Source organism: Pseudomonas sp. PNPG3, assembly GCF_023093815.1.
Taxonomy (GTDB): Bacteria; Pseudomonadota; Gammaproteobacteria; order Pseudomonadales; family Pseudomonadaceae; genus Aquipseudomonas; species Aquipseudomonas asiatica.
Genome location: NZ_JALLKV010000004.1, coordinates 1 through 56,591, shown reverse-complemented (window position 1 = coordinate 56,591; position 56,591 = coordinate 1). Strand labels below are relative to the sequence as shown.

The 56,591-nt window shown below is 61.9% G+C and carries 53 protein-coding genes and 2 pseudogenes (1 of these 55 running past the window's edge); 16 read left to right on the top strand and 39 right to left on the bottom strand.

The window, feature by feature from the left end; genetic code table 11:
• The 10 genes from MJ643_RS04685 to MJ643_RS04640 form a co-directional block, all read right to left on the bottom strand.
• On the bottom strand, positions 1-908 hold the 5' portion of the coding sequence (locus MJ643_RS04685; protein ID WP_247726643.1) for an LLM class flavin-dependent oxidoreductase. Its footprint begins 154 nt before the window's first position; only the first 908 of its 1,062 coding nucleotides appear in the window; the start codon lies at positions 906-908; the stop codon falls past the left edge of the window.
• Positions 909-1,255: 347 nt separating this feature from the next.
• A complete protein-coding gene (locus tag MJ643_RS04680) occupies positions 1,256-1,435 on the bottom strand; it encodes an integrase core domain-containing protein (protein ID WP_247726642.1) in 180 nt (59 codons plus the stop codon).
• 18 nt (positions 1,436-1,453) lie between these two features.
• Entirely contained in the window at positions 1,454-2,515 is a 1,062-nt protein-coding gene (locus MJ643_RS04675) for an IS110 family transposase (RefSeq protein WP_247726641.1), read from the bottom strand.
• A 177-nt stretch (positions 2,516-2,692) separates the two neighbouring features.
• Positions 2,693-3,364: an IS3 family transposase gene (locus MJ643_RS04670; protein WP_247726640.1), complete on the bottom strand. Its 672-nt coding sequence runs from the start codon at positions 3,362-3,364 to the stop codon at positions 2,693-2,695.
• Positions 3,361-3,834: a transposase gene (locus MJ643_RS04665; RefSeq protein ID WP_247726639.1), complete on the bottom strand. Its 474-nt coding sequence runs from the start codon at positions 3,832-3,834 to the stop codon at positions 3,361-3,363. The genes MJ643_RS04670 and MJ643_RS04665 overlap by 4 nt, the downstream gene beginning before the upstream one ends.
• A 54-nt stretch (positions 3,835-3,888) precedes the next feature.
• Positions 3,889-5,727: an extracellular solute-binding protein gene (locus MJ643_RS04660; protein ID WP_247726638.1), complete on the bottom strand. Its 1,839-nt coding sequence runs from the start codon at positions 5,725-5,727 to the stop codon at positions 3,889-3,891.
• Between the two features lie 11 nt (positions 5,728-5,738).
• The gene (locus tag MJ643_RS04655) at positions 5,739-7,319 is read right to left on the bottom strand and encodes a dipeptide ABC transporter ATP-binding protein (RefSeq protein WP_247726637.1); all 1,581 of its coding nucleotides are present in this window, start codon (positions 7,317-7,319) and stop codon (positions 5,739-5,741) included.
• A complete protein-coding gene (locus tag MJ643_RS04650) occupies positions 7,316-8,458 on the bottom strand; it encodes an ABC transporter permease (protein WP_247726636.1) in 1,143 nt (380 codons plus the stop codon). Before MJ643_RS04650 ends, MJ643_RS04655 begins: the two co-directional genes overlap by 4 nt.
• On the bottom strand, positions 8,458-9,519 hold the full coding sequence (locus MJ643_RS04645; protein ID WP_247726635.1) for an ABC transporter permease subunit: 1,062 nt from the start codon (positions 9,517-9,519) through the stop codon (positions 8,458-8,460). The genes MJ643_RS04650 and MJ643_RS04645 overlap by 1 nt, the downstream gene beginning before the upstream one ends.
• A 527-nt stretch (positions 9,520-10,046) precedes the next feature.
• Positions 10,047-11,477: an IS1182 family transposase gene (locus tag MJ643_RS04640; RefSeq protein WP_247726634.1), complete on the bottom strand. Its 1,431-nt coding sequence runs from the start codon at positions 11,475-11,477 to the stop codon at positions 10,047-10,049.
• A gap of 412 nt (positions 11,478-11,889) precedes the next feature.
• On the opposite strand from MJ643_RS04640, the gene MJ643_RS04635 reads away from it, so the two are divergent.
• The 3 genes from MJ643_RS04635 to MJ643_RS04625 are packed head-to-tail and all read left to right on the top strand — an operon-like array spanning position 11,890 to position 17,151.
• Positions 11,890-15,471: a hypothetical protein gene (locus MJ643_RS04635; RefSeq protein WP_247726633.1), complete on the top strand. Its 3,582-nt coding sequence runs from the start codon at positions 11,890-11,892 to the stop codon at positions 15,469-15,471.
• Positions 15,452-15,931 (top strand): response regulator, encoded by a 480-nt coding sequence (locus tag MJ643_RS04630; RefSeq protein WP_247726632.1) that lies wholly within the window; start codon positions 15,452-15,454, stop codon positions 15,929-15,931. The genes MJ643_RS04635 and MJ643_RS04630 overlap by 20 nt, the downstream gene beginning before the upstream one ends.
• Complete coding sequence (locus MJ643_RS04625) at positions 15,928-17,151, top strand: hypothetical protein (RefSeq protein ID WP_247726631.1); 1,224 nt, start codon at positions 15,928-15,930, stop codon at positions 17,149-17,151. The genes MJ643_RS04630 and MJ643_RS04625 overlap by 4 nt, the downstream gene beginning before the upstream one ends.
• Positions 17,152-17,781: 630 nt before the next feature.
• Here MJ643_RS04625 and MJ643_RS04620 read toward each other — a convergent pair.
• Positions 17,782-18,027, bottom strand: a pseudogene (locus MJ643_RS04620) (transposase domain-containing protein); the annotation flags it as partial.
• 550 nt (positions 18,028-18,577) lie between these two features.
• Between MJ643_RS04620 and ltrA the strand changes: the two are divergent.
• The gene (gene ltrA, locus MJ643_RS04615) at positions 18,578-19,864 is read left to right on the top strand and encodes a group II intron reverse transcriptase/maturase (RefSeq protein ID WP_247726630.1); all 1,287 of its coding nucleotides are present in this window, start codon (positions 18,578-18,580) and stop codon (positions 19,862-19,864) included.
• A 161-nt stretch (positions 19,865-20,025) separates the two neighbouring features.
• Here ltrA and MJ643_RS04610 read toward each other — a convergent pair.
• Positions 20,026-21,285, bottom strand: a pseudogene (locus MJ643_RS04610) (IS66 family transposase); the annotation flags it as partial.
• 19 nt (positions 21,286-21,304) lie between these two features.
• Complete coding sequence (tnpB, locus tag MJ643_RS04605; protein WP_247726629.1) at positions 21,305-21,661, bottom strand: IS66 family insertion sequence element accessory protein TnpB; 357 nt, start codon at positions 21,659-21,661, stop codon at positions 21,305-21,307.
• A 106-nt stretch (positions 21,662-21,767) separates the two neighbouring features.
• Between tnpB and MJ643_RS04600 the strand changes: the two genes are divergently transcribed.
• The gene (locus MJ643_RS04600) at positions 21,768-21,956 is read left to right on the top strand and encodes a hypothetical protein (RefSeq protein WP_172441186.1); all 189 of its coding nucleotides are present in this window, start codon (positions 21,768-21,770) and stop codon (positions 21,954-21,956) included.
• 36 nt (positions 21,957-21,992) lie between these two features.
• On the opposite strand, the gene MJ643_RS04595 is transcribed toward MJ643_RS04600, so the two are convergent.
• The 3 genes from MJ643_RS04595 to MJ643_RS04585 form a co-directional block, all read right to left on the bottom strand.
• Positions 21,993-23,327 carry an LLM class flavin-dependent oxidoreductase gene (locus MJ643_RS04595; RefSeq protein ID WP_247726628.1) on the bottom strand — a complete coding sequence of 445 codons (1,335 nt, stop codon included), beginning with the start codon at positions 23,325-23,327 and terminating at the stop codon, positions 21,993-21,995.
• Positions 23,328-23,470: 143 nt separating this feature from the next.
• Positions 23,471-24,139 carry a class II aldolase/adducin family protein gene (locus tag MJ643_RS04590; protein WP_247726627.1) on the bottom strand — a complete coding sequence of 223 codons (669 nt, stop codon included), beginning with the start codon at positions 24,137-24,139 and terminating at the stop codon, positions 23,471-23,473.
• Positions 24,140-24,166: 27 nt separating this feature from the next.
• Positions 24,167-25,219: an ABC transporter substrate-binding protein gene (locus tag MJ643_RS04585; protein WP_172441184.1), complete on the bottom strand. Its 1,053-nt coding sequence runs from the start codon at positions 25,217-25,219 to the stop codon at positions 24,167-24,169.
• A gap of 232 nt (positions 25,220-25,451) precedes the next feature.
• Between MJ643_RS04585 and MJ643_RS04580 the strand changes: the two genes are divergently transcribed.
• Together MJ643_RS04580 and MJ643_RS04575 are read left to right on the top strand one after the other, a co-directional pair.
• Entirely contained in the window at positions 25,452-25,775 is a 324-nt protein-coding gene (locus tag MJ643_RS04580; protein ID WP_172441183.1) for a hypothetical protein, read from the top strand.
• A gap of 28 nt (positions 25,776-25,803) precedes the next feature.
• The gene (locus MJ643_RS04575; RefSeq protein ID WP_247726626.1) at positions 25,804-28,128 is read left to right on the top strand and encodes a TonB-dependent receptor; all 2,325 of its coding nucleotides are present in this window, start codon (positions 25,804-25,806) and stop codon (positions 28,126-28,128) included.
• 95 nt (positions 28,129-28,223) lie between these two features.
• On the opposite strand, the gene MJ643_RS04570 is transcribed toward MJ643_RS04575, so the two are convergent.
• The 3 genes from MJ643_RS04570 to MJ643_RS04560 form a co-directional block, all read right to left on the bottom strand.
• The gene (locus MJ643_RS04570; RefSeq protein ID WP_247726625.1) at positions 28,224-28,727 is read right to left on the bottom strand and encodes a DUF1993 family protein; all 504 of its coding nucleotides are present in this window, start codon (positions 28,725-28,727) and stop codon (positions 28,224-28,226) included.
• A 406-nt stretch (positions 28,728-29,133) separates the two neighbouring features.
• Positions 29,134-30,210, bottom strand: a complete 1,077-nt coding sequence (locus tag MJ643_RS04565) for an ABC transporter substrate-binding protein (RefSeq protein ID WP_247726624.1) — start codon at positions 30,208-30,210, stop codon at positions 29,134-29,136.
• A 53-nt stretch (positions 30,211-30,263) separates the two neighbouring features.
• The gene (locus MJ643_RS04560; protein WP_247726623.1) at positions 30,264-32,492 is read right to left on the bottom strand and encodes a TonB-dependent receptor; all 2,229 of its coding nucleotides are present in this window, start codon (positions 32,490-32,492) and stop codon (positions 30,264-30,266) included.
• A 406-nt stretch (positions 32,493-32,898) separates the two neighbouring features.
• Between MJ643_RS04560 and MJ643_RS04555 the strand changes: the two genes are divergently transcribed.
• Entirely contained in the window at positions 32,899-33,969 is a 1,071-nt protein-coding gene (locus MJ643_RS04555) for a sigma-54 dependent transcriptional regulator (protein ID WP_172441178.1), read from the top strand.
• 179 nt (positions 33,970-34,148) lie between these two features.
• Here MJ643_RS04555 and MJ643_RS04550 read toward each other — a convergent pair whose 3' ends face one another.
• On the bottom strand, positions 34,149-35,069 hold the full coding sequence (locus MJ643_RS04550; RefSeq protein ID WP_247726622.1) for a nucleotidyl transferase AbiEii/AbiGii toxin family protein: 921 nt from the start codon (positions 35,067-35,069) through the stop codon (positions 34,149-34,151).
• Positions 35,062-35,817 (bottom strand): type IV toxin-antitoxin system AbiEi family antitoxin domain-containing protein, encoded by a 756-nt coding sequence (locus tag MJ643_RS04545; protein WP_172441390.1) that lies wholly within the window; start codon positions 35,815-35,817, stop codon positions 35,062-35,064. Before MJ643_RS04545 ends, MJ643_RS04550 begins: the two co-directional genes overlap by 8 nt.
• Positions 35,818-36,038: 221 nt before the next feature.
• Here MJ643_RS04545 and MJ643_RS04540 point away from each other — a divergent pair, with 221 nt between their 5' ends.
• Positions 36,039-36,425, top strand: coding sequence for a DUF3742 family protein (locus MJ643_RS04540; RefSeq protein ID WP_172441176.1), 387 nt, complete (start codon positions 36,039-36,041; stop codon positions 36,423-36,425).
• A 16-nt stretch (positions 36,426-36,441) separates the two neighbouring features.
• Here MJ643_RS04540 and MJ643_RS04535 read toward each other — a convergent pair whose 3' ends face one another.
• From MJ643_RS04535 to MJ643_RS04505, 7 genes are all read right to left on the bottom strand, one after another.
• Complete coding sequence (locus MJ643_RS04535; RefSeq protein WP_247726621.1) at positions 36,442-37,962, bottom strand: conjugal transfer protein TraG N-terminal domain-containing protein; 1,521 nt, start codon at positions 37,960-37,962, stop codon at positions 36,442-36,444.
• 7 nt (positions 37,963-37,969) lie between these two features.
• Positions 37,970-38,296 (bottom strand): hypothetical protein, encoded by a 327-nt coding sequence (locus MJ643_RS04530; RefSeq protein WP_247726620.1) that lies wholly within the window; start codon positions 38,294-38,296, stop codon positions 37,970-37,972.
• A complete protein-coding gene (locus MJ643_RS04525; protein WP_247726619.1) occupies positions 38,293-39,696 on the bottom strand; it encodes an integrating conjugative element protein in 1,404 nt (467 codons plus the stop codon). Before MJ643_RS04525 ends, MJ643_RS04530 begins: the two co-directional genes overlap by 4 nt.
• 8 nt (positions 39,697-39,704) lie before the next feature.
• Complete coding sequence (locus tag MJ643_RS04520) at positions 39,705-40,640, bottom strand: TIGR03756 family integrating conjugative element protein (RefSeq protein WP_247726618.1); 936 nt, start codon at positions 40,638-40,640, stop codon at positions 39,705-39,707.
• On the bottom strand, positions 40,637-40,993 hold the full coding sequence (locus tag MJ643_RS04515) for a TIGR03757 family integrating conjugative element protein (RefSeq protein WP_247726705.1): 357 nt from the start codon (positions 40,991-40,993) through the stop codon (positions 40,637-40,639). The genes MJ643_RS04520 and MJ643_RS04515 overlap by 4 nt, the downstream gene beginning before the upstream one ends.
• A gap of 252 nt (positions 40,994-41,245) precedes the next feature.
• A complete protein-coding gene (gene radC / locus MJ643_RS04510) occupies positions 41,246-41,746 on the bottom strand; it encodes a DNA repair protein RadC (RefSeq protein ID WP_247726617.1) in 501 nt (166 codons plus the stop codon).
• 413 nt (positions 41,747-42,159) lie between these two features.
• Entirely contained in the window at positions 42,160-42,390 is a 231-nt protein-coding gene (locus MJ643_RS04505) for a hypothetical protein (RefSeq protein ID WP_247726616.1), read from the bottom strand.
• Between the two features lie 237 nt (positions 42,391-42,627).
• Between MJ643_RS04505 and MJ643_RS04500 the strand changes: the two genes are divergently transcribed.
• From MJ643_RS04500 to MJ643_RS04485, 4 genes are read left to right on the top strand one after another with little or no spacing between them, the layout of a single operon-like run.
• Positions 42,628-42,999 (top strand): antitoxin Xre/MbcA/ParS toxin-binding domain-containing protein, encoded by a 372-nt coding sequence (locus tag MJ643_RS04500; RefSeq protein ID WP_172441168.1) that lies wholly within the window; start codon positions 42,628-42,630, stop codon positions 42,997-42,999.
• On the top strand, positions 42,996-43,520 hold the full coding sequence (locus MJ643_RS04495) for an RES family NAD+ phosphorylase (protein WP_247726615.1): 525 nt from the start codon (positions 42,996-42,998) through the stop codon (positions 43,518-43,520). Before MJ643_RS04500 ends, MJ643_RS04495 begins: the two co-directional genes overlap by 4 nt.
• On the top strand, positions 43,521-44,279 hold the full coding sequence (locus tag MJ643_RS04490; RefSeq protein ID WP_247726614.1) for a hypothetical protein: 759 nt from the start codon (positions 43,521-43,523) through the stop codon (positions 44,277-44,279).
• Positions 44,280-44,320: 41 nt separating this feature from the next.
• Complete coding sequence (locus MJ643_RS04485; RefSeq protein WP_247726613.1) at positions 44,321-44,728, top strand: hypothetical protein; 408 nt, start codon at positions 44,321-44,323, stop codon at positions 44,726-44,728.
• Positions 44,729-44,869: 141 nt separating this feature from the next.
• On the opposite strand, the gene MJ643_RS04480 is transcribed toward MJ643_RS04485, so the two are convergent.
• The 10 genes from MJ643_RS04480 to MJ643_RS04435 form a co-directional block, all read right to left on the bottom strand.
• Positions 44,870-45,250, bottom strand: coding sequence for a hypothetical protein (locus tag MJ643_RS04480; RefSeq protein WP_247726612.1), 381 nt, complete (start codon positions 45,248-45,250; stop codon positions 44,870-44,872).
• Positions 45,251-45,285: 35 nt separating this feature from the next.
• Positions 45,286-48,126 carry a conjugative transfer ATPase gene (locus MJ643_RS04475; protein ID WP_247726611.1) on the bottom strand — a complete coding sequence of 947 codons (2,841 nt, stop codon included), beginning with the start codon at positions 48,124-48,126 and terminating at the stop codon, positions 45,286-45,288.
• A complete protein-coding gene (locus MJ643_RS04470; protein ID WP_172441164.1) occupies positions 48,126-48,566 on the bottom strand; it encodes a TIGR03751 family conjugal transfer lipoprotein in 441 nt (146 codons plus the stop codon). Before MJ643_RS04470 ends, MJ643_RS04475 begins: the two co-directional genes overlap by 1 nt.
• The gene (locus MJ643_RS04465; RefSeq protein ID WP_247726610.1) at positions 48,547-49,965 is read right to left on the bottom strand and encodes a TIGR03752 family integrating conjugative element protein; all 1,419 of its coding nucleotides are present in this window, start codon (positions 49,963-49,965) and stop codon (positions 48,547-48,549) included. Before MJ643_RS04465 ends, MJ643_RS04470 begins: the two co-directional genes overlap by 20 nt.
• Positions 49,955-50,848 carry a TIGR03749 family integrating conjugative element protein gene (locus tag MJ643_RS04460; protein ID WP_247726609.1) on the bottom strand — a complete coding sequence of 298 codons (894 nt, stop codon included), beginning with the start codon at positions 50,846-50,848 and terminating at the stop codon, positions 49,955-49,957. The genes MJ643_RS04465 and MJ643_RS04460 overlap by 11 nt, the downstream gene beginning before the upstream one ends.
• Positions 50,845-51,519 (bottom strand): PFL_4703 family integrating conjugative element protein, encoded by a 675-nt coding sequence (locus MJ643_RS04455; RefSeq protein ID WP_247726608.1) that lies wholly within the window; start codon positions 51,517-51,519, stop codon positions 50,845-50,847. The genes MJ643_RS04460 and MJ643_RS04455 overlap by 4 nt, the downstream gene beginning before the upstream one ends.
• Complete coding sequence (locus MJ643_RS04450; RefSeq protein WP_247726607.1) at positions 51,516-51,911, bottom strand: TIGR03750 family conjugal transfer protein; 396 nt, start codon at positions 51,909-51,911, stop codon at positions 51,516-51,518. The genes MJ643_RS04455 and MJ643_RS04450 overlap by 4 nt, the downstream gene beginning before the upstream one ends.
• 10 nt (positions 51,912-51,921) lie before the next feature.
• Positions 51,922-52,224, bottom strand: coding sequence for a TIGR03745 family integrating conjugative element membrane protein (locus MJ643_RS04445; protein WP_247726704.1), 303 nt, complete (start codon positions 52,222-52,224; stop codon positions 51,922-51,924).
• 71 nt (positions 52,225-52,295) lie between these two features.
• A complete protein-coding gene (locus tag MJ643_RS04440) occupies positions 52,296-52,529 on the bottom strand; it encodes a TIGR03758 family integrating conjugative element protein (RefSeq protein ID WP_247726606.1) in 234 nt (77 codons plus the stop codon).
• The gene (locus MJ643_RS04435) at positions 52,526-52,891 is read right to left on the bottom strand and encodes an RAQPRD family integrative conjugative element protein (protein ID WP_247726605.1); all 366 of its coding nucleotides are present in this window, start codon (positions 52,889-52,891) and stop codon (positions 52,526-52,528) included. The genes MJ643_RS04440 and MJ643_RS04435 overlap by 4 nt, the downstream gene beginning before the upstream one ends.
• A 156-nt stretch (positions 52,892-53,047) precedes the next feature.
• On the opposite strand from MJ643_RS04435, the gene MJ643_RS04430 reads away from it, so the two are divergent.
• The 3 genes from MJ643_RS04430 to MJ643_RS04420 all read left to right on the top strand — a co-directional run bounded on the left by MJ643_RS04430 (position 53,048) and on the right by MJ643_RS04420 (position 54,015).
• Positions 53,048-53,293 (top strand): hypothetical protein, encoded by a 246-nt coding sequence (locus tag MJ643_RS04430; protein ID WP_247726604.1) that lies wholly within the window; start codon positions 53,048-53,050, stop codon positions 53,291-53,293.
• Positions 53,262-53,654 carry a DUF6710 family protein gene (locus MJ643_RS04425; RefSeq protein WP_247726603.1) on the top strand — a complete coding sequence of 131 codons (393 nt, stop codon included), beginning with the start codon at positions 53,262-53,264 and terminating at the stop codon, positions 53,652-53,654. The genes MJ643_RS04430 and MJ643_RS04425 overlap by 32 nt, the downstream gene beginning before the upstream one ends.
• A gap of 70 nt (positions 53,655-53,724) precedes the next feature.
• Complete coding sequence (locus MJ643_RS04420; RefSeq protein ID WP_247726602.1) at positions 53,725-54,015, top strand: hypothetical protein; 291 nt, start codon at positions 53,725-53,727, stop codon at positions 54,013-54,015.
• Between the two features lie 330 nt (positions 54,016-54,345).
• Here the strand turns inward: MJ643_RS04420 and MJ643_RS04415 are convergent.
• Positions 54,346-56,591: hypothetical protein (locus MJ643_RS04415; RefSeq protein ID WP_247726601.1), on the bottom strand; the 2,246-nt coding region annotated here is incomplete at its 5' end.

The following is a 56,591-nucleotide window of genomic DNA, read 5'->3' as shown; positions in this document are numbered from 1 at the left end:
TCGCCATAGCTGCCGACCAGCGCGCCCTCGACGCCGCCGGGCTGGGCGTTGGCGTAGCGCCACAGGCCGCTGGCGATTGGCGCGGCGATGCCCTGCTGAGCGGCAATTCGCTGGGCGTCGAACAGCGCTTCCTCGGTGCTTTCCCGTGCCAGCACGTCGATGCGCAGGCCGTGCGTCAGCCGGCGGTTGGCGGCGCGGGCCAGGTTGTCCAGCTGGTCGAGCAGTGGCGCCAGTTCGGCCAGCGGGAGTGCGGCGAACAGGTGCACGTCGGCCTGGCGGGCGGACAGTTGCAGCGCTTCGGTGCTGTCGCCGGCCAGGTAGATCGGCGGCACGCGCTGGCCGGACAGCGGGCCCTTGAAGCCGCCGTCGAGCACTTCGAAGAAACGCCCGGCGAAGGTGAACGGCGCCTGGGTGATCACCCTGCGGGCGACGGTGAGGAATTCGTCGATGCGCGGCAGCAGGTCGGCGTCCGCCACGAAGTCGCCCTGGCGGCGGCGCTGGGCGGCATCGGCCGGGCTGGCGAGCTGCCAGGCGAAGCGTCCGCCGCTGAAGCGCTGGTAGCTCACCGCGTTCTTCGCCGCGTACACCGCCGAGCCGCGCGCGGCGTCGAACTCGGTGAGCAGCTTGAGGTGGCGGGTGCTGCGCGCCACGTAGCCGGCGATGATCCACGGCTCGTCGCCGTCCGCCTGGTTGGCGATGTGGATGCCGTCGAAGCCGGTCAGGTCGGCGGCGCGGGCGATCTGCTGCAGGTAGTCGAGGTAGTTGAAACGGCGCCCGCGCGGGTCGCTGACGCCGGGGCCGTAGGCCGGCCGGTCACCGCTCGGGCGTTCGCCGCGCAGCTGGGGCTGCGCATCGGCATAGCGCGCATCGCGGTCGTTGGGGAGTTGCCAGATGAATTCGACGCTCATGGGGAAGTCCTGTGGGAAGGCGGGCGTATGGAAAGCCCGAGCTGAAGGGATAGGAGCAGGGAGCGTGCCAGGCGGTGCCGGGCGCGGTGTGGTGCGGGTTGTGTGGGGGCGAGGGGGAGTGGTGGTGCTGATCGGTCAGCAGGGCTGCTGATGGGGTGCTGGCTGGGGAGCAGTGCGGGTGCCATGTCTGCCGCCACGCTGTGGCGGTGGGTGGGGAGGTGGAGCGTTTCCCCCTACGGTTGGGTGGCCTTTGTAGGAGCGAGCCCTGCTCGCGAAGCTTTTGCGTTGCCGGGGTTCGCGAGCAGAGCTGTAGTGGTCCGGTTTTTCTGGACACCGAGATAGGAGCATCAAGCCGCCTGTGCCTCAAACACCGCAGGCGGCAAATGCTTGATCGCCGAGTGCAGGCGATGATGGTTGTAGTAGATGGCGACGAAACGGATCACATCCGCTGTTGCCTCCTGTTGATCTCGATAGCGTCGCTCTCCGATCCATTCGTGCTTCAGGCTGGCGAAGATCCGCTCCACCACGGCATTGACGCTCCTATGTCAACCGTAGCTCGAGGTATCCGCCAGATCAGCCAGGATCAGCGGGTACAACTCTCTGACGATGTAGCGTTTCAGGCAACGGTGGATCTCCCTGGTAGTTCGCCCTTCTCGCGTACGTCGCTCCACATATGCCTTGGTGCGCAGGTCGCTGCGCATTCGCACCAAGGCGATCGTCCACAGGGCGTTGTTGGCAGAGCGGTCACCGCCTCGATTCAGTCGATGACGTATCGTTTTACCGGATGAAGCTGACAATGGACTTACCCCGCAAAGAGCCGCCAGTGCCGCCTCGTTACGCAACCTCTCGGGATTATCGCCGGACACCGCCAGAAGGGTTGCAGCGGTTTGCGGGCCAATACCGAATCTGCTCCGCAGGCGCTTGGCATGCTGCCGTGTCAGGCGCTCGAGCATGGCATCGAGCGCAGTAACTTCACGATCGAGTAACAGCCAGCGCTTGGCCAACAAACGCAGCGTTGTGCTCAAACTATGCAGAGGGTGGGATTCCCTCTCGCGTAGACGTAAACAGCCGGCAATGCATTCGGCTGGCTTGTTCCGCCAGAGGCGCTCCCGCAACGACTGCGGCGCGCAGATGAGCAAAGCTTTAATCTGATTGATGGCTTGGGTGCGGGCCTTGACTGCGCTACGTCTCGCCACCAGCACCGCGCGCATGGACTCCGCAGCGCCGGACTGAGTCTTGGGGATCGCCGTGGCTTTGCCGGACAATACGGCGCGTGCCGCGCTCTCGGCATCGGTGGGATCGGATTTTCCCTGGGATCGGCGCGCTGCCCGATCAGGACGGTTGATTTCCAACACCTCGACGTCGTGCTTGCGCAGTATACGAGTCAGTCCCGCACCGTATGTGCCAGTACCTTCGACACCGGCGCGCCGAAGTTCTCCGTAGGACATGGCCCAGGCTAATAGGTGCTGGTATCCCTCGGTACTGACGGGGATTACCAGTGTTCCAAGCAATTTTCCGGTTTCGCTCCACACCGCCCCCACATGAGCGTCCAGGTGGGTATCGACGCCAAGTACCACTTCATGGTTATTCGTCGTTAGCGCAGGCATGCGAGATCCTCCTGTGTCGAAGGCACATCGCTACCCCACTCGCAGGACAGGACACTCAGGGTGCAGCACAAGGCTCCTATCAGGTCACTGACGGCAGGCCTAGCAATGCCAGGAAACGTCAGCAGCCAATCGACAGGTCAACGCAAAGGCAATCCAGCAAGCCAATCCCAGCACGGGTCAGATTGGGCTGACGTTCAGGAGGATAGTGAACTGAGTGTCCCAGCAATTTCCGCGGCGGCTCATACTTTGGATGATCTGCTGCCTCCGCAGATAGGCTATGAAACGCTCGCTGCCGTACTGGCAGCCCTGGTCAGAGTGAAACATCAGGCCGACACCCGGACGCCGCATCGAAACAGCCAGCTCCAGGGCACGGATTACCAGCTCTGTATCAGCCTGCGCTGAAAATGCCCAGCCGACGATGCGGCGTGCATAGAGATCAACCACGATGGCCAGATAAAGCCAGCCACGAGCGGTACGCAAGTAGGTGATGTCTCCAGCCCAGACCCGATTCGGGGCGTCGGGTTGAAACTGACGATTGAGATGATTGGGCGCCGCAATCGCTGGCTTGGTGTACCGACGGTAGTGCTGATAACGCCGCCGCGCCACCGTCAGCCCCGCCTGGCGCATCAGTGTGCGCACCCGTTGTCGCCCTACGGCATGCCCCAGCTGTTGCAGGGCCGCCGTAACCCGCCGCGTGCCATAGCTGCGCCGGCTCTCCTCATGCAAACGCACGACAACCGGCAGTAATGGGCTGGCCACCACTGCTGGCCGTTTCCTGGCGGCATAGTAACTGCTGCGCGCCACCCCGAGCAGCCGACACAAGTGCGTCACACTCGTCGCCTTCTTCAATCGGTCGATCGCTTGCCAGCACGCAGCATTTCCCGAACGAAGAAGGCGGTAGATTTTTTTAGCGTGTCACGCTCCTCCTCCACCTCGGTCAGAGCGCGCTTCGCCTGCGCCAACTGAGTCTCCAGCTCCTTGATTCGCTGTGCCTCACTGGCTGGCTCACCCCCTCCATGCTCAGCCCGCCACTGTGATACCCAGCGGCGCAGAGCGGTCGGTCCGATACCCAGCGTCTGTGCTGCCTGCGGCACCGAAAAGCCCTGCGACACCACCAATTGCACCGCTTCCCGTTTGATCGCGTCCGATATTTTTCTATGGCCCATACGAATCACCTCGATAGTTGCGCTAGTTAACCCGCTCCTATCTCGGTGTCCAAGTTTCCGGACCACTACAAGCTCGCTCCTACAGAAAAACGTCGTGGAGAACGGCGCCGTGGTGATGGCAGGTTGCGGTGGGGCCAAAACGATCGCGGTCATGGACCGCTCCCACAGGAGCGCCTTTTAGGAGCGGTCCATGACCGCGAAGCTTTTTCAGCGTTCAGCCTGCGCCAGCCCTGCCGGCGCCGCCGTGCCATCCCACCAACTGCTGATGGTCCACTCGTAGGCGCCGTAGTACAGCGGCAGGGTTTCCGGCGCCTGCAGGCGTTTGTTGTAGATGAAGTAGTGCTTGGTCAGGTAGCGCCAGGGGATCACGTAGTGGTTGTGGATCAGCACGCGGTCGAGGGCGTGGGCGGCGGTTTCCAGGTCGGCCTGGCTGTCGGCGTCGAGCAGGCGCTTGATCAGCGCGTCGACCACCGGCGACTGCACGCCGATGATGTTTTCCGAGCCGCGGCGGTTGGCGTCCTGGCTGTTGAAGCTGCGCCACAGCTCGTCGCCGGGCATGCGCGCCTCGCGCAGGGCGATGGTCGAGTAGTCGTAGTCGAAACCGCTCATCTGCTTGTAGGCGGTGGCGGCGTCGGTGAGTTTGATCTGCACCACCACGCCGAGCTTGCGCAGGTTGCGGTACACCGGGTCGAGGTACGGGCTCTGCGCGCGGGTGCCGGCCACTTCCAGCACGAACGGCTCGCCCTGGGCGTTGCGCAGCACGCCGTCGCGGTTGTGCCAGCCGGCCTCGGCGAACAGCTCCAGGGCGCGGGTGAGGTTGGCGCGCAGGCTGGACGGCGCGCTAGTGCTCGGCTGCCGGTACATCGGCCCGAACACCGCCGGCGGCAGCTGGTCGCGGAACGGTTCGAGCAACTCCAGCTCCGCGGCGCTGGGCAGGCCGCGGGCGGCCAGCGGGCTGTTGGCGAAGTAACTGTCGACGCGCTCGAACTCGCTGTCGAAGATCTTGCGGTTGATCCACTCGAAATCCAGCGCGTAGTTCAGCGCCTCGCGAACCCGCACGTCCTGGAAGCGCGGCTTGCGCAGGTTGACCACCCAGCCGTTCATGGCCGGCGGGTTGTGGTGGGGGACGGTGCGCTTGACCAGCTCGCCATTGTCGAAGCGCTTGCCGATGTACTGGCAGCACCAGTAGCGCATCTGGTTCTCGGCGATGAAGTCGTAGTCGCCGGCGCGCAGCGCGGCGACCTGGGTGTCGCGGTCCTTGTATAGCTTGTATTCGACGCGCTCGAAGTTGTAGCTGCCGCGCCGCACCGGCACGTCGCTGGCCCAGTAGTCCGGGTTGCGCCGGTAGACGATGCCGCGCCCGCTGGTGGCGCGTTCGATCTGGTAGGGGCCGCTGGCGATCGGCGCCTCGAAGCGCAACTGGTCGAACGGCACGCGGCTGCCGTCGGCCTGCAGGCCCCACTTGGCGGAGAACACCGGCAGGCTGCCGGCGATGAACGACAGGTCGCGGCCGGTGCGGCGGAAGTCGAAGCGCACGCGCTGCGCGTCGAGCACGCTGACCGCGGCGATCTCCGCGAAGTAGGCCTTGAAGCGCGGGCTGGCCTGGCCGCCGGTGAGGGTTTGGTAGGAATACAGCACGTCGGCGGCGGTCACCGGGTCACCGTTGGAGAAGCGCGCCCTGGGGTTGATATGAAAAACCACCGAGCCGAAGTCGGCGGCGACCTGGATGTCGTCGGCGAGCAGGCCGTACTGGGTGTTGATCTCGTCCAGGCCGTTGATGGTCAGGGTCTCGAACACCAGCTCGAGCAGCCCCGGCGCCGGGATGCCGCGCAGGCTGTAAGGGTTGTACTTGTCGAAGCTGCTGTTCTTGCTGACCAGCGACATGCTCAGGCTGCCGCCCTTCGGCGCGTCCGGGTTGACGTAGGCGAAGTGCTGGAAGTCCGCCGGGTACTTCGGTGCGCCGAACTGCGCCACGGCGTGCGCGGCGTGGGTCGCCGGCGCGGCGCCGAGGGCGATGGCGAGCAGCAAGAAACGGAGCTTAAGCATACGGACGCGTCTCACAGGGAGGCCTGAACCAGGCGCTGGGTGTAGGGGTGCTGTGGCGCGCGGATCACCTCGGCGGTGTCGCCGGACTCGACGATCTCGCCGTCCTTGAGCACGTACAGGCGGTGGGCGAGGGCGTTGACCACCGCCAGGTCGTGGCTGATCAGCACGTAGCTCAGGCCGTACTTGCGCTGCAGGCCGACCAGCAGTTCGAGCACCTGCTTCTGGATCGACACGTCGAGCGCCGAGGTCGGCTCGTCGAGCACCACCACCTGGGGCCGCAGGATTAGCGCGCGGGCGATGGCGATGCGCTGGCGCTGGCCGCCGGAGAATTCGTGCGGGTAGCGCGATAGCGCGGCGAGCGGCAGGCCGACTTCCTGCAGCACCGCGTGCAGGCGGCGCTGGCGCTCGTCGGCGTCGAGCCCCGGGTGGTGCAGGGCGAGGCCCTCGCCGACGATCTGCTCGATGGTCTGGCGCGGCGACAGCGAGCCGAACGGGTCCTGGAACACCACCTGCAGCCAGGCACGCAGCGCGCGGCGTTGCTGGCGCGAGTGGGCGGCGTGCGGCAACCCGGCGTAGTCCAGCGCGCCGCTGTGCACCGGGATCAGGCCGAGGATCGCCTGGGCCAGGGTCGACTTGCCGGAACCGGACTCGCCGACCACGCCGATGGTCTCGCCGGCGTGCAACTGCACCTCGGCGCCGGCCAGGGCGACGAAGCGTTCGTGGCCGAACCAGCCGCGCCAGCCGGCGCGCTTCTTTGGGTATTCGACGCGCAGCTGACGGGTCTGCAGGAGCAGCGGCGCGCCTTCGTTGACCGCGTCGATATCGCGCTGCGGCAGGCTGTCGAGCAGCTTGCGCGTGTAGGGGTGGCGCGGGCTGGCGAACAGCCGCTCGGTCGCCGCGGTCTCGACCAGTTGGCCCTGCTCCATCACCGCCACGCGCTGGGCGAATTTGCGCACCAGGTTGAGGTCGTGGGTGATCAGCAGGATCGCCATGCCGAACTCCTCCTGCAGATCGAGCAGCAGCTGCACGATGCGCGCGCGGATGGTCATGTCCAGCGCGGTGGTCGGCTCGTCGGCGATCAGCAGCTTGGGCCGGCAGGCCAGCGCCATGGCGATCACCGCGCGCTGCAGCTGCCCGCCGGAGAGCTGGTGCGGGTAGCTGTCGACGCGCCGCTCCGGCTCGCGGATCCCGGTGCGTTCGAGCAGGGCGATGGTCTTGGCGCGCGCCGCGCGGGCGTTCAGGCCCTCGTGTTGCTGCAGGGTCTCGATGATCTGCTCGCCGATGCTGAACAGCGGGTTGAGCGCCGACATCGGCTCCTGAAAGACCATCGCCACCTCGCCGCCGCGCACCTGGCGAATGCGTGCCGGGGTGGCGCCGAGCAGTTCCTCACCCTGCAGGCGGATGCTGCCGTGCACCCGCGCCTGCGGCAGCAGGCCGAGGATCGCCAGTGCGCTGACCGTCTTGCCTGAGCCGGATTCGCCGACCAGGGCGAGCCGCTCGCCGGGCTGGATGTGCAGGTCGAGGCCGTCGACCACGCGGCGCGCGCCGATGTCGATGGAGAGGTTTTCCAGGCTCAGCACCGCATCGCTCATGGCGCGCGCTCCAGGTCGGGTTGGTCGGCGATGCGGGTGTCCAGCGCGTTGCGCAGCGCCTCGCCCATGAAGGTCAGCAGCAACAGGGTGAGCACCAGCACGCCGAACGCCGACACCGCGATCCACCAGGCGTCGAGGTTCTCTTTGCCCTGCAGCAGCAACTGGCCGAGGCTCGGCGCGGGGGCCTGTACGCCGAGGCCGAGGAAGTCCAGGCTGGCCAGCGCCATGATCGCCGCGCTCATGCGAAACGGCAGGAAGGTGATCACCGGGGTCAGGCTGTTGGGCAGGATGTGCCGCCAGATGATCTGCGCATGCGACAGGCCCATCGCCCGCGCCGCCTTGACGTACTCCAGCTGACGGTTGCGCAGGAACTCGGCGCGCACGAAGTCGGACAGGTAGATCCAGCCGAACAACGAGAGCAGCACGAAGAGCAGCAGCAGGCTCGGCTCGAACACCGAGGCGAAGATGATCAGCAGGTACAGCTCGGGCATCGAGCCCCAGATCTCGATCAAGCGCTGGCCGATCAGGTCAACCTTGCCGGCGAAGTATCCCTGCAGCGCACCGATGGCCACGCCGAGCAGGGTGCCGACCAGGGTCAGCGCCAGGCCGAAGGTCACCGAGGTGCGGAAGCCGTAGAGCAGGCGGGCGACGATGTCGTAGCCGGCGATGTCGGTGCCCAGCCAGTTCTCCGCGCTGGGCGGCCCGGGGTTGTGGGCGGCGCTGGAGAAGTAGCTGAGCGTGTCGTAGTAGTAGGGGTTGAGGGCGTACAGCGCGAAGTTGCCGGGCTGCGCCAGCTGCGCGCGGATGAACGGGTCGTTGTAGTCGGCGTCGATCGGCAACTGGCCGCCGAACAGCGACTCGGGGTAGTCGTGCAGCAGCGGCAGGAACCACTGCTGCTGGTAGTACACCAGCAGTGGGCGGTCGTTGCTGAGCAGCTCGCCGGCCAGGCTCAGCGCATACAGGCCGAGGAACAACAGCAGGCTCCAGTAGCCCAGGCGGTTGCGGCGGAAGCGCAGCCACAGGCGCCGGCCGGGCGACAGCGAGGCGGCGGCCACGGCCGGGCGCGCAGTACGCCAGCCGCTGAGGCGTTGCCAGAGGCCCGGCGCGGCGGCCGGCAGGGGATTGGCAGGTAGGTTCATCAGGCGGTCCGGGCGTCGAATTTGATGCGGGGGTCGACCAGCACGTAGGCGATGTCGCCGATCAGCTTGGTGATCAGGCCGATCAGGGTCAGCAGGTAGAGGCTGCCGAGCACCACCGGGTAGTCGCGGCTGTTGATCGATTCGTAGGAGAGCAGGCCGAGGCCATCCAGCGAGAACAGCGTCTCGATCAGCAGGCTGCCGGTGAAGAAGGCGGCGATGAACGCCCCCGGAAAACCGGTGACCAGCGGCAGCAGGGCGTTGCGCAGCACGTGCTTCCACAGCACGCGGCGCTCGGAGAGGCCCTTGGCGCGCGCGGTGAGCACGTACTGGCGGCGGATTTCCTCGAGGAAAGTGTTCTTGGTCAGCAGCGTCTTCAGGGCGAAGGTGCTGACCACCGAGGCGGTGACCGGCAGCGCGATGTGCCACAGGTAGTCGCCGAGTTTGGCCAGCGGGTTCAGCTCGTCCCAGTTGTCCGAGGTCAGCCCGCGCAGTGGGAACACATCCCAGAACGAGCCGCCGCCGAACAGCACCAGCAACAGCACGCCGAGCACGAAGCCGGGCACCGCGTAGCCGGTGAGGATCAGCAGGCTGGTGAGGAAGTCGAAACGGCTGCCGGCGCGCACTGCCTTGGCCACGCCGAGCGGCACCGAGATCAGGTAGGTGAGCAGGAAGGTCCACACGCCGAGCGACACCGAGACACCGAGCTTGGCCTGGATAAGCGCCCACACGCTGTCGTTGCGCACGTAGCTCTCGCCGAGGTCGAAGCGCAGGTAGCTGGCGAGCATGTGCAGGTAGCGGTCGAGCAGTGGACGGTCGAAGCCGAACTGCTCGCTCATCTGCTCGATCTGCTGCGCGTCGATGCCGGCGCGGCCACTGTAGCTCCAGCCGCCACTGATCGCACCGCCGTCGACGCCGCTGCGCGCGCTTTCCGAATCGAGCCGGCTGAGGCTGCTTTCCACCGGCCCGCCGGGCACGAACTGGGTGACCAGAAAGGTCAGCGTCAGCACGCCGAGCAGGGTGGGAATCATCGCCAGCAGGCGTTTGCAGAAGTAGAGCCACATGAACGAGCGTTCTCCGGGCGACCGTGGAAGTCCGGAAATTGCACCGATCGTGCCACTTGTCAGAAGGCCAGGAAGGGCGGGGCTTGGCAGTGGTTCAGGGAGTTGTAGGCAGGCGGATATGTTGCTCAGTCAGCAGTTGGGCAGCAGTTCTGCTGATGGGGAAGCGCGTCCACTTGGGGTGCGTGCGATAGGGGAGGCGGTGTAGTGCTTAGGCCTCAAGGTCGGGGTGCATGAGTAGGCCACCAACGGCGTGAGACGGGGGCGCGGCTCGCGGTGACTCCAACGAGCACGCCTCGCAGCTCGACGACAGGGCGTCCGCCGGATCATTTTTTGGCCGAAGGCTTCGGCGGCTTTCGGTCCAGACCGTGTAAAAACGCAGCGGGTGATGGATAGCGGGATTTGGATAGTTTTAGCGGCGCCTAGAGGCCCATGGGCACCTGGCGAGTCGAACCGAGTCATTCAACTGGATTGGGGAAGTGTGGCTCCGTGATGCTGTGCGACGAGCTCAGTGGGTCGCCAATGCGGTTTCAGGCCTTCATCGCTGCCATCAGCGTACTGTTCCCCAGCAGATTCAGCACCCGTTTGAAGTTGTAGGCGAGCACATGCAGGCTCATTTCCGTGCTTACCCGCTCAAGCGTTCGGGTGAGGAAATGGGTGGCGCCCATCCAGGCCTTCAGTGTGCCAAACGGATGCTCCACCGTCTGGCGGCGGATGCGCATCATCTCCGGCGCCTGATCCAGGCGGTGCTGCATCGCCTCGAGCACCGACTCATGTTCCCAGCGGCTCACGCGGCGCTCTGAGCTGGGTGTGCAGCGCTCCTTCAACGCACAGCCCTGGCAATTCGAACTCCAGTAACGGTGCAGCTTCAGCCCTTTCTCGACGCTTGCGTACCGCCAGATCAGGCGTTGCCCTGCCGGGCAGCGGTACTCGCTCTTGGCTGCGTCATAGATGAAATCACCTTTGCCAAAGCGACCCGCTGCTGTCGCTCCCGAAGTCAGCGTCTTGGGCACGAAAACAGTGATGCCAGCTTCCTGGCACGCGAGGATTTCTTCGCCCTTGAAATACCCTCTGTCTGCGACCGCCGAGAGTTCCTCGACGCCCATGGCTTCGCGCGCCTGCTTGGCCATTGAGCTCAGTTGGTCTCGATCGACTCCGTCGTTCGTGACCTCGTGGGTCACGATCAGGTGGTGCTTCGCATCGACGGCGGCCTGTACGTTGTAGCCGACCATTCCGCTGCCACGCGTCTTCATTGAGCGGGCATCGGGATCGGTCAGGGAGATCTGTTTATCCAGTGTTTCGTTGAGCTGCACCTCGATTTCCTTGAGCTCCCGCATCTTGGTCTTCAAGGTCGCGATCTTGTCGTGGAGGCGTTCGGCTTTGACCCGCGCAACGGTAGGTTCCTGACGGTCGGCGCTATCGAGCGCCGTCAGGTAACGATTGATGCTGGACTCGATCTCCGCCATTCGCCGCTGCAGCTTGGCGCTGGTGAAGTTGCGGTCGCGATTGTTGACCGCCTTGAACTTGCTGCCATCGATGGCCACCAGGGCGTCGGCGAACAAACCGATTTGCTGGCACAGCACCACGAACTGCCGGCAGACGCTCCGAATCGCCGGGCCGTTGTCCTTGCGGAAGTTGGCGATGGTTTTAAAGTCCGGCATCAGACGTCCGGTCAGCCACATCAACTCGACGTTGCGCTGTGCTTCGCGCTCGAGGCGTCGGCTGGACTGGATGCGGTTGAGGTAGCCGTAGATGTGGATCTTCAGCAGGACGGCGGGATGGTAAGCGGGTCGACCGGTTTCTGCAGGGACGACCCCGTCAAAACCCAGCCGGCCGAGGTCGAGTTCATCGACGAACACATCGACCACCCGCACCGGGTTGGTGTCCGCGACGTAGTCATCCAGGCTCTCGGGCAGCAGCGTGCTTTGGCCTCGACACTCGCCCTGGATGAAACGCTTCATGGCCCGCCCCCGCTATGAAATCCGTCGGCAGCATAGCAAGGGCACGGTCCACGTTTTTACACGGCCTGGGCCAATAACGGACCTTCGCCCAGAGTCCGTTCCACAGCCAGAAACGATGAGATGAACTCCTCCTCATTTCAGCATCTTGAGTGTCTGACTAAAGGAATAGCAACCTGCCGCAGGCTCTCCGTTGTTGTACCCAAGGTTTCAAGCAGACCTAATCAGCGCACTAAACTCTGCCTTACCACGATGGCAAAAGGCCTTCGCATACAGGCTATTCTGGGGATAAACTGGATGCATACGACGTTTTTTGACATGGCCGAAGATGCGGATTTTCCTTCCCGCTAAGAGTTGGCTTCTCAGAACCTGAAAGAATTGTCAGTAGCACCTCAAAACTGCTCGGAATGGAATCATGGCGAAGCGGGATTCAAAAAAAATCAAGTCAAAACCGGTAAACCAAGCCAAAGCGAAGCTTCGAGGCGTGATAGCTGCTGCTCGTAACACAACAACCTACAGCATGAAAGGTTCTTACAGTTACGACATTGCTCAGCGCAAAACTTATTTCTCGCAATCGCTGAATGTTAACTTGCTCTTAGCCAGGCAAGAGCTTCCATTTAGTGATTACAATGAATTCTTAGAATGGGCCGACACTCAGCAAGATTATTTGCTGCCAAAGTCATTCAAGGAAGTCAAGCCGACGCTATCCAGCTTGAGTTTTGTTCGAGAAACCAAGGAGATTTCTCTTATCTCCGAAGCGTTCTGGTTGTCGCATAGGATTTATAGAGAGCGCGAGACAATTGAAGAATTTCTAAAGCTCAGGCGGAAAATTGAAGATAATTTTTGGTGCGGAAATTTGCAGGCTATCTATACGCTATTTAGTGAAATCTCTGAAAAGTTAGGCCAGTCAGTGTGGCTGGTAGAGGCAAGGCTGTCTGTAGAGCAGGCCTTCAAAGGGCTGGAAAGCCAGAAAAGGATTCTTGAAGGAATTCGAAAAGAAGCTGGGCGCGGATTTATTCGTTTTTTGTCTCACCGGATAAGTATGCGCAACGAAATGGCTGTGACAACACAGCGCTTTGCTTCGAACCTTAACTCTTACATAGCTTCAAGGCCAAACTTGAAGCCGGAGACAGCTAAGTACCTGAAATTTAAGCTTTGCCACGAGATCCCCACCACAGAGCCTGAAATTTGTTCAATTATCAGATTTCAACAGAATCACTCTATTATTGATTGCTATGAGGGGCTAATCAATATTGCTCAAGAGCTTGTGGGGATCGAGGGAAAACAAGATATTTTCAGGGTGCTCTTCAGCGCTTTAATTAGAGCTGGCGTGGGTGACGAGCGCATTTCGAAACTTGAGTTGGCATACGGTAGGCGCGAAGCTGGACCTCATGATATCTGCAATATAAAACCTGCTGGCTTGTTGCTGAGGGGGAAAGTTAAAGAAGCAAGCAGAGAGGCGCTGAAAACCTTCCGCTCTAGTATCCCCAAGGACATTTTCCAATTGTTCATCGCTGCGGAGGCTCACTCGTTTAGCGGTGAGAATATCAACTTCAAGCGAGTGAAAGAGTGTAGACCTGATCATGATTACACGCGCCGACTGGCGAACGTGATTGCGAAGAACTCTGAATCTGCTCGTTCTTATGATTTTTTAGAAAAAACTCTTCGAAACTTTCATGTTTTCCCATCATGCAAAGCCTTTCTCGACATTGTGCGACGAGAACACAATCCGATTTCCTTTAAGAACGAAAAGGCGAATCTTTATTTCTTTCTGAATAATCCGAAATTTTCGCCGCTGGATGTGCCTCCAGGCTCACATATCGAAAAGCTTCTATACGAAAGCGCCTCGGATCTGAATGCCGCAGTAAAAAGTTTCGTAGATATCCGCAGGTCAGATGACGCTAAAACCTGTGCGCTCCCCTTAACAGCTATTACAATAGCGCGGGCTTCAGGAGCTTTTCAGCGCGGAAATAACAAATTATTAATTGACACACTGGGCGAGCAGAAGGGGCGGGAAGGATTTCAAGATATCGAGCCTAGATTCAAATCTGTCGAGGCAGATGCTCTTATATCTCTTGGCGAGATTCGGAGCGCAATCAGGATATTTGGAGATGTAATTTCTACCGGCAGAAGCTATGTTGACCTCCTTCCATTCACTGCCTTAGTAAATAAAGATACTCGGTGGGCTGATTTGCGCCAGTATTCAGATGAAATATCAGTCCCCATACTTTTGCATCAGATATATAAGTCCAGTCCTAGCAATAGTCTAGCCACGCTTCGCCGGACGGCGGTCGACTCTTTTCTCCGAAACAATGATCTCGACAAACCTTCTAGCCTATCTGATCACATTGACCGCTTCGGTAAGGCCAATGTCATCTATTTTATGAGGAATTTGTGTGCACCATCGATTTTGGATATGTGCAAATGCCTCGAAGGCACCAAGGCTGTAGATGAAGAACGTTTACAGATACTAGGTGCGCTCTTATATCTAGATCCTGAAAACTCTGACATGTATGAGTCTGAAATTCTCACACTCTCAAGCAGCCTTCGAATCAGAGAGGGACTGAAAGTCGTTGATGGCAGCAGAATACACGTAGACCTGGAGGGGATTTCGAGATGGGCCCATGCTGAGCTTCAGGAGAGCCTGTCCCGATACAAGAGCCTAGTTGAGGCAGGCGTTGGTATTGCTGAAGACTTAGATGATGTTATTAAAGACTTCATGGTGCAATCTAGCGCCAAGGCATATCTTGATACCCCCAAAAGCGAAGCTGACGATATAGTTGTTTCCATGCTCTGGGAGCTTCGAGAGAGGTTCCTCTTTGATAAACCACATGGACTGAACAGCTATCTTAGTAAGCGTGTACGCCATAATTCAATTGCTGGATATCTAAGAGGGGCGCTCGATAAGGACTCCTTGATCACACAGATTTCCGGAGGCGATTATCGAGAGAACTTTCATTGGCAGACAGTCCTGAAGGATCGTGGACATTCTCCACAAGATGTCAAAGCAACTCTAACGTTGCTTAAAGACTTCGGCGCAAAATTCGATGCATTAACATCGCATCTTAAAGACTCCGCTCTCCACATCAAGCGTCCCGAGTATCCGAATGGGTTGATTGATCTACCTCTCGCTCCAGCGTTAGTGTATGTGGCGCGCTCCGCACTGCAATCGTCGAACTACGACCTCGGGTCATGGCTTGAGGTCAGCATCGCAATGTTCTGGCTTAGGCTTGAGCCGTCGCTTTTCCGCGTGAGGGAGGTTCTTTCAAAAGAGTACAAGGCTAAGGCTGTGGCTCTTTTCGACAATCTTCGTGCGGATCTAGTTAAAACTCTTGGCCGAGATAATCAATGCCATGATCTAAGCAACGCAATAAATGACGCATCTATAGAGCTTCAGAATCTGATAGACAGAGCAGCCGACTGGTTCAATAAGCGTCAAGGTGAGCTAAGCAAGTATGCCTATTCGCTCACCGAGGTTATTGATATCTCCATTCAGTCAGCCTTAACTAGGCATAGAAGCTGCAGGATCGAGATAGATAAAGAAGTTATACAAACAATGGAGCTGCGAGCAGATGCTTTAGTAGTTGTCGCCGACATTTTGCTTGTCGTAATAGGCAATATCTCCGATCACTCTGGTTGCAGGGAAAATGCAAGCCTAAGGGTCTTTTCGCGCATGGACGAAGAGCGAAATCTTATTAACTTTAGATTCGAGAGTTCGGTCGCACCTGAAGCCTATAACGACAAGAGCCTAGAGCTCATCGAGGCAGCGCGAGCAGATATAACGTCAGGCGCTTACATAGATAAAATGGCTTTAGATCGACGTAGTGGACTATTCAAGGTCGCATCTATAGTTAAACCTGAGGCTGGTGGCAGAATTGATTTCGGATTTCAGACACCAACATGCTTTTTCCTTGATGTTGACTTAGCTCTGACTGTAGAAAGCGTTAACTTTAGCCCATATTCATCGGAGCTGAGTGATGAGATTGTTACTTGTTGAGGATGAAGGGCCTAAAGGCGAAAAAATCTCCTCTTGCCTTATAGATAGCTTTCCAGGAATTGATATAGACCTTGCTAGGTCAGTTCGTTCGGCGCTAAAGAGACTTGATCAGGTTTCATATGACTTGGTCGTGCTGGATATGTCGCTTCCTACTTTCGACATCAGCGAAGATGAACATGGGGGGCGCCCGCAGGGTTTTGGTGGCGTGGAGGTCATGCGCGACATGGTTAACTACGAAATAATCACCCCTGTAATTGTGGTTACTGCCTATGAATACTTCTCAGCGGATAGTGATGAAGATCTTTCCCATGGAAAAGAATCAACACTGATTGAGTTGAGAAATGAACTAGACGAAGAGTTTCCAGGTATTTTCATTGAGCTAATAAAGTACGACACATTCACTGATGAGTGGCAGGCGCAGCTAGTTGACAGTATCAACGCTATTGAGGGGTTGCTTTGAATATATTGATCATTGATGATAATCGCGCGAAAATTGTACCCCTGATCAAAGGAATGATCGCGCTAGATATTCCCAGGCATAACATTCATACTGCGGAGTCAGCATCAGATGCTCGCTTAAAGCTTCGCGCGGAATCATATGATTTAGTAGTTCTGGATCTATGCCTTCCGGAAGTAATGGAAGAAGATCCCTCGCTGGATGTGGTCAAGCAGCTTCTCGAAGACCTGCATGATGCCGAGCAAGAACTGCGCAAGCCTAAGCTGATTGTAGGATTTTCAGCCTATGAGGCTTATATTTTGGAAATCCAAAACCTGCAGACTTGCGGCTCTATGGTTTTCCACCGTTATGATGAAAAGTCCGATGACTGGCTGAAAGGCATCTTGAACTGCGTTCAGTACATGCTAAATCTAGAAGCTGGCAAAGGAATCGACACAGAACCTGTTGACCTGTGCATTATCACAGCGCTTTACAATCCGGAATACACTGCGATACTCGATCTGCCTTGGAACTGGGGGGGGTGGGAGCTGCTTGACCAGAACACCTCAATTAGGCGGGGCAGTTTTACATCGGGAAAAAAAACCTACTCTGTAGTGGCTGCTCACAGCTTAAGAATGGGTATGGTTGCAGCCACTATATTGGCAACTAAACTGATTGCCCTGTGCAAGCCTCGATTCCTTGTTATGCCTGGCATCTGTGCGGGCGTACCCGGAAAGACCAACTATGGCGACATTCTTCTTGCGAACCCGAGCTGGGATTATCAGTGCGGTAAGCGCTTATCGAATGATGAAGGCTCGCAGTTTTACATCGCGCCTCATCAAATTCATGTTAGCGAGTCAATTGAGTCCCGCGTTTTGCAAATCTCAAGGACGCCAGGTCTCTTAGCTAAAATCAAGGACGAATGGCGAGGAGAGAAGCCTGTTACAGAGCTTCGCCTTCACTCAGGACCAGTTGGTTGCGGCTCTGCAGTGCTGGCAGACTATACTATTGTAGAGGACATTATCGAAAACCAGCAGCGAACTTTGCTCGGTATCGAAATGGAAATCTACGGTATCTACAGTGCCGCCAACAGTGCACCAGAACCCAAACCAATTTTCTTCGCAGTAAAATCTGTATGCGACCATGCAGATAATCAAAAAAATGATACCTATCAAAAATACTCTGCTTTCACAAGCGCAAGAATAGTTCAAGAATTCTTTGAAAGGTACACTTTCGAGTTCTGACACAGACATGCAATCTTACTAGATTGCTGCAGGTACTCCTAGATTCAGCAATCTAATACATCCATTGGATGTCTAATGCGGCTTCACGACTGATCGAATAATTTACTCGTCAAGTCGGGCTGGGCAGTGAATGCGCCAGCCTCTCGAGTTAGAATCGAGACTCCGAGGGAGTCCTCTGCATTTTTTAGTATCTTGCGATTTTTTTCACGGCAACCGTTGACGGAACTCGACCTTTCTGCGGGTTCAGAAGCCTGACTTTCCATCCAGCCGTTCTTGTCGTCTAGCAGATCAACATGGCGTGGATTGAGCGCCTGATCTGCATGCACTACTTGCGTAACTTTTACTTAGCAGGAACACCTCTCAATGAAAATGAGCCGTTGCCAATCCTGATGGGGGGGCCCCTGCACGGACAGCCCGCGCTATTGAGCGCTTCACTCGCAGTCGGTTAGTCGAGATATAGGCATGCTAAAAGCCTGGCCTCGGGGGGCGCCCGTAATGGGGCGATTTCAGCCGGTTTCGACAGGCAGCTATTGGCCGAAAGCAGAAGTTGCTCAACACCCAATCCTTGCTCAGTTTCAATGCAATGAGTGCGATCCATGAAGCCCACCTATCACATGATGGGGCAACAGGTTACCGTGGCATCTCTGGCGAGCAGTTCCACGGCAGTAGGGCTTCGTAGTCGGCCACCGACGATGCATACGGCAGGCGCTCAAGTACGTGGCGCAGCCACGTATAGGGCTCCTGGCCGTTGACCTTGGCGGTCTCGACCAGGCTGTAGATCTGCGCACTGGCCGTGGCGCCCTTGGGTGTGTCACTGAATAACCAGGCCTTGCGCCCGATGACAAACGGCTTGATCGCACGCTCTGCCGGGTTGTTGTGTGTGCCTTGTAAGGCGCGATCGATCCGTCGGTGAAAGTCCGACCCGGCCAACTCGCGCTCCGGCCGGAAGCACAAGGAGCGGACCTGGAGGTAACGAAGGGGCTGAAGCACTTCTTGAAAAGGCTTCGATAGGAAGCCAGCGGGCCATGCGGGCCGCAACGTGAGTGAACACTGAGCAGGCCTCGAAATGCCGTCGTGGATGCCGACTCGCCATAATAACGAGGAAGGCCGTCGGCGGTACCCAAGCGAGCGTGATGGGCGGGTATCGCATCCACCGGGGTAGTGGTGGCAGCACGCATGGTGAATGGTTGATCGTGCAACAAGGGAAGTCCACGGCGGCGCCGGACTGGCAATCGGGCAACGACAGCCTCGTGAGTGGCAGAGTCGACCACTGTGGATGGCGGATGGGGGTGTAGTAGTGATGAGACCGAGTAATGCCGGCGGAGCGAAGGCCCCCTGTTGCGATACCAATACGCAAAGCGGGAAGAGCCCGGGGATTGGCCTCAGCCTATCAACCCCGCGAGATTCGGTTCGGACCCTGCAGAGCGTGTTACAGGCGAAAGCCAAGAGCGAAACAGCCACCAGGTTCTACAGCCTGTGGGACAAGGTGTACCGGATAGACGTCCTGTTGGAAGCCTATCGGCGGTGCCGCAGTAATCGCGGTGCTGCCGGGGTGGACGGGATGACCTTCAAGGACATCGAGGCCCAGGGGCTGGCGCCCTGGCTGCAAAGATTGAGGCAGGAGCTACGCACTGGGCAGTATCGGTGCGCGCCCCTGTTGCGTGTATGGATTCCCAAGGCGAACGGCGGGCAGCGCCCGCTGGGCATTCCCACCATTCGTGATCGGGTGGTACAGATGGCCACGCTGCTGGTGCTGGGGCCGATCTTCGATCAGGACCTGTTTCCCTGGCAGTACGGTTTTCGGGAAGGCATGGACGCCAAGATGGCGCTACGGCGCATCCACTTTGGCATCGCTCAGCGGGGTGCCAGGGAAGTCGTGGATGCAGACCTGTCCGACTACTTCAACACCATTCCCCACGGCCGCCTGATGCGCTGTGTTGCGCGTCGTGTCGCGGATGGAACGGTACTGGCGGTGATTCGCCAATGGCTTGCGGCCCCGGTGATCGAACGTATACGAAAGGGTGGAGAAATCCGCACGACTGTGGCGCGCGACACGCGTCGAGGCACGCCTCAGGGGGGCGTTATCTCCCCCTTGCTGGCCAACCTGTATTTCCGACGCTTCATGCTGGCCTGGTATCAGGGCGGGCATGCAAGGCGGCTGCAAGCCGAAGTGGTCAATTATGCCGATGACTTTGTAATCCTGTGCCAACCCGGTACGGGGGAGCAGGCCATGGCCATGATGCGGCGCCTGATGGGCAAGCTGGGCCTGACGGTCAACGAAGAAAAGACCCGCAGGGTTCACTTGCCGGAAGGACGCTTCGACTTTCTGGGCTACACCGTAGGGCAGTTCTACGGCCGAGAGGGCCGGTCCTACTGGGGCACACGGCCCTCAAAGAAGTCGATCAAACGCTTGAAGGAACGCATACATGCCGAGACAACATCGCGCTGGAACGGTTTGCCGATTTCGACGCGGATCGAGGAACTTAATCCTGTGATCCGTGGCTGGGCAAACTACTTCGACCAGGGGCCGGTGCAACGGGTCTACCGGGACATCGACAACTATACGGCGCGGCGAGTCAGGATCTGGTTGCGACGGCGCAGTGGCAAGCGGGGAACGGGATACCGCCAGTATTCCGACCAGTACCTATACGGAAAACTGGGACTGATACGCCTGGTGCCATCTGCACGCGACCGCTCGAATGCGAAGGTCTGATGTGTTGCAAGAGAGCCGGATGCGGGAAATCCGCACGTCCGGTTCGATGAGGGGGATGTGGAAACGGAGTCAGGGTTTGGACAGTAAGGCACCGTCAATCGAAAGAGACGGCCAACGGATATGCCGGACCTACCACCACCGCGCCACATCTCTACTCTACCGAGGGGCAGATGCCCGCCTTCGACATAGCGCACGAGTCTGCTCCAGTTGCTGGCCAGGTAGTGCACCGCTTTGCCCAGCGCGTTCTGCGCGGTGACTTGCGGCTGAGTCTTGTCCAGCCAGGCCTTGAGCTGTTCCAGGATCGGCAGGCTGCGCTGCTGTCGCACGGCATGGCGTTCCAGGTCACCACTGTCCTGATGATTGCGCTCGATGCCGTAGAGCTTGTTGATCAGGTTCAAGGCCATATCGGCGCGTCCGACCTTGCCCTTGGGCTGCACTTTCTGCGCGTCGACGAACTTGCGGCGGGCATGCGCCCAGCAGGCCAGGCGCTCGATCCCCTCTTGCGCGGCCACGGCGTTGTAGCCGGCATAGTCATCGGTCATCAGGTAGCCGCGATAGCCGACGAGCAGGTGCAACGGTACTTCCTGCGCACGGCTGGTGCTGTAGTCGAAAAGGACGACAGGTTTCTCCGGTGGGCCGCCGCTTTGCACCCACATCCAGGACTGCGCCGTGGGATCTCGCCCGGGTTCATGCAATACCTGCAGTCGGGTTTCGTCGCAGTGCAACACCGGGTAGCCCAGCAACTGGTCGCGCATGAGATTGAGCAGGGGCTGCAACTGTTCGCCGGACTGGATCACCCAGCGCGCCAGGGTCTGGCGGGGGATGTCGATACCGTGGCGGCTGAGCATCTTTTCGAAACGATACAGCGGGATGCCATCGGTGTACTTGGTGGTCAGCAGCATGGCCAACACGCTGGGACTGGCCAGGCTTTTCTCGATCAGTTGCGCCGGTTTGTCGGCCGTGATCGGGGCAGACTCACAGGCCTTGCAGGCGTAGGTCTTGCGGATGTGGCGGATCACCCGTACCTGCATCGGAATGATCTCCAACTGCTCGCTGGCTTCCTCGCCGATCACCTGCTTGCAGGCACCGCAGGCGCAGGTGCGCTCGTGCTCGGGCAGTTCGTGGATGACTTCCACGCGCGGCAGATTGGCCGGCAGCGGCTTGCGTTTGCCGCGACGCTTGACGGAGGCAACGACTTCTTCGGCGTCAGCTTCGCTCTCGTCAAGCGCTGCCGGTTGTTCGATCAGCTCTTCTGCCTCGTTGAACATGGCCAACTGCGGCGAGTCGGCATCCTCGGCGCTGCGCTCGGACTTGGGCGAAAACAGCTTGTGGCGCAGCAGGGCGTTCTCTTCCTGCAACTGCAGGACAAGAGCCTTGAGAAGAATCGGGTCGTCGGGAAGAGCGTCAGCGCCAAGTTTCATGGGGCCGGATTATACCGGCTCAGGCCACGAAGCGCGGGCTCAGCACCTTGTGTGGCTGGTTGCCCCAGAGGTCGAAACCTGCCAGCAACTGATTCAGTTCCCGCACCGTCAACACGATGGGCTCCTCGGCATCGGGCTTGGTCTTGAAGCGCTCGGCCTGCAGGCGTTTGAACCACAGGCAGAAGCCATTGCGTTCCCAGTACAGAATCTTCACCCGGTTGCGGGTCTTGTTGAGGAAAACGAACAACACCGGGTCGAACACCGCCACCTTGATATCCAGCTCCACCAGGGCCGCCAGACCATCAATGGATTTCCGGAAGTCGACGGGCTTCGGATAGAGGTAAACGGCTTTGACCTTGGCGTCCGGACGCATCATGGCGGGGCTCCACTGGGAAAACGGGAGCCCAGCATCCGCAAGTGAGTGCATTAGATGAAGGTGGGGTTCGTGGAGCGCTTACAGGAAGGAGCGTGTACGCAGGCCGATGACGTGTACCGATCGGACGCTGGCCGAGGATGCTTGCGCATTCAGCAGCGTGGCGCAGGTGCACCTGTATCCGGGGCGCGATCACGGTGGCACGGCCAACGGATCGTTGAAGGATTCCCTGCCGTTCGCACGCAAGGTGCTGGCAGGCGAGCCCGTCGAGCGGCAGTGCCGCCCGGTCGGACGCTGAGGAGAGGGCGGAGCGGCCTGCGCCGCTCCGTGGGGCTTAGGCGTTGCGCGGGTCGCGGCGGTTGGCGGGGCGGTCGAGGCCGAGGTTGTCGCGGTAGGTGCCGGCGCTGTACTCGGTGCGGAAGATGCCGCGTCGCTGCAGCTCCGGCACCACCAGCCGGGTGAAGTCCTCGAAGCCTTGTGGCAGGTACGGCGGCACCACGTTGAAGCCGTCCGCGCCGCGTTCGACGAACCATTGCTCGATCAGGTCGGCAACGGTCTTCACCGAACCGATGGCCTGCAGGTGGCCGCGCGAGACGCGGAAACGCAGCACCAGTTGGCGGATCGACAGGTTCTCGCGGCGAGCCAGTTCCAGCTGCTGGCGGAAGCGGCCTTTGCCGTTGGCGTCCTCCTGGTAGGGCAGGTCGGGCAGCGGGCCATCCACCGGGTAGCCGGACAGGTCGAAGCCGCCGAACGACACGTTGCTGACGTCGACCAGCTCCTGCAGCTCGCCGAAGCGGTCCTGCGCTTCCTGATCGGATTCGCCGACCACCACCGACAGGCCGGGGGTGATCTTCAGCTGGTCCTCGGCGCGCCCGTACTTGGCCATGCGGCCCTTCACGTCGCGGTAGAAGGCCTGCGCCACGTCGAGCGACTGCGCCGAGCAGTAGGTCATCTCGGCGATCCGCGCGGCGAACTCGCGGCCGGTCTCGGAGTTGCCGGCCTGGACGAACACCGGGTAGCCCTGGATCGGCCGCGGGAAGTCGAGCAGGCCGGCGGAGTCGAAGTGCTCGCCGTGGTGCTGCACCGGGTGCGACGAGCGCGGATCGTAGAACTGCCCGAGGTCGCGGCGCGGGTGGTCGAAGGCGTCGTCGTCCCAACTGTCCCACAGCGCCTTGGTCAGCTCGATGAACTCGGCGGCGCGCGCGTAGCGCTGTTCGTGAGTCGGCTCCTGGTGAATGCCGAAGTTCTGTGCGGTGTGCGCGCCGAACGACGACACCACGTTCCAGCCGGCGCGCCCGCCGGAGAGGTGATCCAGCGAGGCGAACTTGCGCGCCACGTGGTAGGGGTGATCGAAGTTGGTATTGATCGTCGCCACCAGGCCGATGTGCTGGGTCACCGCGGCGAGCGCGGAGAGCAGGGTGAACGGCTCGAACTGGTAGTTCGGCGCCGCGCGGCCGGTCTGTGCGTTGATCTCGCCGGAACGGCCGATGAAGTCGGCCATGAAGAAGGTGTGGAACTTGGCCTGTTCGGCCAGCTTGGCGGCCTTGATGTACCACTGCAGGTTCGGCCGGCCGTCGTCGGTGGAACTCGGGTGGCGCCACGCCTCGGGGTGGTGGCCGAAGCGGTGGAGGAAGATGTTCAGCACCAGTTGGCGCTTCTGCTCGCTCACGGGGGTGGTCCTCATGCGGTCGATGGTGGGCGCGGCCTTGTAGGAGCCAGCTTGCTGGCGATCGGGCGCCAACACGGTCGTAACCGGTAAATCCGGATCGCCAGCAAGCTGGCTCCTACAAAAGCAGGGTGGTCGCGGGGCGATCAGCCTTCGTAGTGCTTGGCTTTTTCCAGCAGGCCGGTGCGCTTCCACTGCAGCTCCAGCGCGCCTGGGGTGTACACCTGGGCGCCACCGATCTGCTCGGCGATGGCCTGGAAGCGCGCCGCCTCTTCGACGAAGAGAATGGTCTCGGCGGTCTTGAGGATGCCCTTGCCCCAGAAATTGGCGCCGCCGTTGGACTCCAGCAGGGCTGGCGGCGGGGCTAGTTCGGGGTGCTTGTCCAGGCGCTCGCTGATCACTTCCAGCACGCTGCGGGTGCGCTCCAGGTGGTTGGGGATGCTGCGCGCCAGCAGGTGCCGGGTGGCGGCGACATAGAGGATCGGGAAGTCCTTGTGCGCCAGCGACCAGGCCGACAGCCAGGCGGTGTGCACATGAATGGCGGTGTCGGCTTCCAGGCGCGCCTCGTGGAGGATCGAGCCCTGGTTCTCGGCGAACGACGACAGGCTGACCTTGGGCGACTGATCGCGGGCCAGGCCGCCGGGGAAGCGGATCGCCAGCAGGTGGTCGGTGCCTGGAATGCGGTGCGAGATGTGGAAGGTCAGGCTGGCGGACAGGGTGCCGTTGGCGCGCAGCGTTTCGAAGGCGTGCACGGCGTCGACGCGCGCCTGTTCGATGTAGGCGACCAACTCGGCGTCGTTGGTGATATCGGTCATGGCAATGTTCCTCGGGGATGTAAAGGGTCAGGCGGCGGCTTGCGCGCGTTGTTGCTCGACCAGCTTGCGGGCCTGCGCCAGCGGCTCGTGGACGACCCAGTCGTTCACGTCGAAGTCGTGCTTCAGGTAGCCCCAGTCGCGCAGGAAGTTCTTCTGGGTGGTCAGGCCGTCGATGTAGGCCTGGGTCAGCTTGGGCGTGAACGACAGGTGCACGTCGGCGCCGTGCGCGGCGAACACGTCGGCCACGCTGGCGCCGCGGCTTTCCGGCAGCAGCAGCTGGGCCACTTCGTTGCGGTTGTGCGCCGCCCACTCGGCGGTGCGCAGCAGCACGGCGAGGTAGCGCACCACCACCTCCGGGTGTTTCTCCAGGAACGCGCGGTCGACGGTGATCGGCCGCGGCGTGCCGTTGCCGACACGCAGCAGCGGGTCGGACAGGTCGTTGAGGTTGAGCAGTTGGCGCAGGTGCGGCTGCTGGGCGACGCGGTAGCCACGCGCGAAGCGGATGAAGATGGCGTCGACCTCGCCACGCTCGAGGGCTTCTACGGCGACGTCGGGGCGCTCCTCGGGCTCGCGGCGCGGGCCGTCCTGCAGGTCGTAGCTGGGCGCCTCGAGGTCCACCAGGGTGGCGTCGGCGGTACTCAGGCCGACCAGCGACAGGGCGGTGGCGAAGCCGTGCTGGGCGGCGCCGCGCTGGAAATCGATGACCGCGTCGCGGTGCAGCGGAATGCCCAGGCGCTTGCCCTTGAGGTCGGCGAGGTCATGGATGGCGCTGTCGGCGCGTACCAGGATGCCCTGGTACTCGTCGAGCCAGGTGATGCCGAGCACCACGGTGTCCTGGCCGTTGCCCCTGGCCCAGATCGGCGGGATGTTGCCGCCCTCGCGGAACAGGCCCGTCTGGCCGTGGTGGTAGTGCGAGTTGCGGATTTCCAGGCTGTCGGAGTCGCGCAATGAATGCAGCACGGTGCCGGGCTGGGCGAACTCTTCCTGCAGCCAGTTCTTGCGGATCGCCAGGGCGGAGGCCGTGGCGGCGCCGCAACGGGTGTACCAGAGCTGCACGGGTTGTGCGGGAGTGGAAGACATGACAAGACCCTCGGAGTTGGTGGGAATGTTTGGCCAAGTGCATGGAGCAGCTTCCATGCCAGCTTTTAAAGTTGCAGGGAGTTATTGAATTGGAAGTATGCCGAGAGGCTGTTTGAATGCCCCGCGACCCAGGATTGAAGAGTCTCTGCAGCGTCTCGTATAGTTTCGGGTAAGTGTCGGTTCGCGAACCGTTAAGTTTCCGGGAAAGGGCGGGGTTGCTGGTGTTACAGCATTGCTGCTGACCGCCTGCTGCCATGCCAGCAATGCAGCTTTGGCGGGCTTTTGGCCTTTTCTTGATCGGCCGCGCGGGCGTGTTGCTGCAGAAGCCATGCGTCAGCAACTTGCTGTTCGTACATCAGCAGAAAGTCTATGGATACCTGTTCGATTACCTTGTCGTAATTGCTTGAGTTCCTTTATTTATTTGCTCTCTGACGTGCTGGCACAGTTGTTGCGATTTCGCCGTGGACTAATTGTCAAAAGTCTGCGTGCAGATATCTGGCCTTCATATAAAGGAACTGATGATGTTGTATCCTGCTCTTCCATGCGTAATCGATGACGACCCCGAGTTATCCGGAATCTTTTCATTGAAACCTGGCCGGCGCCTGGCCGCGGCCATCTCCCGCGCCTGCCTGGCTGGCGTAGCCGGCAGCCTGATGGTGGGGAGTGTCTGGGCAGCGGAATCGAGCGGCGATTCCGAGCAGCGGGACAGCACGCTTGAGACAGTGGTGGTCACCGCCTCCAAGCGCGCCGAGAAGATCAAGGACGTGCCCATCCCGATCACCGCGGTGACCGGCGAGGCGATCCGCGACAAGGACATCACTACCTCCTCGGACATCGAGCGCCTGGCGCCCAACCTGTCCGGCCAGTCCAGCGGCAATACCGGCGGGCGTTCCGGCAAGCCGCGCTGGTTCCTGCGCGGCATCGGCACCAACGACCCGAACGCCAACCAGGAAGGCCCGCTGGCGATCTACGTCGACGAGGTGGTGGTCGGCCTGCAGGGCGACCAGAACTTCCCGCTGTTCGACCTGGAGCGGGTGGAAGTGCTGCGCGGCCCGCAAGGCACGCTGTGGGGCAAGAACAACACCGGCGGGGCGATCCACTTCGTGTCGCGCAAACCGACCTTCGACACCAGCGGCTACACCAAGCTGGGAGTGGGCAGCTACGGCAGCCGGCTCACCGAGGCCGCGGTCGGCGGCGAGCTGGTGCCGGACAAGCTGGCCGGGCGCGCGGCGATCTACTACGAGAAGGGCGAGGGCTGGGCGGACAACATCGTCACCGACACCACCGGCCCGCGCTTCGAGGACTTCAACGGCCGCTTCCAGCTGCTCGGCAACCTCACCGACAACCTCGACGCGTTGCTGATCCTCAACCTGCGCAAGCTGAACACCGGCAACACGCCGAACTACATTGTCGGCGCCACCAGCGTGGACAACGTCACCACGCCCAACCCCGGCGGCGGCATCAACCAGGGCGGCACCACCTACTTCCCGCCATACGGCGACGATCCGGACAACAAGAGCGACTTCTTCAGCACCCTGGCCAACGGCTCGAACAACTGGTACGGCACCACCCTCAAGCTCAACTGGTACCTGGGCGAGAACACCCTGACCTCGATCACCGGCCTCAGCAAAGGCAATGGCGACACCTGGCTGAACCCGCAGATTCCGCCCGGCAGCACCCTGGACCGCACGGCCTCCGACGGCGACACCTCGTCCGACCAGTTCACCCAGGAAATCCGCCTCAGCTCGCCGACCGACCGGCCGCTCAGCTGGATCGCCGGCGCCTACTACTACGACCTGCAGGCCGACTCGCAGACCGACACGCTGCGCTACCGCAGCGGCAACACCCAGGAGCAGTTCTCGATCACCTCCTGGGATCAGGACGCGAAGAGCTGGGCGCTGTTCGGCAACGTGAAGTACCGCTTCACCGAGCGCGCGGCGGTCACCCTGGGGCTGCGCCAGACCTGGGAAAGCAAGGACATTACCGAAACCACGCTGACCGCCACCGACACCCCCGGCAACCAGAACATCGTGATCATCGGCCCAGGCGGGGTTAATTCGGTAACGGGCTCCGGCGTGGTTGCGCCGCTGGAGCTGAGCACCGACGCCAGCTGGACCAAGACCACCTGGGACATCACCCCGGAGTACCGCTTCACCGACGACATCCTCGGCTACATCCGCATCGCCACCGGCTTCCGCTCCGGCGGCTTCAACCAGTCGATCGTGCGCGGCGAGATCATCGAGACCGATCCGGAAACCCTCACCGACTACGAGGTCGGCCTGAAGACCTCCTGGCTGGATGGCCGGCTGACCGCCAACGTCTCGGCGTTCTACTACGACATCAAGGACCTGCAGCTGAACATCCAGCAGCAGGTGCCCGGCACCACCATCACCAGCACCGCCGGCTCGTCGGACGGCAACGTCAAGGGCGTCGAGCTGGAAGTCGAGGCGCTGCCGCTGGAGAACTGGCGCCTGGCCGCCAGCCTTGGCCTGCTGAAGAGCGAGTACACCAACTTCGTCTACACCGTCGGCCCGACCACCCTGGATGCCAGCGGCAACGAGTTCTACCGCACCCCGGAAACCTCGTTCCGCCTGGACACCGACTACCGCATCCGCCTCGGCGATGTCGGCCAACTGCTGATCGGCACCGACTGGTCGTACCGCAGCCACATCTACCACAACGCCACGGTGCAGGATGACCCGGTGCAGGAGACCGGGAGCTACTGGAACGGCAACGCGCGGATCAGCTACTTCACCCCGGACAACGAGGTGCAGGTGACTGGCTTCGTGAAGAACCTCACCGACCAGTCGAACAAGGTGCTGTCGCAGATCGTCAACCAGCGCGGCGTGTACCCCACCGGCTACGTGGCGCCGCGCACCTACGGCGTGCAGCTCACCTACAACTTCTGAGCCCGCCGGAACGCAAAAAGCCCTCGCGAGAGGGCTTTTTTGTGGGCGGGAGGGTGATGGGTGAAACCCATCAAACCAACCCGCATCGACCGCGATCAGGCGCCGAGGAAGTCGCGCTTGCCCAGCTCCACGCCGTTGTGGCGGAGGATGTTGTAGGTGGTGGTGAGGTGGAAGTACAGGTTGGGCACGGCGAAGCCGAACAGGAAGTCCAGGCCGTTGAAGGTTACTTCGCGGTCGCGCAGCTTGAGGGTCACGCTGCGAGTTTCCGCTCCGTCGAACTGGGCGGCATCGAGGCCGTCGAAGAACGCCAGGGTCTTGGCGATGCGTTCCTGCAGCTCGGCAAAGCTGGTTTCCACGTCGGGGTAGCTGGGCACCTCGACCCCGGCCAGGCGGGCGGCAGCGCCTTTGGCGGCGTCCGAGGCGATCTGCACCTGGCGCACCAGCGGGAACATGTCCGGCGCCAGGCGGGCGTTGAGGAACACGCTCGGGTCGATCCTCTTGGCCTCGGCGTGGGCGGCGCCCTTGGCGAGGATGGCGGCGAGGCTGGTCAGGGTGCGGCGGAAGGTCGGGATGGAGGCTTGGTACATCGACAGGGACATGGTGCAGGTTCCGGCAGGTGAGGGGCAGAGCGCCCCGCTAGATCCCGCATCCTAGCCGAGTTCGCCGGCCGAAGCTCCGTGCCCATCCCGGTAAACGGTGCGCACGGCGCACCCTACACATGACCCGTGGGAGCGGCCCATGGCCGCGAAGGGATGGCGTGAATCGCTCGCGGCCATGGGCCGCTCCTACAAGGGGCGTGGGTAGGATGGATTGAGAGAAGCGATACCCATCGCCGTGGGGTGATGGGTATCGCGGGAAGACCGTAGGGTGCGCCGTGCGCACCAATCCGGGAGCAACGCGGAGGCTTCGTGTCCATGCCCTAGTAAACGGTGCACACGGCGCACCCTACGTGTGAAGGGCCGGCGTGAATTGATCGCGGCCATGGGCCGCTCCTACACGGCGGGATCACTGCTGCGCGAGGTCGTGGGGTGCGTCTTTCCAGTAGTCCTGCAGCTGCAATTCCTTCAGCCCCTGCTCGACGAACTTGGGTTCGAGCAGCGCGTTGACGTCGACCTCGCCGCGGATCAGCTTGGCCTTCTGGCTGTAGGCGATGCCGTCGGCGTAGTGCTGCTTGAGCGCCTGGTCGTAGAGCGGGGTGAAGTGGTTGGCCCAGGGTTCGCCCTCGGCCTCACGCTGCAGCACGCTGAGCGGCTGGCCGGATTTGGACAGGTAGCCCTGGTAGGTGGCCTTGTTGGTGTCCTGGGCGGTCCAGTAGGCGGCTTTCAGGTAGGCGGTGACCACCAGTTGGGCCAGCTCCGGCTGGTTGGCGACGAACTCGCTGGCGCCCCACAGTTCGGCGCGCATCTTCCAGTCGCGCGGCGCCTGTTTGCTCGACCAGATGATCTTGCCGACCTGCTTGTCCTCCAGCAGGAAGGCGTCGCTGAGGGTGAAGAATCCGTCCACGCGCCCGGCGCTGAGCGCCGCGCCGCCGGCCTGCGGGTTGAGGTTGAATATGCGGAAGTCGCTGAAGTTGAGCTGGTTGGCCTCCAGCAGCTTGGCGAACGACAGTTCCCACGGCCGCCCGCGGTGCAGGGCGATGCGCTTGCCCTTGAGGTCGGCGATAGAGGTCGCGGTGGAACCTTCCGGCACCACCAGGTAGACGTGGTTGCCGCTGCCGCCCGGGGCGATCAGCTTGGTCGACACGCCGGAGGCGTTGGCGATGATCGACGGCAGGTCGCCGTAGAAGGCGAAGTCGATGCGCTGGTTGGCGAACTCCTCGTTGACGAAGGTGCCGACCGAGGCGGTGGCCGCCGGCACCCATTCCAGTTTGACGTTGCGCTTGGCCAGTTCCTGTTGCAGCCACTGGTCGCGGTCCATCACGTAGGCCGGGCCGTTGAAGATGATCTTGCCGGCGTTGGCATAGGCCACGGTGGCGATACGCAGGCTCTGCGGCGCCTCGGCGGCGAGCGCCGAGACGGCCAGCAGGGCGGCCGGCAGCAGCGCCAGGCGGCGCAGCAGGCGGGTGAGGGGAGACGTGTGCATGGCGATTACCTCGCTGGGTAGCCCGCGACCGCCGGGGTCGCGGGCGGGATGGATCAGAAGTCGGTGGTCACGGAGACGCCGACGGTGCGCGGATCGCCGAACATCACCGCCGCGGTCTGGAAGCCGCCCGGCAGGGTGTGGTTGCGGTATTCCTTGTCGGTCAGGTTGCTCACGTAGGCGGTGACGCGGGTGGTCTCGTCGGGCAGCTCGTAGGTCACCCGCGCGTTGCCCAGGGTGTAGCCGCCGCTGCGCATGTTCTGGCTCTGGTCGTTGGAGAAGAAGTACTGGCGGCTGCGGGTGTTCCAGTCGGTGCCGAGGATCAGCGCGCCGCCGACGTCCAGCGGGATGCGGTAGTCGGCGCCGATCACCGCCGAGACGTTCGGCGCGCGGACGAACTTGTTGCCCGAGTAGTCGTTCGGCCCGGAGGTATAGTCGGTGAACTCGGTGTGCAGCAGGCCGAGGGCGAAGTTGACGTGCAGGTTTTCCACCGGGATGGCCTCCAGTTCGAACTCGGCCCCGTAGGCCTCGCCCTCGGCGCCGTTGGCCAGGCGCGAGACGGTCTGGTTGTTCACCGCGGTGACGATGTTGAGCTGGATGTCCTCGTAGTCGTAGTAGAACAGCGCGGCGTTGGCGTTGAGGCGGCCGTCGAACCATTCCGACTTGAAGCCCAGCTCGTAGCTGGTCAGGTATTCCGGGTCGACCGTCGCCACGGTGGCCTGGCTGACCGCGCCGGTGTTGTAGCCGCCGGAGCGGAAACCGTAGGCGTAGCGGAAGTACACCCGGGCGTTGTCGCTGAGGCGGTACTCGGGGGTCAGGTCGTAGGTGTAGTCGCTCCAGGTGTTGCTGTCGTCCTGCACGGCGTTGACCACCAGCGGCGAGGTGACGCTGCCGATCTTCCACCAGTCGTCGCCGGCGAAGTTGGCCTGGCCCTGGTTCTGCAGGCGGGTCAGGTCGATGTCCTTGCGTTCGCGGGTCCAGCGCAGGCCGGCGGTGACGGCGAAGTCGTCGGTGAAGTTGTAGGTGCTGCTGCCGAACAGCGCGTAGCTCTCGGTGCCCTGGTCGTAGCTGATGTTGTTGTAGGCGCGCGGGATGTAGGGGGTGGTCAGCGCGGCGTTGGCGCTTTCCGACTCCAGGTCTTCCTTGAAGTAGTGGAAGCCGAGCACCCAGTTCAGGCGGTCCTCGCGCGGCGAGGCGAGGCGGAATTCCTGCGACCACTGCTTGCTGTCGGCATAGCTGTAGCCGCGCTGCAGTTCCAGCGGGGTGTTGTCGCTGTCGCTGAAGCCGTCGCGGGTGAAGTGTTCGAAGGCGGTGATCGAGGTCAGCGCGAGGTTGCCGAGCTGCCAGGTCAGGTTGAGGCTGCTGCCGATCTGGTCGATGTCGACCTCGTACTTGGCGTTGTAGTTGACCTTGCCCTTCTCGGGATCGATGGAGTAGCCGAACTGGTTGGTGCCGTCCGGGCGCAGGCCGTAGCTCACCGTGCTGTAGCCGCCGGTGTCGTGGTAGCTGCGCGCGTGCAGGTTGAGGTTGGCTTCCAGGTCGTCGTTGATGCGGGCGAGGAACTGCAGGCGCGCGGCGTCGTCTTCCAGGGCGCCGCTGTCGTTGCCGTCGGCGAGGTTGTCGTTGTAGCCGTCGCGGGCCTGGTGGCGGAACGACAGGCGCGCGGCCAGGCGGTCGTCGACCAGCGCGTCGCTCACCGCGCCTTCCAGCACGCGATCAGCGTAGTCGCCGACGCCGGCCTTCAAGTAACCGGACGGGTCGAAGGTCGGCTTGCGCGAGATGAAGTTGATCGCCCCGGCCGTGGTGTTCTTGCCCCACAGCGTGCCCTGCGGGCCGCGCAGCACCTCGATGCGCTCCTGGTCGAACAGCGGGAAGCCGGTGGCGCTGATGTTGGCGATGTACACGTCGTCGACATAGATGCCCACCGGGCTGACGGTGTTGGCGCCCTGGTCGCCGGTGCCGAGGCCGCGAATCCACCAGCGCGGGCGGCCGTGGCCCTCGGTGGTGCCGGCCGAGGCGTTGGGAATGAACTGGGTCACTTCGTTAGCCGATTGCAGCGAGTTGTCGCGGATCTTGTCGCCGCTCAGCACGGAGATCGAGCTGGGCACTTCCTGGACGGTTTCCTCGCGCTTCTGCGCGGTGACCACCACTTTGCCCAGGGTCGGCGTGCTGCCGCTGGCTTGGTTCTCGGTGCTTTCGGCGGCATGGCCGGCGGCCAGGTACAGGCCGGCGAGGCTCCCCAAGCCCCAGGCGATGGCCGTGGAAAGGGTACTGCGTTTGAACATGTTGCCCCCAGTTGCTGGTTGGACACAGCGCGGAGCGGTGATCCGCGGACTGCATCGAGTGATTCGTGTCGGTTGTGCGTTGCACTATCGTCATGGCGCTGCCATGCGGCCATTGCTGGCCGTGTGGTGCTATCGCAACAACCATACCGAGCGCGCTAGGAGCTTGATTTAAGTTTCAACCTATTGATTTATTTGAACTTTGTTTGTGGGTGATGGGGCGATGGCAAGGCTGGGCGGGGTCTGCTCAGGCAGCAACCGTTGCTGCTGGACTGCTGCTGGGGAAGCAGTCGGGGAGAGGGATTTCTTTATATCTCTAAAATGAATATATAAATGAATATTTATGATTATTTAATTATAAGTATTTTCATGCACTATCCGGGTGACCGAACGCCAAGGACTCGCCGCCATGTCACTGCTCACCCATCCGCAAGCTCGTGAACTGACCAAGTCGGTGCGCGCCACCGTGCTGGTGTTCAAGGACCCGCGCTCGCAGGAACTGCTCAGCCGTATCGAGCGCCTGGCGCCGAGCGAGGCGAATGCGCTGATCATCGGCGAGACCGGCACCGGCAAGGAGCTGGTGGCGCGGCATGTCCATCACCTGAGCCGGCGCGGCAAGGCGCCGTTCGTGGCGGTGAACTGCGGCGCCTTTCCGGAAAGCCTGGTGGAGAGCGAGCTGTTCGGCCACGAGAAGGGCGCCTTCACCGGCGCGACCAGCAGCAAGGCCGGCTGGTTCGAGGCGGCCAACGGCGGCACGCTGTTCCTCGACGAGATCGGCGACCTGCCGCTGAACATGCAGGTCAAGCTGCTGCGCGTGCTGCAGGAACGGGAAGTGGTGCGCCTCGGTTCGCGCACGCCGATCCCCATCGACGTGCGCCTGGTCGCGGCGACCAACGTCAACCTCGCCGACGCGGTGGTCGCCGGGCATTTTCGCGAGGACCTGTTCTACCGCCTGCACGTGGCGACTATCCGTCTGCCGCCGCTGCGTGAGCGACCGGGAGATATCCTGCCGCTGGCGGAGTTCTTCCTCGAGGAGCACTGCCAGCGCCTGGGCTACGAGCGTGCATCGCTTTCCGTCGAGGCCGAGCGCAAGCTGCTGAGCCATTGCTGGCCGGGGAATATCCGCGAACTCGAGAACGCCATCCACCACGCCCTCCTGGTGTGCCGCAACCAGCAGGTGCAGCCCAGCGACCTCAACCTCGCTGATATGCGTTCCATTTCCAGCCGTCCAGAGCTGCCGGCCGCTCACCCTGCGCCCGTCGAAGTCAGCCTGGAGGCGGCCCTGCACGCGCTCTACGAACAGAACCTGCCGAACCTGTTCGAGCATATCGAGGAGACGTTGTTCCGCAGCGCTTATCGGTACTGCCATGGCAATCAGCTGCAGACTGGCCGGCTGTTGAACATCAGTCGCAACATTGTCCGCGCGCGGCTGGAGAAGATCGGTGAACTGGAATCGCCGGTCTATCTGGTGAGGGACTGATGGGCTTGTTCCCGCCCTGGCCTTGCCGCAGCGTTTCGATACGCTGCTCTTCGCCAGACTGGAGTTGAACTGGGCGCTGAGGGGGGCATGCCGAGATATCCCTTATCTCGGCATGCCCCCGTCAAGTAATTGCGCAAACCGCTGAATGTGCGGTGGCGTTGCCGATCGATGGAGCGTCGTCATACTTGGGCTAAGCCGGCATCGAGCAAGGCAGCTTGAGCCGCGAAGTCCTCGGGACGCCTTTTGCGGAAGGTTTCGAGATTGCTTAGCTTCCAGCGCAGTGCCGGCAGTTGAGCGGCGTGCTGGCATTGCAGCAGCGACCAGTCCGGCTCTGCGCGCACCAGCCCGCTCAGGAACCGCTGATGCGCCGGTGTTAGCTGCAGCGGTAACTCGCGCCGCAAGTGCGCGCGAGTCTCCAGCAGGGTGTCCAGGGTGCAATCCACTTCGGTCATGCCGACAAACGCCCTCTCGTACTCGTTGGCGATGTTCTTGTCGTTGCCGAATAGCACTTCGTGGGGTGGCCGGTTGTGCCCGGCCAGGTAGACGACGAAGCACTCAACCATGCCGTCAGTAATGCCGCCCGATTCGTAGAGCTGCCACACGTCGAACAGATCACGCGGGTGCTGCCGATCCAGTGCGGCCACCAGCTTGCTGGCGTACAGCTCGTCCTGTGCCAGAATTGGTAGCGCGAACTCGACGCCGAACAGATCGCTGGTCCTGGCGCTCAGCGGCCGCCGCTCGATGGGCAGCACGCTGCCGCGGAACACCACGTTGACCTCGATCTTCACCTGACTGACGTCGTTCTCGACGATCAGCTTGGTGTCCCCCAAGTCCTTCGCACGTACCAGGCGCGTCTGCATACCCAGTCGCGCAACACGCGTGGCGATGGCGGCCAGCTCCTGGTTGATGGCTTGCAGCGCTTCGTCGCGGGGCGTCTGCCAAGGGAGGTACACCACGTCGATGTCTACCGACAGGCGCGGCATGTCCTGCACGAAGAGATTGATGGCGGTGCCGCCCTTCATGGCGAAGAGGTCGCCCGCGAACACGTCGGGCGCGACGGCCAGCAGCAGGCGAACGGTGTCCGCGTAAGTCTTATCCATGAGGTTTCAGGCTCAACAGGCTGCCGTCATCGAGTCGGCTCATCCAACGCGCGGCGCTGCCGGTGCGAACCGGATACTGCTCCAGCAGCGCGTCGACCTCCACGAGGCTCGTCTCGCGTGCCCAGGTGAGGAACAGGCGCACGGCCTTCACGCTGGTGCAGGAGGACAGCAACTGTCCGAGCACGTCCTTGCGGGGAGAGCGCAACCCATCGAAGACGTTGCGGGCTTCTTCGAGGCTTTGCTTGACGCCAGCCTCGTACAGCAGCTCCAGCACGGCACGCTCGGGAACCGACACCTGCAGGTGGCCGGGCAGGCCCGGCGGCGTGGTCAGGGTGGTGCTGGCCAGCGATGTGTCCGGCCAGTCGAACAGACGGGCGTAGGCGTAGCGTGTCGGGAAGCGCAAGGTGAACCACGTCGGCAACGCAAAGCGGTTGTCACCCCACAGCACCAGTGTGTCGCGGCCCAGATTGTGCCGCACCCCTTGCAGGGCCAGGGCGCTCTTGCCGCCGACATGTAGACCAGGAACGCGCTGTTGTAAGAGCTTCAGCGCGCCGTAGACCCCGAAGTCGTCATTTGGGAACGCATAAACCCCTTGGGCCAAGCGCACGAGCCAGCCCCCATCGGCGTAGTGGGCGGCGAGTTGGGGTGAGACCCCGAACTGGCTCAGTGTGGCCAGGTCGAACGGTGCCCCGCGGGGAAGCTCCGCCTGCAGTCGCTTGATTACTTGGTGCCTAGAATTTCCATCCATGCTATAAAAATAGCACGAAATCCAATCAATTCCTAAGGCTGCCGCAAGATCTGGTTTGAAAAGTAGTGTCATGTTTTATTTTTGCTGCAAAATCTAATCATTCCCGGGGCCGAACAAACCAGGTCTACCGGTCGCAACACTCTCTCCGGATCGAGGTCTATGCTGGAGAGTAAACCGCAATCGCCATCCCATGAGGTGAGGCACCACAGAAACCGAGGCGCATGGATATGACCACCAACACGCACAACGAGCGCTGGAGCCACCAGCTGGGCCGGAGGGCAGGTCATGCCTGGCGTGGATACCTGCGTCGTGAACAGCGTGCCGCCGGCTGGCTGGTGGCGCGTGGCGTGCCGGCTGGTGCGTCTACCGCCTTGCTCTGGCTCGCCAAGCTGCTGGCGCTCGGCGTGTTGCTGTATGCAGCATTCTGGTTGGTGCTGCTGCTCCTGTTCGTCGTGGCGGCAGCTTGGTCTGTGCAGCACGGTGCCCTGGATGGTGACGGCGATCAAGAGGACTTCGTAGAGGATGAACTCAGTAGGCTCAGGCGAACTCCAGGGTATGATCCCAACCCCTACAACGACAACGCGCACGAGATGTACACGGACGATTGAAGGTCGGTCCGAAGCTCTACTTTTTCTTCATTGCCCCTGCAACTGCGTTCGTCCCTTGGCCGCCGGCATTTGCGGCGCCTTTGCTGCCTTCTGAAAAGCTGCTGGCGATGCTACCGGCGCGGATTCCTGCCCAGGTCAAAGCGGTCATCCAGAACGTGGGCAGTACCAGGAACATCATCGCGGTCACGAAGCTGACGATCATGTCACCGAAGGCATTGTTGAGCCCCATCAGCGGGTCGAAGTTCGTGTGCGGGCGATTCCAGCCCCAACCCCACCCGTACAGCGCATCGAGGATCGTCGAGTCGATCCAGCGCGCCAACTGGAGCCAGAACTCGACGAAGAACAGCGCGAACTGCACCACGCTGGTAGTGACCAGAGATTTGAGGTCGTAGGTGCCGACCAGCAACACCATGGGAATGCAGATCACCAGCGCCATCTTGAGCAATGACAGCACCATCGGTAGAGCCTGTCGCATGGCGTCCATTGCCGGGAAGTAGAGGAGAGACCCAACGGCCAGCCCGACGTCGCTGGCTGCGCGGGTGGCGACATTGGGCACCGTCATTTCGATCTGGCCGCCGTAGTCGGTATAGACAGCACCCTGGTTGAGCTTCTGCTGCCGGGGCGAAGAAATGGCGCGGATCACGGAGTCATTAACCTCATCCTGCGACAGGAACCCAGCCCAGCTACCGATCCGCGTCAGCAGGCTGGGATCGACTTGGGCGAGCAACTGCGCTCGCAACCCACTGCTGTCGGCCCACCACTGCGCGCAGCTCGGGTAGCCGGCGCCGCTGGGCACCTCGGCCAGCCCGGCATCGCGGGCACTGTCGTAGGGCCAGCCGTCACGCGGAGTTCTGGAGCGGTAGGTGTCGTAGTAGCCGGCGGTGTCGAGGAAGAAGCGCGAGCCGATCCAGGTCACGTCGTACATCTGTTCGTCGCTCAGATCGGGGCGATTCATGAAGAGCTTCGCGCGGGCTGGTCCGTAGCAGTCGTGGGTAAAGTCGGCGACCTCTTGCGCGAGCACGGGGTCGTCGATGCGCGTGGCGTCTACCTCCATTCGGATCTGCCGTAGGTCGGTGCCGCAGGGGATGGCCGCGATCGCGGCGCCGGTGAGCGCCCGGGACAAGGTGTGTACGAACGCCCACCACACCGGTAACTTCGCGGACTGATTGTTCAGCGTGCTGAATGACTGCGACCAGCCCGTCTCTGCGGGCTCCGGGACGTTCACCTGGCATTGAATGGAGCGGGAGCGATCGAACTGGAGCGTGTTGAAGCTGACGTCGATGGCCGGAATGCCGGCGAACATGACGACCACGATGGCGACGAAGATGCGGTTCTCGATCCGCAGCGCGCTGAGCACTCCCTTGTTGCCTTCGTCCGCACCTTCACTGCGGGCCCGGAGCCATTCCTGAATCACGATGGTTAGGAGCGGAATGGCGAACACGCCGCTGGCGACCAATACCGCCCAGACACCGTTGTGGATGACCCAGCTGACGAGCGTGAGGTAAAACTCCAGATAATCGGTCGTGTAGAGCGTCATGGCGACCTCATCCCAGCGTGAGCAGGCTGACTTCCAATGCCGCGATCGCGAGCACGGCGGCGATCTCGGCGCGCAGCAGGCGCCGTCGTGTGTCTGCCCCAGGCTCTCGCGCCAGCACACGCCGGCGCATCCACAGCCAGCCCCAGGCTGTGCCGCCGTACAGCAGCAGACGCCAGACAAGGAAGTATCCGGCGTGCGCCGCCAGCCACCGCTCCCAGCCCTTGATGCTGCCGGCCAGGTGAATGCCGATCACGTTGACCGTGGCCGCCGAGATCAGCAGCAGGAAGACCCACAGCAGCACCAGACCCGCGCGCCGAACGCCGCTCATGTTCATGGCGTGCCGCCGCCGCTCGGTGGCCGCTGCAGCTGATCCAGCCGGTCGCGCGTGGGATCGCCTTGGTAGACTCCGCGCGAGCCTGCCGAACGGGTGCTGTGGCGCTGGATGATCGCCGTCGGCGAATTGCCTGCCAGCTCGCGGCGCAGTTCCAGTTCGGTTTTCAGGTTGTGGATCTCGCGATCGAGCATGTCGCTCTCATGTGTCACTGCCTTCTGGGCCAGCTCGTTTGCCGCGACGTTCGGCTCTTTGCGTCCGGTCAGCAGCGTGCGCTGCAGCAGCAGGGCCTTCTCCAGCACGCCGGCGAGCGCGACTTCCGAGGCGAGGCGACGGGTCAGGATGTTCTGGTCTGGTTCGTCGCGCAGCGCTTCGATGACGCCGCGGGTGATCGGCAGCGACGCGCTGCCGGCCGCCTGCAGGTTGTCGGCGCTCATGGGCCGGCTGCCGACGATAAGCTCTCGCAGGACTTCGAGCTTGGTTTCGTACTCTTCTTGAATCAGTGGGGTCAGGCCTACACCTGGAACCGTGACAGTCGTGGGGCAGCTTTCGCAGGTGCGTTGTTCCTGATCACCGAGCACCCGCACGGCCCAGGCCGCAGCCGCGTCAGGCGAGCTCCAGGTCTGGCAGGTCAGGTTGCCACCGCAGTTGCCGAGATCGATCGCGCTGCTGTCGGTGGCATCGCGCCCGTTGACCAGGTTGTAGCCAGCGCGGGTGACATCGCTGACGATGCGGATAGGGCGCTGCCCCGACCCACCCGCGTTGTCGCCGCCGACCCAGGTCACCCCTTCGTTGCCGCGGCTCGTTTCCGTCTGCTCGATGGCGGATACCGCGTCAGTGCTAGCGACGGCCTGCTTGAGCACCATGCCATCGGCGATCTGGCTCCATCCAACCTGGCCGCCGGCCACGTCCGCCATTTTCTCGGCCATCGCGCGGCAGGTCAGCTTGGAGCGGTCGAAGTCCAGTCGCGCCTGCAAGATGCCGTTAGTCAGCAGGTTGTACAGGCCGGGATCGGCGCGCTGGATGATCAGGGCAGGCAGCGACGCCACAGCAGCCGTGGTGTTCTGGATCACATTCGACATGATCGTCTGAAATCCGCTAGTCAGGCCGTTCAGCTGGTTTTGGATCGTCGTGCTGAGGCTCATGTCGCCGCAGATCAGGTTGCTGTTCCAACCGATGCCGACACCGATGGAGCGCATGTTGCTGGCGGGCGTCATCGACACCGCGCGGCCGCCACCGATGCTGTACAGCACGTCGTCACCGATGACGGCGCCCTGGTGCTGCACGCCGTACTCGTTGACGCTGGTCTGCGCGCCGGCCGCCGGCCCGGCCAGCGCGAGTGCGCAGCCGAGCAGGGCGATATGCCTGCTGATGAAAGAAGAAGGAGCAGCGTGACGATTCATGGCTTGCCTCACTGGAAGTCGGTGCTGCCCAGGAATACCTGGCCTTCACGCTCGCAGCAGGCATACGGCCGCCACAGTGCCCAGGCGTAATCGCCCCTTTGTGCCTGTATCTGGCCGTAGGAGTGGGGAAAGACGGCGCAGGTGCTGGAGAGCGTGGGCGTCAGCTCCTGCCACTTGCCCGTCTCTGCATCAGTTTCGATCAGTTCGCCAGCTGGCCAGTAGCCGTCCTCTTCGTTGGCGAGCAGGGGCTGGTAGACATGGAGCTGGCCACGGCGCGTGACGATGTCGCCGGCGCGCTGCGCAACGACGGCGCCACTCTGGTAGTCGTTGACCTGATGCAGGAAACCACCTCGCGGATAAACGTTCCCCCACAAGTTGCGCTCCGAGCGTGTCCCGATCTCACGCATTCCGGGCGTTAGCGCCTCGGGGTAGAACATCTCCGGAATGTTGTAGCGCCAGGCCAGCGTGTCGTAGACGCTCAGCAGGTAGGGCATGAAGGCGGTGCCGGCGCCCTTGCAGGCATAGCCGGAGGACGACATGAACTGACTGAACAAATAGCCGCCGGGGTGGCCGATCACATCAGCGTTTTTGAACTTAGCCAGGTTGTTCTCGTTGTCGTGGTTCGTCGCTCCATCGCCACCAGCTTGGGCTGAGGCATTGGGCATGCTCATGGAGCGAACCTCGATCCATGGGTTCTCCCCGGTATTGTTGTAGCTGGATACCACGGCATCGGGCACGTAGTGCCTGACCTTCACGGACGTGCGCACCGAGCAGCCGCCGTAGGTGCAGTACAGCCAGTAGCAAATGCCGGCCACACGGTACTCCAGGCAGGCGGGGGAGAGCACCGACGACACGATCGTCGCGGTGTTGAGCGCGAACGACGCCGAGGCCGCCGTCAGCAGGATGGCGGCGATGCCGGCGCGCAGGCGGCGAGAACACATCATGGCTGTGCTCTCCTGTGCGCTTCGATGAGCGCAACGGCCGATGCGACGTCCGGCTCGCCATAAACCACATAGCGTTTATCCACCACCACGGCGGGAATCATCGTGATACCCAGGCTCCAGGCATCTACCACGCCTTGGTAGGCCGAGCCGATGCGTTGCTGGAGCACGACACCACCGTCGCGCAAGCGCCGCTGTATGAGGGCGGCGCTGCGCTGCGCATCGCTGGAGAGATCGGCCGTCAGTTCGGCCTCGATCCGCGTGGGCAGGTCCAGCTCGATGACCCGGACACCGGCGGGTGCATGGACGGGATGGCGGCTATCGGTGACGGCCAGGATGTCGTTGGCCAGCACCATCGGACCGAGCAGCGCGGCGCAGAGGCCTGCGGTAAGAGCGAGAGCGGATTTCCGCGCGAGGGGTGGACAAGCGTGGGGCGTTGGCATGTCGAACTACCGTGGCGTTGGACGTTGCGGTAGTTGAATCGAAGGAAGGATTCTCAACGACAAACAAACGGGAATTGTGGTGTTCCGATTTAAAGGGTGTTCTGGAGAAAAAGCGGGGAGCCGAGTGGCTCCCGTATGAATTGGACATATGGATGCTCAGGTGGACTAGAGCAGAGCGGCTGAAGCGAACGAGTACGGATCGCCCTTGCCGATAATGAGGTGATCCAGTAGCCGCACATCCACGCAGTCCAGCGCAGTGCGTAGGCGCTTGGTAAGTATCTCATCCGAGACCGAAGGTTCCGTACAGCCGGATGGGTGCTGGTGGGCGACGATCAGGGCTGCAGCGTTGTGAGCCAACGCCCGCTGCACCACCACTCGGGGATGCACCTGCGCCTCATCGATCGTGCCCCTGAACAGCGTTTCACAGGCGATGACCTGGTGCTTTGAGGAGAGAAACACTGCGACGAAAACCTCGCTGGGCTCCGACATCAGTGTCAGTCGAAGGTAATCGCTGGCAGCCTCCGGAGCGAGCAGGTGAGGACCATCGGTGAACAGTCGGCGCTCCAATAGTTCAATGGCTTGCTTAATGATGCGGTTCTCGCGTGCGAGGACTGGCGAGAGGTGCGGTTGCGCAGGAGAGTCGATCAGAGCGAGGGAAGTAAGCATGGGAAGACCTCTGTGGGGGCAAGTGGAGGTGCGCCCACAGGAGGGCTTTCCCTCCAGGGATAATGGTGGTGAGTTGAGGAGTAGATGGCATCGGTCACTGCGGGATGCAGTGGCAGTTCGCGTGTGGATGCGATGCGAACGGGGTGGTCAGCGCGGCAGTGCGGCGCCGTAACCTCGAAGACCTTGGCTACCTGGTTGCAGCGATAGTCGAACGCAGATGAATGCGAAGCATGACAAAGAATCGGGAATTGCTCGGGCCGATTTCAGGTATCTGGGTGGGATGGATACGTCTGGCACCGTGCGGTCGGCGCGGTCGCCAACTTTTCAACATGCTCTTGGCGAGCGGCTCCGGACCTATTGACCGGCGAGCTCAATAAGTCAGTCGCGGTGTCATGGTGTGACGGTGTGGTTTTCTAGCTTCCCAAGAGAAGATTGAGCCAGGACAGCCGGGTATCGCTCTCTAGCTGGCCGGGCAGCAGCAAGGTGCGGTCGCCCTGCTGGTGCAATGTCGGTGTGGTGCTGATGTCGTCGTGCAAGGCTTCGCCACCTTGCTCGCGGATAATGGCGTGGGGACGGTCGCTCTCCGGGCAGGCCGTCAGCTCGTCGTACTGACAAGGGCAGCACACCACGGGTTCGTCGCGCACGGTGCGCCTGGGCAAGGTGATCGTGCGCCTGCAGCGCATGGTGCCGCGCAAGTTGGTGCTAGCGGGTCGCCCGGCCGGACAGGTGCTGTCCGCCTTAGGCCAAGACCGCGATGCTGGCGTGGAGGGTGGCGGCCCCTGACCGGCTACGAGCGGGGCGAGCTTGCCCATAGAGTGGTTTGCGTAAAAAACGCTTTGAGTGCAGAATAAGTGCATGGTCGTTGCATCAGGTGATATGCCATGAACACTGCATTGCAAGAACCCTTCGTCGAGCGCTTTCGCGAGCCCAATACTCCTTATCTGTCACCTGCCAAGGTGGGAGAGTTCTTCGGCTTTCGGGTGCAAGAGCTGGCGGAGCGCGCGCACGTGCATCGCAACACTCCGACCGCGCGCCCCCAGGCGCCGCAGTTGCAGAAGTACCTGCAGGACATGGTGCGGGTGCTGGCTGTTGCCACCGAGATGACCGGAGACCTCGACCGGGCGGTCTTCCTGCTGCGCAATGAGCCGCTGCGGGCGTTTGGCTACAAGACTGCCGATGCTCTGATCCAAGAGGGGCGGGCCGAGGCGGTTATCGCCTACCTCGAATCCCTCGCCAGTGGCGCCGCCGGATGATTTCCACGACGCTCGGCGAGAATGGCGACGAGGCTTTCTACAGGGTTATCGTTCCGGCCTACGCGAGTACGCCCCTGTCCGGCATGGGGGCAGCTCGCCAGGGCGGCCGGTTCAATCGTCCTGATCAGGAGGCGTTGTATCTGTCGCTGGACGAGGCGACGGCGCTGGCGGAGTACAAGCAGGACAACCCGTGGCTACGCCCGGGCACAATCTGCACGTTCTTTGCCAACAGGCTGCGCGTGGCTGATCTGAGCGCTGGCTACGATCCCGAGCACTGGCCGTCATTGTGGGCCGACTTCGCGGTGGATTGGCGTGCGGAGTGGTTCGGCAAGTCCGTCGAGCCGCCGACTTGGTATATGGCCGACGACGTGGTAACGGCGGGGTTGGACGGCATCCTCTTCCCCTCCCAGGCACGGCCGGGGGGAACCAACTTGGTGATCTACAGTAGCTCGGCCAGACAACCGGTGCAGCTGCGTGTGTATGACCCAGACGGGGCGCTGCAGAGGCTCGCGCGGCGCTGAATGAAACTCTACGAAAATGTGGTTATCGGGAATTTTCTCTATGCGCTGGGTTTCGCGATTGGTCGCAAAACCCAGGCAGGTGGCCTGATGCCGATCGTGAACCTGCTGCAACAGACTCCGGATGATAAGCGCCTTGCGGACGTTTTTGCCTATTACCCGGGGGCGATGCGGGTTATCGAGTTCAAGCGAACCGAGAGCAATGATGACAAGGAAAAAGAAAAACTGCGCATCTTGAAGCGCGCGGTTAAACATGCCACGAATGTCGAGAGAGTTTCTCTGGCTGTACATTGGTTCGTGGAATCGAGCGTTCCTGGAAAAGAGCTGGTGAGCCGTGTCGTTCCTTATCTACATGCTTATTCGGACGCGCCCACAACGACGGACTTCACTTCCTTTGTCGATCAGACAGCCGATGCCCTTCTGACAGGCGATGCAGGCTGTTCTGAAGAGATGCAGATGGGGTATCTGGACGTACTAGCCATGTGTAATGGCGGCACGGCAGGGAGGGCTGGAAGAAGGTCCCGGAAAGCGGATGGGCGCCCGCAGAGCAGCTCTCTCATACTCAAGTTGAGCGAGAAGGGGCAACTAGCTTATGCCCAGGTCACCTCGTATGAGGATTTGCGCTTACGGCGTGGTGAACTTTTCCAACGCTATCAGCTTGAGTTGCTGGCAGAGCGGCAAGAGCAATCCGAATTGAGCCGCTCGCAGGATTACGACATAGGCCCGGAGCTACCCAGGGGACGGGGAATGTCGCTTTGGTAGGAAATGTAGGATGTCTGATTCAGGTCAAACGGAGAGGAAAAGTGGCTGTAACTGACGAGAGGGCCATTGTCGTTGCGGATGCACTGAATAGCTTCATCACCATCGCCGAGAATAGCGGCGCCGAAATCAAGCGGCAGGCGGATGAAGTCAAGCGAGGCGCCGCTGCGGTCGCCGATGCGACCTCGAAACTCCAACAGCGAGTCGATGGGATCGACAGTACGGTTGAGAAGGCGATCGATCGCAACCTTTCGGAGAGTGTCACACACGCATCGAAGGTGATAACCAAAGCTTTGGAGTCCGCAAACGGGGCCGCAGGGCGAGCGGCAAAGCAGCTAAACCAGGCGGCGGGAGAGGTGGCCGAGAAGCTGTTTTGGGCGGGCGCTATTGGTGGGCTGCTTGGCGGTGTTGCGGGCGGGCTCGCTGTGTTCTTCGCCATGAGGCTGCTCTGAGCATTGCTTCGTAAGGTCAAGGTGTTCATGCAGCATGAGATGCGTGGCATGCTTGGACACCAGAGGGACTGGGCGGCTTCCGATGTGGGTAGTGCACTCGGTATGAGTCAGATCTATCCCCGGCAGCGGGAGCAAGCCGACTCAGCTCAAATGGTTGTGGATGAGCTGGCGTTGCTTCGCCGGCAGCGCCAGCTTTCGGTTTGCCGCAAGGGTGAACTGGTCGCCGTTCGGCCAGGTCAGTTGGGCGTGCGTGTCATCGAGCTGCAGGCGGGCTTCGCGAAAACCCCGTACCCCTCTTAGGTCCTCGTCGGTGTGCAGGAGCCGCAGGCTGGTGACGGACTGATCGGTGACCCACAGCCATTCGCGAAGCAGTTCCGGCGCGTCGGGCTGGCGCCTGGGCAGTCCGACCTCGACCAGATAGCCCAGCGGCGATGAGAACAGGCGCGTGACCTCGTAGTGCATTTCAGTGGGGAGACTGCTGGGGACGCGGCGGACTCTGCCAGAGATACGAGCGTTCTTCATGTGCGTGCGCCTCAATGGAGCAGGGCCAGCTCGGGTCAGTCCAGCGTCAGTGGGGTGATGCCGCGCGCCCGGTCGATGTTCGCGGCGACCGCGAGCGCCGCGTCCAGTTCGCTGATGCCGTGCAGTTGCATCAGCCGGTAGCGCTCGGCTTTTTCCTCCGGTTCGGTCTGTGCCAGCGCGAGGTACAGGCTTGGCGGCACCGCGCGGAACAACAGCTCCATGCTGCGCGAGAGGATCACGCCTTCCGAGAATTTGCCGGACTCCTTGCGCGCCGAGAGCATCAGCGCTTTCTGCGCGGGCGTGAGTTCGCGGAACCGCGCGATCTTTTCTACTTCATCCGCTGGCATCGACAAGCAGAGCCACCATTCCATCATGTTCAGCATCGGCTCGGCCGCTTTCGGCAAATCATCCAAGTTTTGCGTCGCGAGCCAGAACCAGGCGCCGAGCTTACGCCACATCTTGGTGATCTTCACCACGTAGGGCGCCAGCAACGGATTCTTCGTGATCACGTGCCCTTCGTCGGTCACGTTGACGATGGGGCGGCCCAGGTACTGGTCGCGCTCGGCGATGTTGTTGACGGCGTTGATCAGCGAGATGTACGCGATCGAGAGCTGGGCGTTGTAGCCCTCGCGGGCGTATGTCGCCAGGTCGACGATGGTGATGTCGGCTTCCGGCCAGGGCGAGCCGGGGCGATTGAACATGTCGCCGTCGGCGCCCTGGCAGAACATGTCCATCGCATCCGCCATTTCCAGCAACCTGACGCGCCGGATCTCCGGCAGCGTGGTGTCGCGGCCTCGCTCCCGCAGCGTGTCGCGCACGTCGCCGGTGAGCACTGTGCGCTGCTTGTCACCTTCACTGTGGCAGCGCTGCGCCGCATCGAGGATGCACTGGCGAATCAGGCTGCGGTCGGCGCGCGTCATATGCGCTTCTTCGCGCTCTTCTCCGCCGGTGATCATCAGCCGCGCGGTGATCTCCAGCTCGCCGAGCACGTCGCGCTGTTCGTCGCCATCGGCGGCGTCTTCGTCATCCAGCGCGTCGGCATCGAGCGTCTGCACCTGGCTCGGCGTATCGACCAGGCGCCACGCGTCGGCGAACGGCGCGAGACTCACGCCCGCGCCGGGTGCGAGCTTCACGCGATTGACCGTGAGGCCCAGCCTTGCGGCGAAGTCTCCGAAGAGGCCGAACGAGTTGCCGGCCTCGACGATGAACAGGCGCGGCCGGTATATGGCCATGACCTGGTTGAGTAGGTTGTTGAGGGTCGCGCTCTTGCCCGAGCCGGTAGGGCCGGCGAGGAACAGGTGCGCATTCATCTGCCGGTCGAGGCGGCTGAGCGGATCGAAGGTGATCGGCCCTCCGCCGCGATTGAACAGGGTAATGCCGGGATGCCCGGTGCCCTGGCTGCGCCCCCACAGCGCCGCGAGGTTGGCCGCGTGCTGGGCGAACATCAGCTGGGTGTACCATTGCCGCTTGTCCAGCGCGGGGTCGTAAACGCAGGGCAGCCAGCGCAGGTAGCTGTTCAGCGGCGCGACTTCATCTTCCTCGCGCACTGGCTGCAGGCCGGCGCCGAGCAGCACGTTGCCGAGCTTGAGGCCGCGCGCGTCCAGCTCGGCCTCGTCACGGCCGCGCAGGTAGAAGGTCAACGCGCCGCGAAACAGCTTGTGCGCGCTGCCGATCAGGCCGCGGGCCTGCGCCACGTCGTGGCGGGTTTGTTCGGACGCCAGTGTGTCCCCAACCGCCTTCCGGGACAGATGGTTGAGCTGCGCCTCGAGAATGTCCTGCGGCGTGATGACCAAGGTGAGGCACATCACGGTATCTTCCGGCATCTGGTCCATCAGGGCGTTGATGGCGTCGCCTGTACGCGTCTCGCCGGTGATGTGCCCGGTCCTGGGCGGGGTGCGTAGCCGGTCCACGGTGATGGTGCGGTGAGGCTGGCCGTTGAAGTACCACAGCCCCTTGTCGACATCGGCGCGCGGCTGGCCGAAGAACAGCCGCTGGCTGAAATCGATGCCGCTGGCCAGCTCGATCTCGTCGTCCGCCGTTGTGTCCGGGTAGCGGGTCAGGGCGTAGAAGCGCTCCCGATCCTCGGCGGTGTGGCCGAGCAGGGTGGGGTTGGGGTTGAACCAGCGCAGCAGCCAAGCGTGGATGTCGGCCGCGCCGAGGCGCCAGCAGCGCACGCCGGCGTGGGTCAGCCCGCCAACGAGGCGGTCGCAGACCAGGTTGAGGGCCTGCTCGGGCGTCTGCCCGCGGCGACCGGGGGACTGGCCGACACGGCGGTAGACGACCAACCGGGTGCGCCGGGTTTGCCCACGCCACGGCAAGCGGGTGACGGCGCTGTCCTCGAACAGCCCGCCAGGCTTCGCCACGGCCCGCAGGTGATGGGCGAAGAAGTTCAGGTAGAACTCGCTGAACGCGGTGCTCTGGGCGCGGGGCTGGATGTAGGCGCGCAGCTCGTCGAGGTACTGATCCCAGCTCGGGTCGTCCTGAGCGTAGATCTGGACGACCCAGGGGTTGTTGTCCAGCTCGTCGAACGAGTCTTGCAGCACGTTCTCCAGACTGTCACGGACCTGCAGCAGCCACTCCGGTTCGCGCCCTTCGGTGCCGACCGGCTGCAATTCGTAGAAGGCGGCGACGGACAGGCCATCGTCGAGCAGCATGCACTGTGTCTCGGGCAGGTATTCAACCCAGGGCAGCAGATCGACGAACGAGGGCGACACGCCGTAGAGCGCCTGCTCGTCGGCCAGCGTCGCGGGCTGCCGCCGGGTGGTTGCCGCGCCCGGCTCGGGAATGCCGTGGGCGCGCAGCTCGGCGACGTGGCGTGCCCAGGCGTCGTCGGACACGGTGTCCTCGGTGCGCGGTTTGCGCAGCGACCGGGCCATCAGTAGTCCTCGACCCGCTCGCCGGGCAGGGCGTATTGCACCTGCCGGTACAGGGGGAATACCGTCGAGTAGCCCGGCACCGGGACCTGGTTGGTGCCGACGAGGTGCGGAAACACATACAGCACGAGATCGGGGTTGGGTAAGCGCCAGAACTGCCGGTAGATCTCGTTCTGCGCCGTGCGTGTGTAGCGGGCCTGCTCGGCGGGTGCAGCCTGCACGTCGGCCTCGGTCAGCGGCCGGCGCAGCGACTGGCGCGCATCGAGCAGCCGTCGGGCGGCCTGGCCGCCGCCGGCGCTGCCGCCGGTCTCGATGTTCCAGATGTCGAGCATGGTGGTGTTGTTGTGCGGCAGGAGTTCTTCCTTGCTGGTGGCGCAGCCGCCGAGGGCGAGCACGACGGCCAGCAGCGGCAGCGCTACGCCGTCAGTCCAGGTCTTGCGCATGGGAGCTTCCTCCGAGGCGGTGATCGACCCGGCGCCCGACCGGGTCGTAGTCGATGGCGATCGGTTCTTCGATATGGACGGCGACGCGGGCGCCGGGCTTGACGTACACGGCCGCGAAGGCTTGGCCGTAGAGCTTGTTGACCCACTGCGACATGTCCTGCACGCCGCCGGCAAGGATGCGACCCATGGCCTCGTTGGCGCCGATGCCGACGGTGCCGATGGAACCGTCGCTGTTCATGTACGAAATCTGGCTGCCGCCGTCGGCATCGATCAGTGAGGCGACACCGGCACCAGCGGCGGTGATCAGGGCCTGCGAGCCGAGATACTGCTGGGCATTGCTGCGGCGCTCGCCCGATACGCATGGAATGCCGTAGGGGTCGCTGATCCAGCCGAGGCCGTCCTGCGTGGTGTCGTCGCTGCTGCGCTGCTGGTGGCTGCCGCCGCCTTTGCCCTCTTCGGGGAGGGTGCGGATGGTGCCGTCCTGGAACACGAAGGTGATCGACCGGATCTGCCCGCGCACGCAGGAAAGCGTCCAGTCGCCCGATGCCGAGCCGCTGACGACGGCTCCCGCTAAGTCGGGAATATCGATGCCGTTTGCCGTGAGGTTGTCGGCACCGATCAGGACTTTGAAGGGGAACGGGTCGGTGACGGTTCCATCGACGGGTACGCGGCCGATCAGCGCCGTCATCGATACCGACCCCATCAAGGTTGAGTTCGTCGGCACGGTGTAGACGGCGGTGGTGTTCGGCGCACCCACCGCGCGGCGCCCGGCGTTGATCGCGGAGCTGGCCGTGGTTTCGAAGGTTGTCTGCGCCGGGCCGAAGTTGGTCGGGAAGGCGAGGTTGCCGGCGCCGCTCTGTTTGCCATCGTCGCGCCTGTCGTCCGGCTCGACCCAGCGCAGGGCCTCGGCGCCGTCAGCGGGTTCCAGCCCGAGTCCCACCGGCAGGTTGGCATGGTCATCCTTGCCGCCGCCGATCCCGTCGAGACGCTGCTGCAGCTCCTGCAGCAGACCCTGGGTTCGTTGCCGCTCGGCGGTAACCTGCTCGCGATCCTGCCGAAGTTGGTTGCGCTCGGTATCGAGTGCGCTCTGGATGCGTCGGTCGATGGCGTTTTCGCGTTGGCGCAGCCGCTCGTTTTCCTCGCGCTGGTTCTTGTTGTCGGACAGCGCCGTCTGCAGCTCGGTGCGCAGCTGGCGGACCTGCGCGACCAGCGTTGCCACCGTGTCGCGAGGTGTGTCGCCTTCGATGCCGAGCGCTTTCGCTTCTTCTGGCGTCAGACTGCTCTCGACCTGCTGCGGCGCAGGCGCTTCGCCACGGCCGGAGAACAGCTTGACGCCCACGAACACCAGCAGGAGCGCCATCGGGATCATCAACCACTTGAGCAAGCCATTACTGTGCATCGTCGCCTCCATCGAGGCCGGGTGCGTTCGGCGTTGGCAGGTTGAGCGAGGCGTCGATGGGCGCGATCATCGGCAGCAGCGCCTGCGTGAGCCCGTGCCCGCGGGTGACGAGGTACACGACGGTGGTGTCCTCGGGCGTGCCGGCGGGGCCCAGGGTCGTGTGCTGGAACGTGGCGGTGGCGAAGCTGCCCTGCAGGGCCCGCGGGTCCAGGTCGAGCCAGCTCGCGGCGGTGTTGCGCAGCCGCACCGCGCTGACCCAGAGGTCGTCCAGGCGCCAGGCGGCGAGCGCTTGGGCCTGCACCGGCAGGGTGGGCAGCAGGGTGTCGAGCGCCAGCTCGCGGCGCAGGTTGGCGCGCACGATGCCCGGCACCGGCTCGACGGTGCGCAGCGGCGCGTAGAGGCTCTGCGCGGCGTAGCGGGTCAGCACCACCGGCACGGGTGTCTGGTGTGGGGCGCGCGCGGCGGTGCCGACTTCGTCGTCGGCGGTTTCAGCGTGATCCGAGCGCTGTCGCGCATTGGCCATTGAGCCTTCGACGATACGCACGGGCTCCAGCGGCGGCTGGTTCTCGCTGGCCGGTTCGGCGGCGATGTCGAGCAGGATCACCGCGCCGGTGTCGGCGTCCTGCAGCTGCAGCCGCACCGGCTCGATCGGTTCGCTCGCCAGCAGGTACACGGCGCCGGCGGCGCTCTGCACGCGCAGCCGACCAGCGACAGTGCCCGGCACACCGATGCGCACGTTGCGATCCACGAAGACGATGCGTTCCTGGCCGACCACGAGCGGTACGGCCAGCGGCAGGCGCTCCCAGCGCAGGATTTCGGTGGCATGGGCGGGCCCGAACAGGGCCAGCGCGAGCGCCGCGACGACCGGCATTCGACGGTTCATGGGGTGTCCTCCGGTGGAGGTGTGGCGGAAGCCGCGGTATCGGTGGGGGTTGCGATGCGTTGCGGGGCGCCGTCGTAGCAGTCGATGACGAGCCCGAAGGGGTTGCGCTTCGGATCGACGTCGAGACGCTGGATCTTGAGCGGGTAACGCACGAAGGCACGCTTGACCTGCTCTGCGCCGTAGTACTCGTCGGCGGTGACATCGAGGGTCACCACCCATTCGTGGTCGGACACGGTGCGCACGCGCTGGCTGGGGTTGTCACCGTAGCCGCGCCCCGGGATTTCATAGATGCCGCGCACGCGCTTGCGAAGTTCGCCCGCGTTGCGGCGAAACTCGTAGTCCAGCTGCAGGAATGCCTGGCAGGCTGGCGTGAAATACGGCGACAGTGCATGCAGGTTGCGCGGGTAGTCGTCGTCGCCATTGGTGGGCCAACGCTGGAGCTGCTGCCAGGCGTAGAACGCGAACGCGTAGACCGATTCGGGCGGAACTTCCCACCAGGGCCGGGTGCTGCCGGAGCGCAGATCCGGTGGCACGTGAATGGTCAGGTCGCGCGGGGCACTCCACCAGCCGCCTCCCATGACCAGCACGAGCATGACCAGCACGCCGGCGGCGACGCGCAGCGTGCGGACGTGCGCCTGCAGGTGCGCGACCTCGTTCTTGAACCGGCTCACAGCGCGTTGCTCCTGCGCGTGGTCCAGTAGCCGGAGCGGGTCACCAACTGATGGCCACCCACGAAAGACGCGAGCAGCGGCAGCTTGAGTGCGATCCGCCACTGCATTTGGCGGTACAGCCAGACATCGGGGCGGCCGCGTTTGAGCCGGCGCAGCGCGCTGCCGCCAACGAATATGCCGGCGGTGACGGCCAGCACGATGGCCGTGGGGACGATGGCGATCGTGGAGAACATTACCGCCAGCGGAATGCCGGCGGCGAGTCCGACCGCGCCGGACGTGCCGGCGCAGACCCACAACTCGTTCGCGGTCAGGCCGCGCACGATCACGGGATGGCGGTTGAGGCGGTGCGGCAGGAACGCCACCGTGCCGTCGATGAGGATGCCGTCAGCCATGGCGCGTGCTTCACAGAACGCCGATGGCTTCGGTCAGCAGCCAGATACCGACGACCAGGAGGATCGCGCCCACGGCCACGGTCAGCCCGAACTGCCCCCACGTCGAGCGCCCGATGTGGATCTCGGCGTAGCGGGTGTACGCGTGGTAGCAGACGCCGATGAACATGGATGCGACCACCAGCAGGGCGATCAGCATCACGATGTCGTAACCGTAGTTCTGCAGTGTTTGCATGATCCCCGAGCCGGCGCCACGCGATGGGTTTTCCAGCGTGGGCAGGTCGGCATACGCGAGCGGCGCCAGTACGGCGAGCATTGGCGGTGCGATGAAGTAGGGGAGACGGCGAGCGCGGAACGTGCGGAAGAACAACGTCATGATGGCGACCTCTACGAGAGCAGAAAAAAGGTCAGCGCCAGGTACATCGCAGCGAAGCGCACCACGACGGCGAGGAACTGACGGTGGGAAAGCTGTTCTTCCGCCCAGCCGGCATAGGCCGTGCGCATCGCCCACACGCCCCAGGCGAGCAGCATCGCGAACACGGCGCCGAGGAGCACGACCGACACGTCGCTGGCGGTGATACCGCTGTTGGCCTGGAAGGCGCTGATTTGCGCGGGACTCATGGCGCGGCCTCCGTGTCGGTGGCCGCGCCATAGCTCTGCCGGTAGTCACCGAGCAGTTGGGCGGAGTCGCGCGGTTGCGCGCGGGAAGGGCTCAGGTAGTCGCGGATACCGGTGCTCACGTGCTCGAGGTCGGCGCGCAGGCGGGAGTAGTCGAAGTGGTAGCGTGCGTGCTCATCGACGCCGGGCTGTTCGGCAACCAGGCGCTCGATGGCGTCGAGCTGGCGCAGTGCTGCGGCGAGGCGCGCATGCTCCTGCGTGTCGGCGCTCGCCGGTGCCGAAACGCAAAGGCACAGCAGCGCCAGAACTGGGAGCAGGCCCGGTGCATGTTGCCTGTCGGCTGAGAGAGGAAGACGCTTCGACATGTGCCAATCCACGAATGCGAGGAGTGGCGAAATGCTCTCGACGAGGGGGCGACGACGCCTTAAACAATCCGCATCGCCGCGCAACCGGATTGCGGCATGGCCTGGGCGTTAGGCACGGGCTATCGGATGCGACAAGACGAGAGGGAGCGGACCGTGATGAACGATGGGGACAAGGCTCGGAAGCCGAGCTGGTTGGGGAGGGTGTTCTGTCAGCGGCCGGCGGAACAGGCGGCGATACGGCGGGAGCATTTTACGCATGTCATGGCGCTGGCGCGAAAGGTGGCGGCGGACGATCCGCCTGCCCAGCATGGCGCGCTTCGTCGTTTCGTCGTTTCGTCGTTTCAGGCGATGACCTTGGCGACATTTCGCTATGCGCACGGCGCGCGCGGGGGGGGCGTATGACCTGGCCGATTTCTTCGGCTCGCCTTTCGCGCGGGTAACGGCCGTGGGAGAGACGGTTGATGACATGGTGGACCGTTCGGCGCCGGAACTCTATCGCCTGTGCCTCGGGCGAGATCCCGTCCTGGCCGTACCCTGGACGCGCTCGCGCCTGGTGAATGCGCTCGCCCACATCGGCCAAGCACGGCGCATGGGCGACTGGCGCGCAGATATCAATCACCGGATGGAGTTGCTGCTGCCATTCGGGCTGGCCCTGGTGCATGGCGGCAATCACTCGCTCGCTGCCGGCATCGCCAATGCCGAAGGAACGCTCGTGACGGAGGTGGTGACCGAACTTTCTCCGCTGTATGCCCATCTGCGCTAGGACTGCTTGAGCATGGTCAGGCGGCACGACGGCTGTACGCTGTGGGAGGTTGGTCGACGAGGAGCTGGGCGTGCTGTTCGAGATCGGGCGCCTGATGCTGGAGCACGGGGTACGTTACGATGCACCGATCATGGCCGACGCTGAGATTGAGGAGGACGAGAATGACCGCTTTCCCATCTGCTACCGCGTGTTCTTCGATGGCGCGGACACTGGCTATTCGCTTTCCAGCAGCGGGGCGATACGCGCTCTGCTGCGGTCCGGCCTTACGTCCGGCAGTGCGCGAAGCGCATGCGGTCATTGTCGAGGGTGCGGAGTTCGTTCACCGCAATCGCACTGGCTGGCCTGCGCGTGTCGGGTTTAAGCACTACGGGCAGCGGTCTCTGGTCGATGATCTGGATCGGGTCACTGTCGTGCTTCCCGGTGGGGACGATTGAGTTGCTCTTGGTATGGGGCGCAGAGGTCGTATCAGGTCCTCACGCGCTCTGCCTTCCAGAACTCTCAGCGACAGAGCGTCGATTTTCCGACACTAACCTTCTTGGACTTGCATAGGCTTTCCTCACGTATTTGAGACGAGGAGAGTCAGAAGGTTAGCTACTTGAGACCGGAGGGAGAAAAAGGTGTGCGATCAGCAATCAGTATGATGGAGATGTACTGATTGCTGAGCTATGGGATTCCTAACGGGTGCGACTGTTCAAAAGATGCTTGGAGTGGGTTTCATCGTGGGAATTGAGGTTGGCGAAATTTTTTTATTTTCCATAAGAATCTCCATTGCCTCTGAAATGCTCTTTGATCTTAATCTGATCTTTTCTGGGCGACCTAGTTGGATGTACTTTAGAGAGTCAACCATGGCTCCCCAGAATCGACACTTCTCCAGGACAATATTTCTCTCTAATCCTGAGCAGGTACATATTTCTGATATGACAAGATCGTACCAGTTCGGATTTAGCGAATTAATGGAGAAATTTGCCACCATCTGGATTCTTTCATAGTCGCTGTGAGATATTATTTTTGCTTCTTCGATTAGGGCGAATATTAGCTCAGTACAGAAGGTCATTCTTAACATTCCACTCATGAATGACCTCCAAGGGACATAGCTTGCGCGATTTACGATTATGGGTAAGTATTCGGATATTCGGAACAGTAAGCGACTGATAAATATTGCTGAGCGGGCTGCATCCACGGGTAATACGGTACCCAGCACGGTAACTGCTCCGAGTGTAAGCATGCCATTAGCTGATGATCCATGATTCCCATCAAGAGGAAGAGTGTCGCAAGCACTGAGCAATACTACGGGCGGCATCCGTATCGAATCTCGTAATTCCCAAACGTCAATTGCCTTTCCTCCTACGACGATTGAACCGATGGCAGAGTTTCTGTCCATAGTTCCGTGGCCGTCGAATATCATAAGCGCGCCGCTAAAGTCGTTTATCGCTTTGGTAAATTCCTCGGCTGTTTCTACGTCGATGATTTTGTATTTTGGGTAGTTTTTATCTGTGCTAGAGAAGTGGTCAAGCGCGCGCTCGAGATGATATTTTATTTTGTCATTTGTGTCGAATGATCTTACAACAAGTATTTCTTTAAGGTGTGATATTGAGATGTTGACATGTTGACCTCGCAGGCTCTGATAGAGACTTAGATTTCCCGGTGTTGCAGGTACACGGCTAACATCATGCCTTAACGACAGTGGAAGGCCGCGAGTTGAAATCCACTCAAGAGGGATGTCGCCGACCAATGAAATTCCAGAGAACTCGGGAAGTGTCTCGTCAATTAATTTTTTATACTTTGGGGCAAGGTGTGAGCACATTTTTAATTGTGTTCTCAATGCTAGCTTGCATAGCTTAAATTTTATGTGCGGGCTATTTCCTCTGGCACACGCTGCTAGATTTATGAGATCGCCTTTTATGTTGTTTATTTTTGATTCAACCCTCAGCACTGGGGTTATGTATTGAGCATTCATGATTGCTAGAATGGCGCCAAAAGCTCGCAGTTCTAGTTGATACATTCTTATGAATGTGGAGGTTGCTTCGTTCTCGAGTAGTAGCTTCAGCTCTTTTGTGCTCTTTACTGGGCTTGGTTTTGTATAGCCGCTAGGCTTTCTGGCAGATTTAACGAAATTGCGAAGTGCGAGGATTGTTTCTTTGCTCTCGTTTAGATTGTTAAATAGCTCTTTATCGATGTCGGATTTATAGAGATTCCAGACGATTGGCTCGGTTGTGAGGCATATCTCTGTTTCAATTGGTGCTGTTGCAGCAAATTTTTTTCTCAGGCTTTTAATTGCCTTGCACGACTTATTGACGGCGGGGATATACTCTTCGGCGCAGCCCACGTCGAGTTTTCTTTCAAGGTAGAGCTCCGCTCCTAATGAGTGCGCGATTATCTCATTTGGCCTGGTTATTCCGTGGGAATATGCAGGAAATTGAATGCGCTTCCATGGAGGCCTTTTCTGGCCAACGAGCTCATATATTGATTCGAAGAAGTCCTGCGTAATCTCACCGGTTTCTAGTAGTTTATCAGTGCGTTTGAAAATGTAGCTTTCGAATCGGTCTGTACTTGTATCATGAAGCTCATTAAATGCTTGAGAGGATGTGGATATGTGAAGCCATTCGTCGTCGCTTGCGCTAATTAACTCACTAATTCTTTCGTAGGTCCTGTCGTTGGATATTACGCATTTATAAGTTATATCGCTGAATTCTTTTATGTTTTCCTTTAGAGACTCAATCGTGATTGGTATGATTGTTGGTGAGGTGATTTCCGCTAGTCGGGAAATAACTACGGGCCCACGTTGTGATTTCAGCTCTCGTACGTCATAAGGAAGAAGTATGGCGAGTTCAAGGAGTTCGACGGAGAACAGTATGCCTGGCCAAAAAGCCATGAATAAAGATGGCGGCGGCAAAAACTGAGTGCAACACCTGACCTTTCCGGTACGGTGCTGCCCCT

Bases quoted from the DNA above. Each gene is read 5' to 3' on its own strand.
- MJ643_RS04675 (WP_247726641.1), bottom strand. From the start codon at position 2,515: ATGCCTGCGCTAACGACGAATAACCATGAAGTGGTACTTGGCGTCGAT.
- MJ643_RS04665 (WP_247726639.1), bottom strand. From the start codon at position 3,834: ATGACCGCGATCGTTTTGGCCCCACCGCAACCTGCCATCACCACGGCG.
- MJ643_RS04660 (WP_247726638.1), bottom strand. From the start codon at position 5,727: ATGCTTAAGCTCCGTTTCTTGCTGCTCGCCATCGCCCTCGGCGCCGCG.
- MJ643_RS04655 (WP_247726637.1), bottom strand. From the start codon at position 7,319: ATGAGCGATGCGGTGCTGAGCCTGGAAAACCTCTCCATCGACATCGGC.
- MJ643_RS04650 (WP_247726636.1), bottom strand. From the start codon at position 8,458: ATGAACCTACCTGCCAATCCCCTGCCGGCCGCCGCGCCGGGCCTCTGG.
- MJ643_RS04645 (WP_247726635.1), bottom strand. From the start codon at position 9,519: ATGTGGCTCTACTTCTGCAAACGCCTGCTGGCGATGATTCCCACCCTG.
- MJ643_RS04640 (WP_247726634.1), bottom strand. From the start codon at position 11,477: ATGAAGCGTTTCATCCAGGGCGAGTGTCGAGGCCAAAGCACGCTGCTG.
- MJ643_RS04635 (WP_247726633.1), top strand. From the start codon at position 11,890: ATGGCGAAGCGGGATTCAAAAAAAATCAAGTCAAAACCGGTAAACCAA.
- MJ643_RS04630 (WP_247726632.1), top strand. From the start codon at position 15,452: ATGAGATTGTTACTTGTTGAGGATGAAGGGCCTAAAGGCGAAAAAATC.
- tnpB (WP_247726629.1), bottom strand. From the start codon at position 21,661: ATGATGCGTCCGGACGCCAAGGTCAAAGCCGTTTACCTCTATCCGAAG.
- MJ643_RS04600 (WP_172441186.1), top strand. From the start codon at position 21,768: ATGACGTGTACCGATCGGACGCTGGCCGAGGATGCTTGCGCATTCAGC.
- MJ643_RS04590 (WP_247726627.1), bottom strand. From the start codon at position 24,139: ATGACCGATATCACCAACGACGCCGAGTTGGTCGCCTACATCGAACAG.
- MJ643_RS04585 (WP_172441184.1), bottom strand. From the start codon at position 25,219: ATGTCTTCCACTCCCGCACAACCCGTGCAGCTCTGGTACACCCGTTGC.
- MJ643_RS04570 (WP_247726625.1), bottom strand. From the start codon at position 28,727: ATGTCCCTGTCGATGTACCAAGCCTCCATCCCGACCTTCCGCCGCACC.
- MJ643_RS04565 (WP_247726624.1), bottom strand. From the start codon at position 30,210: ATGCACACGTCTCCCCTCACCCGCCTGCTGCGCCGCCTGGCGCTGCTG.
- MJ643_RS04560 (WP_247726623.1), bottom strand. From the start codon at position 32,492: ATGTTCAAACGCAGTACCCTTTCCACGGCCATCGCCTGGGGCTTGGGG.
- MJ643_RS04555 (WP_172441178.1), top strand. From the start codon at position 32,899: ATGTCACTGCTCACCCATCCGCAAGCTCGTGAACTGACCAAGTCGGTG.
- MJ643_RS04550 (WP_247726622.1), bottom strand. From the start codon at position 35,069: ATGGATAAGACTTACGCGGACACCGTTCGCCTGCTGCTGGCCGTCGCG.
- MJ643_RS04545 (WP_172441390.1), bottom strand. From the start codon at position 35,817: ATGGATGGAAATTCTAGGCACCAAGTAATCAAGCGACTGCAGGCGGAG.
- MJ643_RS04540 (WP_172441176.1), top strand. From the start codon at position 36,039: ATGGATATGACCACCAACACGCACAACGAGCGCTGGAGCCACCAGCTG.
- MJ643_RS04535 (WP_247726621.1), bottom strand. From the start codon at position 37,962: ATGACGCTCTACACGACCGATTATCTGGAGTTTTACCTCACGCTCGTC.
- MJ643_RS04530 (WP_247726620.1), bottom strand. From the start codon at position 38,296: ATGAACATGAGCGGCGTTCGGCGCGCGGGTCTGGTGCTGCTGTGGGTC.
- MJ643_RS04525 (WP_247726619.1), bottom strand. From the start codon at position 39,696: ATGAATCGTCACGCTGCTCCTTCTTCTTTCATCAGCAGGCATATCGCC.
- MJ643_RS04520 (WP_247726618.1), bottom strand. From the start codon at position 40,640: ATGATGTGTTCTCGCCGCCTGCGCGCCGGCATCGCCGCCATCCTGCTG.
- MJ643_RS04515 (WP_247726705.1), bottom strand. From the start codon at position 40,993: ATGGTGCTGGCCAACGACATCCTGGCCGTCACCGATAGCCGCCATCCC.
- radC (WP_247726617.1), bottom strand. From the start codon at position 41,746: ATGCTTACTTCCCTCGCTCTGATCGACTCTCCTGCGCAACCGCACCTC.
- MJ643_RS04500 (WP_172441168.1), top strand. From the start codon at position 42,628: ATGAACACTGCATTGCAAGAACCCTTCGTCGAGCGCTTTCGCGAGCCC.
- MJ643_RS04495 (WP_247726615.1), top strand. From the start codon at position 42,996: ATGATTTCCACGACGCTCGGCGAGAATGGCGACGAGGCTTTCTACAGG.
- MJ643_RS04490 (WP_247726614.1), top strand. From the start codon at position 43,521: ATGAAACTCTACGAAAATGTGGTTATCGGGAATTTTCTCTATGCGCTG.
- MJ643_RS04480 (WP_247726612.1), bottom strand. From the start codon at position 45,250: ATGAAGAACGCTCGTATCTCTGGCAGAGTCCGCCGCGTCCCCAGCAGT.
- MJ643_RS04475 (WP_247726611.1), bottom strand. From the start codon at position 48,126: ATGGCCCGGTCGCTGCGCAAACCGCGCACCGAGGACACCGTGTCCGAC.
- MJ643_RS04470 (WP_172441164.1), bottom strand. From the start codon at position 48,566: ATGCGCAAGACCTGGACTGACGGCGTAGCGCTGCCGCTGCTGGCCGTC.
- MJ643_RS04465 (WP_247726610.1), bottom strand. From the start codon at position 49,965: ATGCACAGTAATGGCTTGCTCAAGTGGTTGATGATCCCGATGGCGCTC.
- MJ643_RS04460 (WP_247726609.1), bottom strand. From the start codon at position 50,848: ATGAACCGTCGAATGCCGGTCGTCGCGGCGCTCGCGCTGGCCCTGTTC.
- MJ643_RS04450 (WP_247726607.1), bottom strand. From the start codon at position 51,911: ATGGCTGACGGCATCCTCATCGACGGCACGGTGGCGTTCCTGCCGCAC.
- MJ643_RS04445 (WP_247726704.1), bottom strand. From the start codon at position 52,224: ATGCTCGCCGTACTGGCGCCGCTCGCGTATGCCGACCTGCCCACGCTG.
- MJ643_RS04440 (WP_247726606.1), bottom strand. From the start codon at position 52,529: ATGAGTCCCGCGCAAATCAGCGCCTTCCAGGCCAACAGCGGTATCACC.
- MJ643_RS04435 (WP_247726605.1), bottom strand. From the start codon at position 52,891: ATGTCGAAGCGTCTTCCTCTCTCAGCCGACAGGCAACATGCACCGGGC.
- MJ643_RS04430 (WP_247726604.1), top strand. From the start codon at position 53,048: ATGAACGATGGGGACAAGGCTCGGAAGCCGAGCTGGTTGGGGAGGGTG.
- MJ643_RS04425 (WP_247726603.1), top strand. From the start codon at position 53,262: ATGCGCACGGCGCGCGCGGGGGGGGCGTATGACCTGGCCGATTTCTTC.